Origin of the sequence: Ottowia sp. (genome assembly GCF_047975795.1) — a bacterium.
GTDB lineage: Bacteria > Pseudomonadota > Gammaproteobacteria > Burkholderiales > Burkholderiaceae_C > Ottowia.
Window position 1 is genome coordinate 1 of record NZ_JBKEEE010000059.1, and the last position, 56,843, is coordinate 56,843.

General features: G+C 63.2%; 54 protein-coding genes (1 of these 54 running past the window's edge). 44 read left to right on the forward strand and 10 right to left on the reverse strand.

The features are described 5' to 3' along the window. The first annotated feature begins 132 nt into the window (after positions 1-132). Positions 133-585: a DUF2214 family protein gene (locus ACK5NW_RS09120; protein WP_416927244.1), complete on the forward strand. Its 453-nt coding sequence runs from the start codon at positions 133-135 to the stop codon at positions 583-585. A 108-nt stretch (positions 586-693) separates the two neighbouring features. Here ACK5NW_RS09120 and ACK5NW_RS09125 read toward each other — a convergent pair whose 3' ends face one another. Continuing rightward, complete coding sequence (locus ACK5NW_RS09125; protein WP_416927246.1) at positions 694-1,032, reverse strand: YegP family protein; 339 nt, start codon at positions 1,030-1,032, stop codon at positions 694-696. A 219-nt stretch (positions 1,033-1,251) separates the two neighbouring features. Between ACK5NW_RS09125 and argS the strand changes: the two genes are divergently transcribed. The 6 genes from argS to rpoN all read left to right on the forward strand — a co-directional run bounded on the left by argS (position 1,252) and on the right by rpoN (position 7,691). Continuing rightward, positions 1,252-2,925: an arginine--tRNA ligase gene (gene argS, locus ACK5NW_RS09130; protein WP_416927248.1), complete on the forward strand. Its 1,674-nt coding sequence runs from the start codon at positions 1,252-1,254 to the stop codon at positions 2,923-2,925. Between the two features lie 37 nt (positions 2,926-2,962). Continuing rightward, positions 2,963-3,733, forward strand: coding sequence for an SPOR domain-containing protein (locus ACK5NW_RS09135; protein ID WP_416927250.1), 771 nt, complete (start codon positions 2,963-2,965; stop codon positions 3,731-3,733). 112 nt (positions 3,734-3,845) lie between these two features. Continuing rightward, a complete protein-coding gene (locus tag ACK5NW_RS09140) occupies positions 3,846-4,475 on the forward strand; it encodes a thiol:disulfide interchange protein DsbA/DsbL (RefSeq protein ID WP_416927252.1) in 630 nt (209 codons plus the stop codon). A gap of 149 nt (positions 4,476-4,624) precedes the next feature. Next, entirely contained in the window at positions 4,625-5,281 is a 657-nt protein-coding gene (lptA, locus tag ACK5NW_RS09145; RefSeq protein ID WP_416927254.1) for a lipopolysaccharide transport periplasmic protein LptA, read from the forward strand. A gap of 50 nt (positions 5,282-5,331) precedes the next feature. Further along, complete coding sequence (gene lptB / locus ACK5NW_RS09150; RefSeq protein ID WP_416927384.1) at positions 5,332-6,105, forward strand: LPS export ABC transporter ATP-binding protein; 774 nt, start codon at positions 5,332-5,334, stop codon at positions 6,103-6,105. Continuing rightward, complete coding sequence (rpoN, locus tag ACK5NW_RS09155) at positions 6,105-7,691, forward strand: RNA polymerase factor sigma-54 (RefSeq protein ID WP_416927256.1); 1,587 nt, start codon at positions 6,105-6,107, stop codon at positions 7,689-7,691. The genes lptB and rpoN overlap by 1 nt, the downstream gene beginning before the upstream one ends. Positions 7,692-7,763: 72 nt before the next feature. On the opposite strand, the gene ACK5NW_RS09160 is transcribed toward rpoN, so the two are convergent. Beyond that, positions 7,764-8,693: a LysR family transcriptional regulator gene (locus ACK5NW_RS09160; RefSeq protein WP_416927258.1), complete on the reverse strand. Its 930-nt coding sequence runs from the start codon at positions 8,691-8,693 to the stop codon at positions 7,764-7,766. Positions 8,694-8,813: 120 nt separating this feature from the next. Here ACK5NW_RS09160 and ACK5NW_RS09165 point away from each other — a divergent pair, with 120 nt between their 5' ends. Together ACK5NW_RS09165 and ACK5NW_RS09170 are read left to right on the forward strand one after the other, a co-directional pair. Next, complete coding sequence (locus ACK5NW_RS09165; RefSeq protein WP_416927260.1) at positions 8,814-10,001, forward strand: CaiB/BaiF CoA transferase family protein; 1,188 nt, start codon at positions 8,814-8,816, stop codon at positions 9,999-10,001. Continuing rightward, complete coding sequence (locus ACK5NW_RS09170) at positions 10,001-10,984, forward strand: Bug family tripartite tricarboxylate transporter substrate binding protein (protein ID WP_416927262.1); 984 nt, start codon at positions 10,001-10,003, stop codon at positions 10,982-10,984. The genes ACK5NW_RS09165 and ACK5NW_RS09170 overlap by 1 nt, the downstream gene beginning before the upstream one ends. A gap of 10 nt (positions 10,985-10,994) precedes the next feature. On the opposite strand, the gene fur is transcribed toward ACK5NW_RS09170, so the two are convergent. Beyond that, a complete protein-coding gene (gene fur, locus ACK5NW_RS09175) occupies positions 10,995-11,417 on the reverse strand; it encodes a ferric iron uptake transcriptional regulator (RefSeq protein WP_416927264.1) in 423 nt (140 codons plus the stop codon). A 78-nt stretch (positions 11,418-11,495) separates the two neighbouring features. Between fur and ACK5NW_RS09180 the strand changes: the two genes are divergently transcribed. The 11 genes from ACK5NW_RS09180 to ACK5NW_RS09230 all read left to right on the forward strand — a co-directional run bounded on the left by ACK5NW_RS09180 (position 11,496) and on the right by ACK5NW_RS09230 (position 24,417). Further along, on the forward strand, positions 11,496-12,059 hold the full coding sequence (locus ACK5NW_RS09180) for an outer membrane protein assembly factor BamE (RefSeq protein ID WP_416927266.1): 564 nt from the start codon (positions 11,496-11,498) through the stop codon (positions 12,057-12,059). Positions 12,060-12,098: 39 nt separating this feature from the next. After that, complete coding sequence (gene dapB / locus ACK5NW_RS09185) at positions 12,099-12,917, forward strand: 4-hydroxy-tetrahydrodipicolinate reductase (protein WP_416927268.1); 819 nt, start codon at positions 12,099-12,101, stop codon at positions 12,915-12,917. A 25-nt stretch (positions 12,918-12,942) separates the two neighbouring features. Then, positions 12,943-13,575, forward strand: a complete 633-nt coding sequence (locus ACK5NW_RS09190) for a MotA/TolQ/ExbB proton channel family protein (protein ID WP_416927270.1) — start codon at positions 12,943-12,945, stop codon at positions 13,573-13,575. Between the two features lie 135 nt (positions 13,576-13,710). Next, entirely contained in the window at positions 13,711-14,166 is a 456-nt protein-coding gene (locus ACK5NW_RS09195) for an ExbD/TolR family protein (protein ID WP_416927272.1), read from the forward strand. A 123-nt stretch (positions 14,167-14,289) separates the two neighbouring features. Beyond that, a complete protein-coding gene (gene leuS, locus ACK5NW_RS09200; RefSeq protein WP_416927274.1) occupies positions 14,290-16,983 on the forward strand; it encodes a leucine--tRNA ligase in 2,694 nt (897 codons plus the stop codon). A gap of 5 nt (positions 16,984-16,988) precedes the next feature. After that, positions 16,989-17,492, forward strand: coding sequence for an LPS assembly lipoprotein LptE (gene lptE, locus ACK5NW_RS09205; protein WP_416927276.1), 504 nt, complete (start codon positions 16,989-16,991; stop codon positions 17,490-17,492). Between the two features lie 36 nt (positions 17,493-17,528). Further along, positions 17,529-18,623: a DNA polymerase III subunit delta gene (holA, locus tag ACK5NW_RS09210; protein WP_416927278.1), complete on the forward strand. Its 1,095-nt coding sequence runs from the start codon at positions 17,529-17,531 to the stop codon at positions 18,621-18,623. A gap of 74 nt (positions 18,624-18,697) precedes the next feature. After that, positions 18,698-20,023: a glutamate-5-semialdehyde dehydrogenase gene (locus tag ACK5NW_RS09215; RefSeq protein WP_416927280.1), complete on the forward strand. Its 1,326-nt coding sequence runs from the start codon at positions 18,698-18,700 to the stop codon at positions 20,021-20,023. 27 nt (positions 20,024-20,050) lie between these two features. Then, entirely contained in the window at positions 20,051-20,980 is a 930-nt protein-coding gene (locus ACK5NW_RS09220) for an ion transporter (RefSeq protein WP_416927282.1), read from the forward strand. Between the two features lie 57 nt (positions 20,981-21,037). After that, complete coding sequence (gene gshA / locus ACK5NW_RS09225; RefSeq protein WP_416927284.1) at positions 21,038-22,330, forward strand: glutamate--cysteine ligase; 1,293 nt, start codon at positions 21,038-21,040, stop codon at positions 22,328-22,330. Positions 22,331-22,542: 212 nt separating this feature from the next. Continuing rightward, positions 22,543-24,417, forward strand: a complete 1,875-nt coding sequence (locus tag ACK5NW_RS09230; protein ID WP_416927286.1) for a potassium transporter Kup — start codon at positions 22,543-22,545, stop codon at positions 24,415-24,417. 16 nt (positions 24,418-24,433) lie between these two features. Here ACK5NW_RS09230 and ACK5NW_RS09235 read toward each other — a convergent pair whose 3' ends face one another. Then, positions 24,434-25,681: a CaiB/BaiF CoA transferase family protein gene (locus ACK5NW_RS09235; protein WP_416927288.1), complete on the reverse strand. Its 1,248-nt coding sequence runs from the start codon at positions 25,679-25,681 to the stop codon at positions 24,434-24,436. A 190-nt stretch (positions 25,682-25,871) separates the two neighbouring features. On the opposite strand from ACK5NW_RS09235, the gene gshB reads away from it, so the two are divergent. The 5 genes from gshB (at position 25,872) to ACK5NW_RS09260 (ending at position 30,827) form a co-directional block, all read left to right on the forward strand. Further along, positions 25,872-26,822 (forward strand): glutathione synthase, encoded by a 951-nt coding sequence (gshB, locus tag ACK5NW_RS09240; RefSeq protein WP_416927290.1) that lies wholly within the window; start codon positions 25,872-25,874, stop codon positions 26,820-26,822. A gap of 137 nt (positions 26,823-26,959) precedes the next feature. Beyond that, positions 26,960-27,160 (forward strand): hypothetical protein, encoded by a 201-nt coding sequence (locus tag ACK5NW_RS09245; RefSeq protein ID WP_416927292.1) that lies wholly within the window; start codon positions 26,960-26,962, stop codon positions 27,158-27,160. 62 nt (positions 27,161-27,222) lie between these two features. After that, positions 27,223-27,714 carry a YbhB/YbcL family Raf kinase inhibitor-like protein gene (locus ACK5NW_RS09250; RefSeq protein ID WP_416927294.1) on the forward strand — a complete coding sequence of 164 codons (492 nt, stop codon included), beginning with the start codon at positions 27,223-27,225 and terminating at the stop codon, positions 27,712-27,714. Between the two features lie 193 nt (positions 27,715-27,907). Then, positions 27,908-28,765, forward strand: a complete 858-nt coding sequence (locus ACK5NW_RS09255) for a M48 family metallopeptidase (RefSeq protein WP_416927296.1) — start codon at positions 27,908-27,910, stop codon at positions 28,763-28,765. 118 nt (positions 28,766-28,883) lie between these two features. Then, positions 28,884-30,827, forward strand: a complete 1,944-nt coding sequence (locus ACK5NW_RS09260) for a cation:proton antiporter (RefSeq protein ID WP_416927298.1) — start codon at positions 28,884-28,886, stop codon at positions 30,825-30,827. 9 nt (positions 30,828-30,836) lie between these two features. On the opposite strand, the gene ACK5NW_RS09265 is transcribed toward ACK5NW_RS09260, so the two are convergent. After that, positions 30,837-34,181, reverse strand: a complete 3,345-nt coding sequence (locus ACK5NW_RS09265; RefSeq protein ID WP_416927300.1) for a mechanosensitive ion channel domain-containing protein — start codon at positions 34,179-34,181, stop codon at positions 30,837-30,839. A 368-nt stretch (positions 34,182-34,549) separates the two neighbouring features. On the opposite strand from ACK5NW_RS09265, the gene ACK5NW_RS09270 reads away from it, so the two are divergent. The 3 genes from ACK5NW_RS09270 to ACK5NW_RS09280 all read left to right on the forward strand — a co-directional run bounded on the left by ACK5NW_RS09270 (position 34,550) and on the right by ACK5NW_RS09280 (position 38,888). Next, entirely contained in the window at positions 34,550-35,518 is a 969-nt protein-coding gene (locus ACK5NW_RS09270; protein ID WP_416927302.1) for a LysR substrate-binding domain-containing protein, read from the forward strand. Positions 35,519-35,670: 152 nt separating this feature from the next. Next, entirely contained in the window at positions 35,671-37,707 is a 2,037-nt protein-coding gene (locus tag ACK5NW_RS09275; RefSeq protein ID WP_416927304.1) for a tetratricopeptide repeat protein, read from the forward strand. Between the two features lie 44 nt (positions 37,708-37,751). Then, entirely contained in the window at positions 37,752-38,888 is a 1,137-nt protein-coding gene (locus ACK5NW_RS09280) for an aminopeptidase (RefSeq protein ID WP_416927306.1), read from the forward strand. A gap of 52 nt (positions 38,889-38,940) precedes the next feature. Here ACK5NW_RS09280 and ACK5NW_RS09285 read toward each other — a convergent pair whose 3' ends face one another. From ACK5NW_RS09285 to ACK5NW_RS09305, 5 genes are all read right to left on the reverse strand, one after another. After that, positions 38,941-39,201, reverse strand: a complete 261-nt coding sequence (locus ACK5NW_RS09285; RefSeq protein WP_416927308.1) for an acyl-CoA-binding protein — start codon at positions 39,199-39,201, stop codon at positions 38,941-38,943. 70 nt (positions 39,202-39,271) lie between these two features. After that, positions 39,272-40,045: a hypothetical protein gene (locus tag ACK5NW_RS09290; protein ID WP_416927310.1), complete on the reverse strand. Its 774-nt coding sequence runs from the start codon at positions 40,043-40,045 to the stop codon at positions 39,272-39,274. Between the two features lie 10 nt (positions 40,046-40,055). Further along, positions 40,056-40,721: a TetR/AcrR family transcriptional regulator gene (locus ACK5NW_RS09295; protein ID WP_416927312.1), complete on the reverse strand. Its 666-nt coding sequence runs from the start codon at positions 40,719-40,721 to the stop codon at positions 40,056-40,058. 40 nt (positions 40,722-40,761) lie between these two features. Next, positions 40,762-42,003: a DUF3108 domain-containing protein gene (locus tag ACK5NW_RS09300; RefSeq protein ID WP_416927314.1), complete on the reverse strand. Its 1,242-nt coding sequence runs from the start codon at positions 42,001-42,003 to the stop codon at positions 40,762-40,764. A gap of 127 nt (positions 42,004-42,130) precedes the next feature. After that, the gene (locus tag ACK5NW_RS09305; RefSeq protein WP_416927316.1) at positions 42,131-42,634 is read right to left on the reverse strand and encodes a phasin family protein; all 504 of its coding nucleotides are present in this window, start codon (positions 42,632-42,634) and stop codon (positions 42,131-42,133) included. A 179-nt stretch (positions 42,635-42,813) separates the two neighbouring features. Between ACK5NW_RS09305 and rfbB the strand changes: the two genes are divergently transcribed. The 16 genes from rfbB to gspD form a co-directional block, all read left to right on the forward strand. Next, positions 42,814-43,905, forward strand: a complete 1,092-nt coding sequence (gene rfbB / locus ACK5NW_RS09310; protein WP_416927318.1) for a dTDP-glucose 4,6-dehydratase — start codon at positions 42,814-42,816, stop codon at positions 43,903-43,905. Then, positions 43,902-44,807, forward strand: coding sequence for a dTDP-4-dehydrorhamnose reductase (rfbD, locus tag ACK5NW_RS09315; protein WP_416927320.1), 906 nt, complete (start codon positions 43,902-43,904; stop codon positions 44,805-44,807). The genes rfbB and rfbD overlap by 4 nt, the downstream gene beginning before the upstream one ends. A gap of 22 nt (positions 44,808-44,829) precedes the next feature. After that, positions 44,830-45,732 (forward strand): glucose-1-phosphate thymidylyltransferase RfbA, encoded by a 903-nt coding sequence (gene rfbA, locus ACK5NW_RS09320; protein ID WP_416927322.1) that lies wholly within the window; start codon positions 44,830-44,832, stop codon positions 45,730-45,732. Continuing rightward, on the forward strand, positions 45,729-46,286 hold the full coding sequence (gene rfbC / locus ACK5NW_RS09325; protein WP_416927324.1) for a dTDP-4-dehydrorhamnose 3,5-epimerase: 558 nt from the start codon (positions 45,729-45,731) through the stop codon (positions 46,284-46,286). The genes rfbA and rfbC overlap by 4 nt, the downstream gene beginning before the upstream one ends. Before the next feature lie 48 nt (positions 46,287-46,334). Continuing rightward, positions 46,335-47,132 (forward strand): glycosyltransferase family 2 protein, encoded by a 798-nt coding sequence (locus ACK5NW_RS09330; protein ID WP_416927326.1) that lies wholly within the window; start codon positions 46,335-46,337, stop codon positions 47,130-47,132. 300 nt (positions 47,133-47,432) lie between these two features. After that, positions 47,433-49,178, forward strand: coding sequence for a type II secretion system ATPase GspE (gene gspE, locus ACK5NW_RS09335; RefSeq protein WP_416927328.1), 1,746 nt, complete (start codon positions 47,433-47,435; stop codon positions 49,176-49,178). Positions 49,179-49,193: 15 nt separating this feature from the next. Further along, positions 49,194-50,432, forward strand: a complete 1,239-nt coding sequence (locus tag ACK5NW_RS09340; protein ID WP_416927330.1) for a type II secretion system F family protein — start codon at positions 49,194-49,196, stop codon at positions 50,430-50,432. A gap of 50 nt (positions 50,433-50,482) precedes the next feature. After that, on the forward strand, positions 50,483-50,935 hold the full coding sequence (gene gspG / locus ACK5NW_RS09345; protein ID WP_416927332.1) for a type II secretion system major pseudopilin GspG: 453 nt from the start codon (positions 50,483-50,485) through the stop codon (positions 50,933-50,935). A 3-nt stretch (positions 50,936-50,938) separates the two neighbouring features. After that, the gene (locus tag ACK5NW_RS09350) at positions 50,939-51,466 is read left to right on the forward strand and encodes a pilus assembly FimT family protein (RefSeq protein WP_416927334.1); all 528 of its coding nucleotides are present in this window, start codon (positions 50,939-50,941) and stop codon (positions 51,464-51,466) included. Further along, positions 51,463-51,909, forward strand: coding sequence for a type IV pilus modification PilV family protein (locus ACK5NW_RS09355; protein ID WP_416927336.1), 447 nt, complete (start codon positions 51,463-51,465; stop codon positions 51,907-51,909). The genes ACK5NW_RS09350 and ACK5NW_RS09355 overlap by 4 nt, the downstream gene beginning before the upstream one ends. Beyond that, a complete protein-coding gene (locus ACK5NW_RS09360; protein ID WP_416927338.1) occupies positions 51,906-52,592 on the forward strand; it encodes a prepilin-type N-terminal cleavage/methylation domain-containing protein in 687 nt (228 codons plus the stop codon). Before ACK5NW_RS09355 ends, ACK5NW_RS09360 begins: the two co-directional genes overlap by 4 nt. A 34-nt stretch (positions 52,593-52,626) precedes the next feature. Continuing rightward, the gene (locus tag ACK5NW_RS09365; protein WP_416927340.1) at positions 52,627-53,478 is read left to right on the forward strand and encodes a general secretion pathway protein GspK; all 852 of its coding nucleotides are present in this window, start codon (positions 52,627-52,629) and stop codon (positions 53,476-53,478) included. A gap of 20 nt (positions 53,479-53,498) precedes the next feature. Then, positions 53,499-54,686, forward strand: coding sequence for a PilN domain-containing protein (locus tag ACK5NW_RS09370; RefSeq protein WP_416927342.1), 1,188 nt, complete (start codon positions 53,499-53,501; stop codon positions 54,684-54,686). Further along, positions 54,683-55,243, forward strand: a complete 561-nt coding sequence (gene gspM, locus ACK5NW_RS09375; protein WP_416927344.1) for a type II secretion system protein GspM — start codon at positions 54,683-54,685, stop codon at positions 55,241-55,243. Before ACK5NW_RS09370 ends, gspM begins: the two co-directional genes overlap by 4 nt. After that, a complete protein-coding gene (locus ACK5NW_RS09380) occupies positions 55,240-55,989 on the forward strand; it encodes a hypothetical protein (protein WP_416927346.1) in 750 nt (249 codons plus the stop codon). The genes gspM and ACK5NW_RS09380 overlap by 4 nt, the downstream gene beginning before the upstream one ends. Before the next feature lie 69 nt (positions 55,990-56,058). Then, positions 56,059-56,843, forward strand: partial view of a type II secretion system secretin GspD gene (gene gspD / locus ACK5NW_RS09385; RefSeq protein ID WP_416927348.1) — the 5' portion only. 1,687 nt of this gene lie beyond the right edge of the window; only the first 785 of its 2,472 coding nucleotides appear in the window; the start codon lies at positions 56,059-56,061; its stop codon lies off the right edge, out of view.

The following is a 56,843-nucleotide window of genomic DNA, read 5'->3' on the forward strand; positions in this document are numbered from 1 at the left end:
GGATGGGCTGCAAGGCGCAAACCGCAGCGATACCTGGCGGTATCGCGAGGATTTGCAACGCAGCAGACCGCCCGAGGCCGCGCCCACACACCCGCGCAGAGACTTTGAACACGCTCTAACATCTCCTCGATCATGCAAGAAGCCCTGCTCGCCTTTGTCCACTTCAGTGCCGTGCTTGGCTGGGTGGTGTTTGCCTCAGCCCAGGCCGCACTGTGCCGCGCCGAATGGGTCAACGCCGCCGTGGTGCGGCGGCTGGTACGGCTGGACGTTATTTTGTGGGTGGCCACCGCCGCCGTGCTGCTCACTGGTCTGGCGCGCACCCAATGGGGGGCCAAGGGTGCGGCCTGGTATTGGGGCAATGGCTTGTTGCACCTGAAGCTGGCGCTGTTTACCGCCGCCGTAGTCTTGATGTGGGGCACCACGCGCCGTCTGCGTGGCTGGCTTCGGCAACTCGATCAAGACAGTCGCACCTTGCCCACCGCAGGTAATCTGCGCGCTACACGCCACCGCATCATGTGGGCCACCCACTTGATTGCTCTGGTGCCGCTGGCGGCGGTGTTTTTGGCGCGTGGTTTTGGTGTTTAGGGTACGCGAGCATTGGGATGGCTGAGGTGCGACTCAGCGACAAAAAAACACCCGAAGATGGCTTGTTGGTACCGTTGGGAAGGCGCACGGGTTTATCCGTGCGTGCGGTCAGCTCCCCGTTTGATCGTCCACCGAAGCGTCCGGCGCATTGTTCACGCACGATTGAATGCCTGCGTCGCGCGCTGATTCGCTGGAATACATCTGACTTTGACCAATGACTTGGCCATTGCTGGCCTTCAGCGTGAAATAGGGCGAGCCATCCTTGCTGGTGAGCTTGTCGTAACGGCTGGTGTCGCCACCGTTTTTCTTGACGGAATCAATGCCATTGACCGCGCTGGCCTTGGCTTCGTACATCTCGCTGCTCAGGATGGCCTGGCCGTTGCTGGCCAGCAAAGAAAAATAAAACTTGTCGTTCTTCGATTTTTTGAGTTGAAACTTGCCTGTCATGAAACCTCCTTGGGATGGTTGCAGCCCACACTGGGCCGAGTCGCATTGTGATCTGCTCTGCCATCTGCATCAATCATTGGTTTCAGAGTGTCTGAAAATTTAACTCCTGTTTTCATAGCTTATTGCGCTTTCTGGATAAGCTGAAAAAACCATTTTCATCTGTAAAATCATGGCTTTTTCTGTCGCCACTTGAACGATTGTCTCGTTCTAAAATTCCCCATGCAATCCGTCAAAACCGAGCTGCTGGCTGCTTTGGCCGCAGCGCTGGAACAACTGTCGCCCGGTGCGGGCGCACGCGCTGCGTTTGAGTCGCCCAAACAAGCTGCACACGGCGATCTGGCTTGTACCGCAGCCATGCAACTGGCCAAACCACTCAAGGCCAACCCGCGCGCGCTGGCCGAGCAACTTAAAACCACGTTACAAGCCACGCCCGCCTTTGAACAATGGGTGGGTGCCATTGAAATCGCAGGCCCGGGCTTTCTCAACATTTGCCTCAAGCCCGCCGCCAAGCAACAAGTCGTGCGCGAAGTACTGGGCGCAGGCGCCGGCTATGGCAGCCAACCCGTGCGGGGCGAAAAGATGATGGTCGAGTTCGTCAGCGCCAACCCCACTGGCCCGCTGCACGTGGGCCACGGCCGTCAGGCCGCGCTGGGTGACGCCATTTGCAATCTGTTTGCCAGCCAAGGCTGGCAGGTGCACCGGGAGTTTTATTACAACGATGCAGGTGTGCAAATCGAGACGCTGACCACTTCGGTGCAACTGCGCGCCCAGGGCTTGAGACCCGGTGATGCAAACTGGCCCGAGGCGGCCTACAACGGCGACTACATCCAGGACATTGCAGACGATTTTCTGGCTAAAAAAACGGTGCAGGCTGGCGACCGCAGCTTCACGGCCAGCGGCAATGTGCAGGACCTGGATGGCATCCGCCAGTTCGCCGTCGCCTACCTGCGGCACGAGCAAGACAAGGACTTACTGGCCTTCCGCCTGAAGTTCGACGAATATTTTCTGGAGTCCAGTCTGTACAGCTCGGGCCGTGTCGAGGCCACGGTGCAGCGCTTGATTGACGCGGGCAAAACCTATCGCCAAGACGGCGCGCTGTGGCTGCGCAGCACCGATTACGGCGACGACAAAGACCGTGTGATGCGCAAGTCGGAAGGCGGCTACACCTACTTCGTGCCCGACGTGGCCTACCACATCACCAAGTGGGAGCGCGGCTACGCCAAGGCCATCAACATCCAGGGCACTGACCACCACGGCACCATCGCTCGCGTGCGCGCTGGCTTGCAAGCGGCGGGCGTGGGCATTCCCGCAGGCTATCCGGACTACGTGCTGCACACCATGGTGCGCGTGATGCGGGGCGGGCAAGAGGTCAAGATCAGCAAGCGTGCGGGCAGCTACGTGACGCTGCGCGATCTGATTGACTGGACCAGCGCTGATGCGGTGCGTTTTTTCCTGCTCAGCCGCAAGCCCGACACTGAATACACCTTCGACGTCGATCTTGCCGTGCAAAAGAACAACGACAACCCGGTGTATTACGTGCAATACGCCCACGCGCGCATTTGCTCAGTGCTGGCCGGTTGGGGCGGTGACGCGGCTACGCTGGCAGGCGTCGATCTGGCTGCGCTGGACACGCCCGCCGCCCAGGCGCTGATGCTGCAACTGGCCAAATACCCCGACATGCTGACGATGGCCGCGCAAGACTTTGCACCGCACGACGTGACGTTCTACCTGCGTGAGCTGGCCGCCAGCTACCACAGCTACTACGACGCTGAGCGCATTCTGGTCGACGACGACGCTGTCAAGCGCGCCCGCCTGGCCCTGGTCGCCGCCACGGCGCAGGTGTTGCACAATGGGCTGGCGGTGCTGGGTGTGTCAGCGCCCGCCAAGATGTAAGCCAATATCCTGTAAGCGATACCCGCACAGCAGCATGATGAAACTGAAACAACGCGGAGGCACTTTTCTGGGCCTCATCATCGGAGCCACCATCGGCCTGGCCGTGGCGCTGGCCGTGGCCATTTATGTGGCCGAGGTGCCCGTGCCCTTTGTCAACAAAAACGCTACCCGAACCGATGGGCAAGATGCAGCCGAGGCCGAGCGCAACCGCAACTGGGATCCCAACGCGGCTTTGGGGGGCCGCAATGGCGCGCGCCCATCCAGCGGTGCCACGACTGGCGGCACGGTCGCGCCAACACCGCCGCCCGCACCGATTCCCGGCCCAGCAGAAACCGATCCAGGCGCATCGACCACGGCCACTCGCTCCACCCCGGTGCCACCGCCGACGGAAGTGGGATCCAATGTGCCGCGCCCGACCGAACGCACTGCTGAGCGCCCCGACGAATCTACCCCAGTTGTCACACGGCCTGCGTCCACCACGCGCCCACCTTCCAGCGACCCGCTGGGCGACTTTGCCGCCGCGCGTGCCGGCATGTCCAAACCACCCGCACCGACTGCCGCCAGTGCTGACGTATTCACCTACTTCGTGCAGGCCGGGGCCTTTCGCGCCGCCAACGACGCTGAGGCCCAGCGCGCCCGCTTGTCGCTGCTGGGCGTAGAAGCGCGCGTGACCGAGCGCGAGCAGGCGGGTCGCACGGTGTTCCGCGTGCGCGTGGGGCCGTTTCAGAACCGGGATGCCGCTGCGCGCGTGAAAGAGCGCCTGGACGGCAACGGTCTGGACTCGGCCCTGGTGCGCGTGGCGCGTTAAATCTGCACGCTTGAGCTGCGTCCAAATCGAATTCTGACATCGCACAGGGGAACTTCAAACCGCTGTCCAGCGTCCCAAAACACACTTGTATTTTTTGAAAGAAAACCGCCTTATGAAACGTCGTCAATTCGCACTCGGGGCCGCCGCCGTCATGCTGCCCTGGCTTTCCCTGCCTGCGCAGGCCCAGTCGGGCAAAGGCTATGTTGCTCTGAAAACCCCCGCGCCTGTGGAAGCACCGGCAGGCAAAATTGAAGTCATCGAATTTTTCTCCTACGGCTGCTCGCACTGCAAAAACTTTGAACCCTTGTTTGAAACCTGGGTCAAGAACGCGCCCAAGGACGTGGCGGTGCGCCTGGTGCACGTGGGCTTTCAAAGCAGCTTTGAGCCTTTGCAGCGCATCTACTACGCGCTGGAATCCATCGGCAAGGTCGAGCAAGTGCAGGCCAAGGTGTTCACCGCGCTGCAAACCGAGCGCAAACGTCTGGACAAACCCGAAGTGCTGTTCCCCTGGATGGCCGAGCAGGGCATTGACCGTGCACAGTTTGAAAAAGCCTACAAATCGTTCGGTGTGGCCACCAATGTGCGCAAGGCCGTGCAAATGCAAGAAGCGTACCGCGTTGAAGGCACGCCTGCGCTGGGCATTGCCGGTAAGTACTACACCGACGGCAGCATGGCGGGCGGACTGGATCGCATGCTCCAGATTGCCAACACCTTGATTGCGCAGGAGCGCAAAGGCGCATAAAAGGCATTCGGTAGAGCGGGCGCCCTGAGGCGTATCGCTGCCCCTCGCAAAGGCCCGCTTCGGCGGGCCTTTGTGCATCTGTCTCAACGCCTGTGACGATCCGTCAAAGCGTACAATTGAAACGAAATACAAGCAAAAAACGTGCCTTTATGAAGCCTGCCGCTTTCTGGCCTTTGCGCCAACCGATTCGCCAGTTGATGATGTTCACAGCGCTCACGGGTTGCATCGCGTTACCCACATGGGCCGAGCGCACCGACCGCGACCAGCCCATGCACATTGAATCCGACGCGCTGCGCTACGAAGACCAAAAGCAGTTGTCCACTTTCACGGGCCGTGTGGTGGTGACCAAGGGCACGATTGTGCTGCGCGGCGCACGCCTTGAGGTGCGCCAAGACCCCGACGGCTTTCAGTACGGCACCATGTATGCCGAGGCCGGGCAGCGCGCGCTGTTTCGCCAAAAACGCGATGGCGTGAACGAATTCATCGAGGGCGAGGCCGAAACCATCGACTACAACGGCAAGACCGACACCATGCGCCTGACGCGCCGCGCCGAGATGCGCAGGTTGGCGGGCGCGACGAAGATGGACGAAGTGATGGGCGCGGTCATCACCTACAACAACACGACCGAGGTGTACACGGTTGATGGTCAGCAACGGGCCGCAGGCACGCCCTCAGCCGCCCCCAGCGGGCGCGTGCGCGCTGTGCTGGCACCGCGCAACAGCGGCTCGGCACCTCAACCAGCGGCGTCGGCACCTGCGGCCACGCTGCGCCCCAGCAGCGCGATCAAGTCGGGGCCAAGCCAGTGAGCGAGTCTTCGCCTGCCACCGCCGCCCCTGCGGCGGCAGATTCGACCCCGATGGCATCGATCACGCCGACCAGCGCCTCCCCGCACAGTCGGCTGGAAGTGCGCGGTCTGCGCAAAAACTACGGTGCGCGGCGTGTGGTGCACGACGTGTCGCTGGACGTCGACAGCGGTGAAGTGGTTGGCCTGCTTGGCCCCAACGGGGCAGGCAAAACCACGTCGTTCTACATGATCGTGGGCCTGGTGCGGGCCGATGCGGGTCAGATCCGCATCGACGGCCAGTCGGTCGAGCACATGCCCATTCATCGCCGCTCACGCCTGGGGTTGTCTTATTTGCCGCAAGAAGCGTCGATCTTCCGCAAACTGACGGTGGCCGAGAACGTGCGTGCCGTGCTGGAGCTGCAACGCGACTCGTCCGGCAAGCCTTTGACCTACAGCGAAATCGAACGCCGCCTGACCGAGCTGCTGGAGCAGTTACACGTCCAAGAGCTGCGCGATGCGCCCGCGCCGTCGCTGTCGGGCGGCGAGCGTCGCCGCGTTGAAATTGCCCGCGCCCTGGCCACACAACCGCGTTTCATTTTGCTGGACGAGCCGTTTGCGGGCATTGATCCGATTGCCGTGATCGAGATCCAGCGCATCATCGCCTTTCTCAAAGAGCGTGGCATTGGCGTGCTGATCACCGACCACAACGTGCGCGAAACCCTGGGCATTTGCGACCACGCTGTCATCATCAATGAAGGCCGCGTGTTGGCCGCAGGCACACCGGCACACATTGTCGACAACCCCGACGTGCGCCGGGTCTATCTTGGGGAGCATTTCCGGCTTTGATGAAACCCGGCCTGTCGCTGCGCGTCTCGCAGCACCTTGCTCTCACGCCCCAGTTGCAGCAGTCCATCCGTCTGCTGCAACTGTCCACGCTGGAGCTGGCCAGCGAGGTCGAGCAGATGCTGGACGACAACCCGTTTTTAGAACGCGACGACGACAGCGCGCCGCGCGAAGAATTTGGCCTGGCCCGTGCCGATACGCGTGTCAGTGAAGGCGACAGAAGTACTGAAAATGCTGCTGATTCAATAGCTGGCGATGCTGGCACATCAAGCGCTGAAGCCGATTTTGATGCACAAGAATCTGGCCCCAGCGACTGGGAAGGTGATGGCAGCATCGACGTGTCTGCCGATGACGGTGAATGGGGCGGTGAGGCGCCAGCCCGCCAATCCAACATAGGCAGCGACGATGAGCTGGACGCTGCCGAACGCACCAGCGAACACGAATCGCTGCCCGAACACTTGCATCGTCAGGCGCTGGCGCTGCGCCTGTCGCCCGAGGACATGGCGGCGCTGTGCTTTTTGATCGAATCGCTCAACGACGACGGCTATCTGGAAGACTCGTTGGCGCAACTGGCCGCCACGCTGACCGACGAAGACGACGACCTGGAGCGGTTGCAAGAGCTGGTGCACAGCTTTACCGTCGCCCTGAAGCTGCTGCAAACGCTGGAGCCAGTGGGCGTGGGCGCGCGCAATCTGGCCGAATGTTTGAGCTTGCAAATCAAAGCCCGGCAAGCCGAACGCCATATATCCGAAGACGAACAAATCGGCCTGGATATTGCCCTGCGCATCTGCGCGCAGCACGGTGCCATTGACCTGCTGGCCAAGCGCGACGCCCGCAAGCTGGCCCAGCTCACCGGCGACAGCGAAGACGACGTGCGCGCGGCCATACAGGTGATTGCGCGGCTCGACCCCAAGCCCGGCCGACCCTTTGCCGACGTGGAGCGCAACGTGGTGGTGCCGGACGTCATCGTCAGCACCAGCGGCAGCGGCAGCGGCGCGGCGGTGCGCTTTCGGGTGCAGCTCAACCCCGACGTGATGCCCAAGTTGCGCGTGCACGACATCTATGCCAACGCCTTGCGTGGCGGCAAGGGCGGCGAAAACCACCAGGCGTTGACCCAGCGGCTGCAAGAAGCGCGCTGGTTCATCAAAAACATTCAGCAGCGCTTTGACACCATCTTGCGCGTCAGCACCGCCATCGTCGAGCGCCAGCGCAACTTTTTCATCCATGGCGATCTGGCCATGCGCCCGATGGTGCAGCGCGAGCTGGCCGACGAGCTGGGTGTGCACGAATCCACTATTTCGCGCGTGACCACGGCCAAATACATGGCCACGCCACGCGGCACGTTCGAGCTGAAGTATTTTTTTGGCTCTGCGCTTGGCACTGAAGCCGGTGGCAATGCGTCCAGCACGGCGGTGCGCGCGCTCATCAAACAATTTGTGGCCGCCGAAGACAGCGCCAAACCGCTGTCTGACAGCCAGATCGCTGAAATGCTGAAAGAGCAGGGGATCGACTGCGCCCGCCGCACCGTGGCCAAATATCGCGAGGGTCTGCGCATCCCGGTGGCCACCTTGCGCCGTGCGGTGGCTTGATTTTTGCAATGCGCTTGACGCGCCCGGTGTGCGCGCATCACGTCATTGGTCAAGTTATTGATCGTTTGTCGTTTACGCCCTTGGTATGGCGTATACACGCGGATCGTGCAACGCCAAAACACGGGTGATGAATGCGCGCCCTACGGGTGGCAGGGTGCGCCCAATTCGGGTGACGACCCCGATAGGGCGGCTTGCGTGGGGCCGCACCAGCGGCACCGCCACCAGGCGGTGCATGTTGACCAGATCCAGGGCCAGCTGAGGCAAAGCGGCCAGGCCCAGGCCAGCGCCAATCAGCCCGCCGCAGGCAGAGACGCTGGGAGACTCGAATGCAGGCCGTATCGATAAGCCTTTTTGCAAAAATACCGCATCGGTCAACGGGCGAATGCTGCTGTTCGGCTGGCTGGCAATGAAAGGGCGCTGGGCGAACACGCTCCACGGCACCGATGAACGCCCAGCCAGCGGATCATCTGCGCGGCACAGCAACACCATCGAATCATCCAGAAGATGTTGATATTGCAGGCGCAGATCAGGTGCCGGGCGCACGCTCAGCCCAAAGTCGGCGCGCCCATCTTCGACCGCCGCCAGCAACACCTCGGCAGGCGCTTCCATCAAGGTGAATTCAGCCTGCGGGCAGTGTTTTTTGAACGCGGCAATGGCGTTGGGCACCAGGGCAGAACCCAGCGAAGGCAGCGCAGCCACCGTCACGCGTCCACGGCTGCCTTGCATGAACTGGCCCAGTTCGCTGAATGCGCTGTCAAATTCGCGCAGGATGCGTTGGGCGATAGGCAGCAGCTCGCCGCCCACCGGGCTGATGGTGACGTGCCGGGTATCGCGATCAAACAGGCGTGCCCCCAAGGTTTGCTCGGCCTGACGAATGGTGCGGCTGAGTGCGGGCTGCGACACGCCGATCTGCGCCGCAGCGGCGCGAAAGCTGCCCAATGCGGCCACCTGGACAAACGCCTCCAATTGTTGCAATGAAAGCTGAATGCGCGATGAGTGCATGGGTTTTGAATGCATGAATTGATGCAGATAAGTTATCACACATATAAAAATGAATACCTTCTCAAATCAATCATCACTGCCTAGACTGCACCTTGTCAACGCATCAAAGGAGACAACACTGTGAGCCAACGCCCCGCTGGTGATTCCGCTGGTGTCCTGCAAGGCGTGCGCGTGCTGGAACTTGGCCAGGTGCTGGCAGGCCCGTTTGCCGGAGCCATCCTGGCCGACCTTGGCGCAGAAGTGATCAAGCTGGAGCGTGTGGATGGTGGCGATGACGCCCGCCACATGGGGCCAGCCTTTCGGCATGGTGATGCGCTGAACTTCCAGGTTTTCAACCGCGGCAAGCAATCGGTGGCCATCGATCTGAAAACCGAGGCAGGCCGCAGCGCCTTTGAAGCGCTGGCCGCTGATGCCGACATCTTCATCCACAACCTGCGTCCAGGTGTGCCCAAAGCCCTGGGCATTGACGGCCCGGCGCTGTGCGCCCGCCACCCCCGCCTGATTTATGGCGAGATATCGGCCTTCGGCCACCTGGGGCCAATGGCGTTGAGACCGGGTTATGAGCCTTTGATTCAGGCATTCAGTGGCTTGTCCAGCACCAATGGCGGCCCCGACGATCCCCCTTTGCGCTCTGGCGCTTCCGTGTGCGACCAGGGCACGGGCATGTGGGTGGTGATCGGTGCGCTGGCCATGCTACAGCAGCGCCACCGTACTGGGCGCGGCGGATTGCTTCAGGCCTCTTTGCTGGAGACGGCATTGGTCTGGAACGGCCAGAAATCCGATGCCTATGTCAATGAAGGCCAATTGCCTGCCCGGCACCGCTCAGGCCATCCCGGTTTTGTGCCTTATGAAGCTTTTGACACGGCCGATGCACCGCTGCTGATCTGCTGTGGCAATGACCGCTTGTTTGCCAAACTGGCGCTCGAGTTGGGCTGCCCAGGCTGGATTGAAGACCAACGATTTGCCAGCAACCGTGCGCGCCTGACACATAAAGACGCATTGCTGGGCGAGCTTGCTCCGCTGCTGCGGGCGCGGCCACGGGCCGAATGGATCACCCGCTTTGAGCAAGCGGGCGTGCCTTGCGCGCCGATTCACAGCGTGCCCGAAGCTTTGGCGCACCCGCAGGTGCAGGCGCTGGGCATGCTGCCGGTCATTCCTGGCGAAGACTTTCGCCTGACCGCACTGCCGTTTTCTATCGACGGTGAACGCCCTGCCATGCATGCCTGCGCACCGCGCTTGGGCGAGCACAACGCCCGTTACGGCATCACCCCCCATTTCACCAACGACAACCACTCCAAGGAGACATGATGAAACGACGACACCTGAATACGCTGCTGGCCGCACTGGTGACAGCCACTACCGCCCTGTGGGCATCCGCCGCGCACGCGACCGATGGCTATCCCAGCAAGCCCATTACCCTGGTCGTGCCTTTTGGGCCAGGCAGTGGTACCGATCAACTGACGCGTTTGCTGGGACAAGGCTTGAGTGACGAGCTGAAAGTGCCCGTGGTGGTTGACAACAAAGGCGGTGCCAGTGGTTTCATTGCGGCGCAATATGTGGCCAAGGCCGCGCCCGACGGCTACACGCTGATGACCACCACCAACACCACCCAGTCGGCCAACGAACACCTGTTCAAAAAGCTGCCCTACGACCCGGTGAAGGACTACGCGCCCGTGATCTTGCTGTCCAAGGGGCAGATGCTGTTGTTGGTGCGCCTCGATTCGCCCTACAAGTCGGTGGGCGATTTGCTGGCGGCGGCCCAAAAGGCACCGGGCAAGCTGAATTTCGCCAGCGGATCATCGTCCAGCCGCGTCGCCAGCGAGCTGCTCAAGCAATTGGCCAACGTCGACATGGTCAACGTGCCCTATAAAAGCAATCCCATGGGCATTACCGACCTGATCGGTGGGCAGGTGGACTTCATGTTTGCCGATGCTCCCACGGCACTGCCGCAGGTCAAAGGCGGCAAACTGCGCGCGTTGGCCACCAGTGGAGCACAGCGGTTGGGCGCGGCCCCGGATGTGCCGACTGTGGCTGAGGCCGGTATCAAGGGCTACGACATGACTTACTGGTTCGCCGTCTACGCGCCTGCAGGCACCCCAGCGCCGATCATCGACAGGCTGAACAAGGCATTGGTCAAAACCATGGCATCCGGGGCGTTGAAGGATTTCTTGGCCAAGACCAGCGGTGAGGCGGTTTCAAACACCACGCCGAGCGACCTGGCCCAGTTTCAGGCGGCCGAATCCAAAAAGTGGGGGCAGGTCATCCGCGCCGCAGGCATTCAGCCTGAGTGAACATAAGCGGTCAGCGTTTTTTCTTCTGGCACGCGGGACACAGTCCGTACAGCGACATGGCGTGATCGTGCAATGTCCAACCACGGTCAGATGCGATGTTGTGCTGGCGGCGCTCGATCTCGGTGTCTAAAAACTCTTCCACCGCACCGCATGACATGCACACCAGATGGTCATGGTGGTCGTCATTGCGCAGCTCGTAAACTGCTTTGCCGGTTTCAAAATGGTTGCGGCTCAAAATGCCTGCCTGCTCAAACTGCGTCAGCACGCGGTACACCGTGGCCAGGCCAATGTCTGAGCGATCGGCCAGCAACTGGCGGTAAACGTCGTCCGCCGTCATGTGCCGCTCGGTCGCTTTCTGGAACAGATCCAGAATCTTGAGCCGGGGTGCCGTGGCCTTCAGGCCCGTGCTTTTGAGTTCGTCGATGTTGTCCATTTGTCTGCCTCGCGCAATGCCGGAGCACCAAGCCCCGCCGCTACAATGTTCGGCTGTATTGTGCATGAACCGGAGTCCATGTCCGCTCTTTCCCGTCCCTATACCCGCGCATACCGCTGGGGCTTGGCCGCCGTGCTGGTCGTCGGTGCCGGTGCGTGCAGCAGCTTCGATCAGGCCACCAAGGGTGCAGCCGACTTCATCACGCTGTACCGCCCCGAGGTGGTGCAAGGCAACTTTGTCTCCAAGGAGCAGGTGGCTGTGCTGCAACCGGGCATGACCCGTTTGCAAGTGCGCGACATTCTGGGCACGCCGCTGCTCAGCAGCCTGTTCCACCATGACCGCTGGGACTACGTGTTCACCATGAAGCGCCAAGGCGTTGACTTTCAGCATTACCGCCTGACCGCCTACTTCAAGGATGACGTGCTGGAGCGCTTTGAAGGCGATGAAATGCCCAGCGAAACCGAATTCGTGCAGCGCATCGGCGGCGACCGCACCTACAAAGTGCCGAATCTGGAAGCCACCGAGGAGCAGTTGGCCAAATTCCCACCAGCTGCGGCCTCCGCGCCGCTGGCTGCCGCCAGTGCGGCAATGGCACCATCGCGTGCGGCGGGCAGCTACCCTCCGCTGGAGCCTGCGCGTTAATGTATCCATGGCGCAGGCAGCGCATGATTTGAGTTTGTCATGACTTCTTCTCCTTCTTTGCACCGCGTGGCCGTGGCCGGCGCATCGGGCCGTATGGGCCAGATCCTGATCAATGCGGTACGCACTTCAGACGATTGCCAACTGGCGGGCGCGCTGGACCGACCGGACAGCCCCGTCATCGGTCAGGACGCGGGTGCACTGAGCGGTCAGGCGCTGGGCGTCAACGTGATGGCCGAGCTTGACCAGGGGCTGCAAGCCGCGCAAGTGCTGATCGACTTCACCCGCCCTGAAGCCACCATGGCACATCTGGCTGCCTGCCGTCGCCTGGGTGTGGCACTGGTCATCGGCACTACCGGGTTTGCCGACGCGCAAAAGGCCGAGATACAGGCCGCTGCGCAAGACATCGCCATCGTCATGGCCCCCAATATGAGCGTGGGCGTCAACGTCACCTTCAAACTGCTGGAGATGGCGGCCAAGGCATTGGCCACCGGCTACGACATCGAAGTGATCGAAGCCCACCACCGTCACAAGGTTGATGCCCCCAGCGGCACCGCGTTGAAAATGGGCGAAGTCATGGCCGATGCGCTGGGGCGCAAATTGAAAGACTGCGCCGTGTACGAGCGTTATGGTCATACGGGCGAGCGCGATCCGTCCACCATCGGCTTTGCCACCATCCGCGGCGGTGACATCGTGGGCGACCACACGGTGCTGTTCGCTGGCACGGGCGAGCGCATCGAGATCAGCCACAAATCCAGCAGTCGCGCAGGCTACGCCCAGGGCAGCCTGCGTGCTGTGCGGTTTTTGGCGGGCCGCGCGCCGGGGCTGTACGACATGTTCGATGTATTGAACCTGCGCTGACTTCCGGCGCTCCACCCAGTTACTTATGAACCTGCAACAAGTTTTTTCGCAAAGCGATACAGTCGGCAAGGCCGTTGCCATTGTGCTGCTGCTCATGTCCATCGCCAGTTGGGTGGTGATTTTGTGGAAAGCCTGGATGCTGCGCCGCGCCGGGGGCGACGTGGCGCGCAGCACCGTCGCCTTCTGGCAAGCCCCGTCGATTGCCGACGGTGCCACGCGCGTGAGCGAGCTTGACCGCAGCCGCCTGGTCATGCCCCTGCTGCACGCCACGCAAGCGCCCGCCGATGGTACGCTGGCCGCCGCAGGCGATCGCGCCCAGCAGCTCACCCGCGTGCTGCGCGATGCCCTGCACGCCATCATGGGGCGGCTGTCTTTCGGTCAGGTGCTGCTGGCCACGGTTGGTTCTACCGCGCCGTTCGTGGGCTTGCTGGGCACGGTCTGGGGCATTTACCACGCGCTCACCGGTATCGCAGGCACCAACCAGATCAGCATCGACAAGGTGGCAGGCCCGGTGGGCGAGGCCTTGATCATGACCGCCGCCGGTCTGGCCGTCGCCATTCCCGCCGTGCTGGCCTACAACTGGTTTGGCCGCACTATCGGCGGTATCGAGGCCGAGCTGGAAGGCTTTGCGCGCGATGTGCGGGAACTGTTGAAATGATCCCCCTGAGTCGCTGCGCCCCTTTCCCCCTTTGCTGTGCAGGGGGGACAACGCCGATGGCCGGTACAAGCTTGGCCATGGCGTTTGCTGGCATGACTTGCTCCGCAACCACTTGGCGTGGGGGCAGATAACGTTATGGCATTCGGCAGACTGGAACGCACCAAGGGTTCAGAACCCATGAGCGACATCAACGTCACACCGCTGGTGGACGTGATGCTGGTGCTGGTGGTTATTTTCATCATCACCGCGCCGCTGCTGGCCAGCTCCATTCGGCTGGATTTGCCCAATACCGATGCGGCCAAACCGGGCGATCCGCCCAAGTTCGTCACTGTGGTGGTGGACAAAGAAGGCCGCACTTACTTCAATGACCGCCCGGTCAACCAGCCCGATCTGGCGCGCGCACTGCAAGACGCGGCCACCGCCAGCCCCGATACCGAGGTGCAGCTGCGTGCCGACCAGGGCGTGCCCTATGGCCGCGTGGTCGAGGTGATGGGCGAGGCGCAAAAAGCCGGGTTGAACCGCATTGGCTTTGTGGCCGATGCCGCGCAGCCCGCCGCAGCGGCAGCGCCTGAAGATGCTGCTTCGCGCTGATTTTCACAGGTTAAATTAACCTTTTGCTCAGGCGTATTAAGCACGAGAAGCTATTAAAAATATAGTTTCCGAGCGCTTGAACGCTGTCGCTAGCCCAGTGTGCTGGCCCCTACAATTTGCCCCATGCAAGACAAATACAACCACCTGGACGTTGAACAGGCCGCCCAGGCCCATTGGCAGACCACGGATGCCTACCGCGTGAGCGAGAACGCGCTGGGCGCACCAGGCCAGCCCAAGCCCAAGTACTACGCCTGCTCCATGCTGCCTTACCCCAGCGGCAAGCTGCACATGGGCCACGTGCGCAACTACACCATCAACGATATGCTGGCGCGCCAGTTGCGCATGAAGGGCTACAACGTGCTCATGCCCATGGGCTGGGACGCCTTTGGCCTGCCCGCTGAAAACGCGGCGCTGAAAAACGGCGTGCCGCCCGCGCAGTGGACTTACGACAACATTGCCCACATGAAAGGCCAGATGCAGGCCATGGGCCTGTCCATCGACTGGAGCCGCGAGATCGCTACCTGCGATGCCAGCTACTACAAGTGGAACCAGTGGCTATTTTTGAAAATGCTGGAAAAAGGCATTGCCTACCGCAAAACCCAGGTCGTCAACTGGGATCCTGTGGACATGACGGTGCTGGCCAACGAGCAGGTGATTGACGGCCGGGGCTGGCGCACCGGCGCGCTGGTCGAGAAAAAAGAAATTCCGGGCTACTACCTCAAGATCACCGATTACGCCGAGGAACTGCTGGAGCACGTGCAAGTCGGCAACCCCAAGGCCACGCTGGAGGGCTGGCCCGAGCGCGTGCGCCTGATGCAGGAAAACTGGATCGGCAAAAGCGAGGGCGTGCGCTTTGCCTTCACGCACGATATCCAGGGCGAAGACGGCACGCCGATCGACGGCGGCCGCATGTACGTCTTCACCACCCGCGCCGACACCATCATGGGCGTGACCTTCTGCGCCGTAGCTCCTGAGCACCCGCTGGCCGAGCACGCTGCACGTGGTAACGCCAAATTGGCTGCTTTTATCGACCAATGCAAACAAGGCGGCACCACCGAGGCCGAGCTGGCACTCAAAGACAAAGAGGGCATGTCCACTGGATTGACGGTGACGCACCCGCTGACCGGTGCCGAGGTGCCGCTGTGGGTGGGCAACTACGTGCTGATGAGCTACGGCGACGGCGCGGTCATGGGCGTGCCCGCGCACGACGAGCGCGACTTTGCCTTTGCGCTGAAGTACAGCTTGCCCATCAAACAAGTCATCCACGTCGCCAAGCACCACTACGACTACGAACAATGGCACGACTGGTACGCTGACAAGCAAAACGGCGTCACCATCAATTCCGACATCTTCAGCGGCATGGGCTTCAGTCAAGCTGTGGACGCGGTGGCGCACGCCTTGCAAACCAAGGGGCTGGGCGAGAAGAAAACCACCTGGCGGCTGCGCGATTGGGGCATCAGCCGCCAACGCTACTGGGGCACGCCGGTGCCCATGATCCATTGCGACGCCTGCGGCACCGTGCCCGTGCCTGAAGAAGATTTGCCCGTGGTGCTGCCGCAAGATCTGGTGCCCGATGGCAGCGGCAATCCGCTGAACAAATGCGAAGCGTTCTTGAAAGTCGATTGTCCCTGCTGCGGAAAACCCGCCCGGCGTGAAACCGACACCATGGACACCTTCATCGATTCGTCCTGGTACTTCATGCGCTATTGCGACCCGACCGATGCCGAACGCATGGTCGCCGGTGGAACGAAGTATTGGATGCCGATGGACCAGTACATCGGCGGCATCGAGCACGCCATCTTGCACCTGCTGTACGCGCGCTTTTGGACCAAAGTGATGCGTGATCTTGGGCTGGTCAACATCGACGAACCGTTTACACGCCTGCTCACTCAAGGCATGGTGCTCAACCACATCTATTCGCGCCGCAACGACAAGGGTGGTATCGAATACTTCTGGCCACACGATGTCGATCCAGTGATTGACGCTGACGGCAAGCAGGTCGGCGCCAAGTTGAACAAGACGGTGGGCACGTTGCCCGCAGGCACGCTGATCGACTACGATGGCGTGGGCACCATGTCCAAGTCCAAGAACAACGGGGTCGATCCGCAGGCGCTGATCGAAAAGTACGGTGCCGACACCGCGCGCCTGTACACCATGTTCACCGCCCCGCCCGAGGCCACGCTGGAATGGAACGACGCCGCCGTCGAGGGCAGCTACCGCTTCTTGCGCCGGGTATACAACTTTGCCTGCAAGCATGAAGCCGAGTTGCTGGCCGCCACGGGCGCTGACCTCAGCGCGCAAGCCATTCGCCCAGAGGCTGCGGCGTTGCGCCGAGAACTGCACCTCGTCCTTAAGCAAGTCAGCTACGACTACGAGCGCTTGCAGTACAACACCGTGGTGTCGGGCTGCATGAAGATGCTCAACGCACTGGAGGATTTCAAATGGACAGGCGATGCAGGCGACCAGGCCGTGCTGTGCGAAGGCGCATCGCTGCTGCTGCGCAGCCTTTACCCCGTCACGCCGCACATCACGCACGCGCTGTGGCAGGCGCTGGGCTTTGCTGCCGTGCAGGGCGATTTGCTGGATGCGCCCTGGCCCCAGGTCGATCCTGAGGCGCTCAAGCAAGACGAGATCGAGCTGATGCTGCAAATCAACGGCAAGCTGCGTGGCGCGCTGCGCGTGCCCGCCGATGCCAGCAAAGAAGCGATCGAGCAGACCGCGCTGGCCAGTGAAGCCCTGGCCAAACACGCCGAAGGCGCGGCCATCAAACGCGTGATCGTGGTGCCTGGTCGGCTGGTGAACGTGGTGGTAGGCTAAAAGCCATGCACGCCCACCTACATGCACAGCGACGCCACCTGATTTATGGTCTGGGTGCCGCTGCACTGCTGGCAGGCTGCGGCTTTCAGTTGCGGCAAGCGCCGCACCTGAACTTTCAGCGCATTGCGCTGGCCATGCCCGCCACCTCTTTGGCGCTGGAGCTGCGCCGCCAGCTCGAAGGCATTGAGGGCATCGAGGTAGTGCCAGACACCGCTCGCGCCCAGATCGTGTTGCACAGCGCGGGCGAGCAGCGCGAGCGCACCGTGGTCGGGCGCAACGCCTCGGGCGAAGTGCGCGAATACCAGTTGCGCATCCGCTTTGCGTTCCGGCTGCAAGCGGCGGACGGCAACGAGGTGCTGCCCAGCACCGAAATCCTGCGCCAGATGGACCAAAGCTACAGCGAAACAGCCGCGTTGTCCAAAGAAACCGAGGCGCTGATGCTGTACAAAAACATGCAGGGTGACATTGCCCAGCAGGTGATCCGCAGGCTGTCGACCATCCAGCTTTGATCACCGTCCAGACCGGATATTCGCGCACACCGCCCCATGCAGATTGCCGCCGCCCAGCTCAGCGCCCATGTGTCCAAGGGGCCGTTGCGCGCGCTGTACACCGTGCATGGCGATGAGGCGCTGCTGGCGGGCGAAGCGGCCGACGCCATTCGCGCTGCCGCGCGCGCGCAGGGCCACACCGAACGCACCGTTCACACCGTACAAGGTGCCCACTTCGATTGGGGTGCCGTGCTGGCCGCAGGCGCATCGCTGAGCCTGTTTGCTGACAAGCAACTGGTGGAAGTGCGTATCCCTTCAGGCAAGCCCGGCAAGGATGGCGCGGCGGCGTTGCAGCAACTGGCCAGCAGTGCGACGAGTAGTGCGGCAAATAGTGTCGCCGCTGACAACAGCACGCTGACCCTGGTGCTGCTGCCGCGGCTGGACAAGGCCGCCAAATCCAGCGCTTGGTTCGGCGCGCTGCAAGGCGCTGGGGCCACCGTGCAGATCGACCCGGTGGAGCGCACCGCGTTGCCCCAATGGATTGCCCAGCGCCTGCTGGCGCAGAGCCAGCGCGTGCAGGCGGGCGAAGAAGGCCAGCGCACCCTGGCCTTTTTTGCCGACCGGGTCGAAGGCAACCTGCTGGCCGCCCACCAGGAAATCACCAAGCTGGGCCTGCTGTACCCCGAAGGCGAACTCAGCCGCGAGCAGGTCGAGGCATCGGTGCTGAACGTGGCCCGCTACGACGTGTTCAAACTGTCTGAGGCCGTGCTGGGCGGCCAGCGCGCACGCGTGCAGCGCATGCTCGATGGCCTGCAAGCCGAGGGCGAGGCCGAGGTGCTGGTGCACTACGCCCTGGCCGAAGATATTCGCGCCCTCAAGCGCGTCAAAGACGCGGTGGCCGCAGGCAAGCCGCTGCCCATGGCCTTGCGAGAGCAGCGTATCTGGGGCCTGCGCGAGCGCTTGTTCGAGCGCGTGTTGCCGCGCCTGAGCGACAACCATTTGAACAACCTGCTGCACGCCGCCCACCAGGTCGACGGCATCGTCAAAGGACTGAAGCACCCCGGCTGGCCGCAGCAGCCGTGGCTGGCCTTGCACCGGCTGGCGCAAAGCCTGTGCGGGGCCTGCGGCGGCCCATCGGGGCAAGCGCGCTGAAGTTCAGGTTGGCGGTTTTGCCGCCCCTTCAAACCGACCAGCGCGCGCGCAGTCTGCGTGCGAAAATCGCGGGTATGAATGCCATTAATGTCACTGAGCTGATGCAGGCGCTGGGCCTGCAAGCGCGCCAGGCATCGCGCGCCATGGCGCGCGCGGGCACAGCCCAGCGCAACCAGGCGCTGCGCGCGCTGGCGCGTCTGCTGCGCGCACAAATTGAGCCACTGCAAGCCGACAACCAGCGCGATCTGGCGCGTGCGCGCGCCGCCGGTCTGGCCGAGCCGATGGTCGATCGCCTCAAGCTGACGCCCGCCGTGATCGAAACCGTGGCCCAGGGCTGCGAGCAATTGGCTGCCATGCCTGACGTGATTGGCGACATCGTGGGCCTGAAACAGCAACCCAGCGGCATCCGCGTGGGCCAGATGCGCGTGCCCATTGGCGTGTTCGGCATGATTTACGAAAGCCGCCCCAACGTCACCATCGAAGCGGCCAGCCTGAGCATCAAAAGCGGCAACGCCTGCATTTTGCGCGGCGGCAGCGAGGCGATTGACTCCAACAAAGCGCTGGCCGCGCTGGTGCAGCAGGCGCTGGTTGCAGCCGGTTTGCCGCCCGAGGCCGTGCAACTGGTGCCCACCACCGATCGCGCCGCCGTCGGCCAGTTGATTGCCATGCCCGAGTTTGTGGATGTCATCATCCCGCGCGGCGGCAAAGGACTGATCGAGCGCATCAGCGCCGAGGCCAAGGTGCCCGTCATCAAGCACCTGGACGGCAATTGCCACACCTATGTCGACGACCCGTGCGACATGGACCTGGCCGTGAAGGTGGCCGACAACGCCAAGACGCAGAAGTACAGCCCCTGCAACGCGACCGAAAGCCTGCTGGTGGCGCGCGGCGTGGCGCGCGACTTTCTGCCCCGCATCGGTGCGGTGTTTGCTGCCAAGGGGGTGGAGATGCGCGGCGATGCCGAAGCGCTTGAACTTCTCAAACAGAAATCACATTCAGCGCTTGATGGGAAAACATCAAGCGCTATAAATAGTGAAGCAAAATTGGCGCTGGCCACTGAGCAGGACTGGTTTGAGGAATACCTGGCCCCCATCATCGCCATCAAGGTGGTGGCCGGGCTGGACGAAGCCATTGTCCACATCAACCGCTACGGCAGCCACCACACCGACGCCATCCTGACCACCGACCACCGGCATGCCCAGCGGTTTTTGCGTGAAGTGGATTCGGCCAGCGTGATGGTCAACGCCAGCACCCGCTTTGCCGATGGCTTCGAGTTTGGTCTGGGTGCCGAAATCGGCATCAGCACCGACAAGTTCCACGCCCGTGGCCCGGTAGGTATCGAGGGGCTGACCTCGCTCAAATGGGTGGTTCTGGGCGAGGGCGAAGTGCGCGGCGGCTGAACGCCCTCACGTCCAAAGCATGTGACCGTGAGCGCCGCGCCACCGCCGCTATCCACATCGCCCACGCCACCTACCTGGGCGCGCGAGCAGGCCGCCCGTCTGGGGCGGCCGCACTCAGGCTGGCGACTCAAGATTTACACCATCATCTTTGAAGCCGATACGCCCGCCGGGGCGCGGTTTGACCAGTGGCTGTTTGCGTTGATCGTGCTCAGCGTGGCGGTGGTGGTGGCCGACAGCGTGCAGTCCCTCAACCAGCGCTGGGGTGGGGTGTTCGATGCGCTGGAGTGGGGCTTTACCGCGTTTTTCACGCTGGAATATCTGGCGCGCCTGATATGCGTGCGCCGTCCGCTGCGCTACGCCAGCAGCTTTTGGGGCGTGATCGATTTGCTGGCCGTGCTGCCCACTTATCTGGCGTGGCTGGTGCCGGGTATCCACCTGCTGGTGGACGTGCGCGTGCTGCGCCTGCTGCGGGTGTTTCGCATCTTCAAACTCACGGCTTACGTCACCGAATACCAGATGCTGGGCCAGGCGCTCAGGGCCAGCCGCCACAAAATCATGATTTTTCTGTCGGTGGTGGTGCTGGCGGTGCTGGTCATCGGCACGCTGATGTACGTGGTGGAAGGGCCTGAAAACGGCTTTACCAGCATCCCCATCGGCGTGTACTGGGCCATCACCACCATGACCACCGTAGGTTTTGGCGACATTACGCCACACACTGACTTTGGTCGCTTTCTGGCCTCGGTCATGATGCTGATGGGCTGGGGCACGCTGGCAGTGCCCACGGGTATCGTCACCACCGAAATGGCCCGCAGTGGCCACCCGCCTGTGATGACCACGCGCACCTGCGCTGCCTGTCACGCCGCAGGCCATGTACCAGAGGCCAGGTTTTGCCTGCACTGCGGCGCGCCACTTGCCGCGACGCATGCCGCCGTCGAAACTCAGCCGCCTAAGCCCTAGAATGGCCTGCGTTTGCCGCAGCAGGCGTGCCGCTCACCAGCGCACCTTTTAAAAGCCATGGTTCCTCACCTCGTCACCGCATTGTCTGGCCCCCTCAACGAGCTGGAGCAGCGCCTGCTTGACGCCACACCTGTCATCGAGCGCTGGTTTCGTCTGGAATGGATGGAGCACACACCGCCGCTGTATGGCTCGGTCGATATCCGCAACGCGGGCTTCAAGCTGGCACCGGTCGATACCAACCTGCATCCCGGCGGCTGGCACAACCTGGCTGCCGCCACGCTGCCTTTGGCTGTGCAGGCTGCGCAGGCCGCGATCGAAAAGATTTGTCCTGAAGCGCGCAATCTGTTGATCGTGCCGGAAAACGGCCAACCCTCGAGTTTTTATCTGGCCAGCCTGCAACGGCTGGAACAAATCTTCCGCATGGCGGGGCTGAACGTGCGCTTTGGCTCCATCGACCCGGCCGTCAAGCGCAGCACCACGCTGGCGTTGCCCGATGGCAGCCAACTGGTGCTCGAACCTGCGCAGCGCGTGCGCCACCGCGTGGGTGTGAAGCACTTCGACCCCTGCACCATCATGCTCAACAACGATCTGGCCGCTGGCCCGCCGGGCATTCTGGAAGAGCTGTACGAGCAATATCTGCTGCCGCCTTTGCAGGCGGGTTGGACGGTACGCCGCAAGAGCCGTCACTTCAAATGCTATGAAGAAGTGAGCAAGCGTTTTGGCAAGCTGATTGGTGTCGACCCCTGGCTCATCAACCCGCTGTACTTGACCTGCGGTGAAATCGATATTCATGAGCCCCGGGGCGGCGAGTGCCTGCGCACCAACGTCGATGCGCTTTTGACCAAGATCCGCCGCAAATACAAGGAATACGGTATCAAGGAAAAACCGTTCGTGGTTGTCAAGGCCGACCAGGGTGGGCGCGGCATGGGCATGATGACAGTGCGCGACGTCAAAGACCTTGACCGGTTGACCGATCAATCAAGGCGCGAGCCAACTGCTGGTGCAGACATTCCGCGCGGCGAAGTCATCATTCAGGAAGGGGTGCTGACGCACGAGCGCATTCACGATGCTGCCGCCGAGCCGGTGGTTTATCTGATCGACCGCTATGTGGTGGGTGGCTTTTACCGCGTGCATGCCGAACGCGGGGTGGACGAGAACCTGAACGCGCCTGGCACCAAGTTTGTACCGTTGGCATTTGCCGGTGCCCCGCAACTGCCGCAGACCAGCGCTGCTGCTGGTGCCAGTGCTCCGAACCGTTTTTATATGTATGGCGTGATTGGCAGACTGGCCCTGGTGGCTGCCAGCTACGAGCTGGAAGTGACCGATCCTGAGCTGCAGGCGATGGATTGAGCTTGGGTTGCTTATTGCCCCAGTCTGCGCCAAGCGGCGCAGCGCTGTATGGCGCTTGATGTATCCACGCCACCACACGCGATGGCCGGTTGCGCTTTTTTGCGTTGATCGCCTGTTCCAAGCCGTCGTTGCGGGCGCACAATAGCCGCCTGATTGACTTCAGCGACAACCCGAAGCCGGACGTGCCACCGACCAAGGGTGTCGCAACATTTGTGTCTGCAGCCAGCAAATCTTCTCTGGGCGCGCTCACCCTGGGCGCGATTGGCGTTGTTTACGGCGACATCGGCACCAGCGTGCTGTACGCCGTCAAGGAAACCTTTGGCATGGGCCATGTCCCATTCACGCATGACAACGTGTACGGTGTGCTGTCCATCATCTTCTGGACGCTGACCCTCATTGTTTCCCTGAAATACGTGACGCTGGTGCTGCGCGCGGACAACAACGGCGAAGGTGGCTTGGTTGCCATGCTGGCGCTGGCCTCGCGCTCGGTCAAGGACAAAGCCCCCGCGCTGCGCAACGGCATGCTGCTGATCGGGATCTTTGGCACTTGTTTGTTCTATGGCGATGGCGTCATTACACCGGCCATCTCGGTGCTGTCGGCGGTGGAAGGGCTGGAAGTGGTGTCACCCGCGTTCAAACGTTATGTGATCCCGCTCACGCTGGTAATTTTGCTGGTGCTGTTCTGGGTGCAAAAGCGCGGCACCGGCGGCATTGGCAAGTTTTTTGGCCCCATCACGCTGGTGTGGTTCATCAGCATTGCCGGACTGGGGGTGGTGCACATCATTGACCACCCTGAGATTCTGGGCGCGCTCAGCCCACACCATGCCCTGCGCTTTATCTGGTACAACCCGCACGTTACTTTTGTCATTTTGGGGGCGGTGGTGCTGTCGGTTACCGGGGCTGAGGCGCTGTATGCCGACCTGGGCCACTTTGGCAAAAAGCCCATTCGCATCGCCTGGTTTGCGGTGGTCATGCCATGTCTGACGCTCAATTATTTTGGACAAGGCGCTTTGCTGCTGGCCGAGCCTGATGCGGTCAGCAACCCGTTTTTCCACATGGCCCCGGCCTGGGCCACGCTGCCGTTGGTGGGCCTGGCCACCATGGCCACGGTGATTGCCTCGCAAGCGTTGATTACCGGGGCTTTCAGCGTCACCAAGCAAGTCATTCAACTGGGCTATCTGCCGCGCCTGCAAGTGCGGCACACCAGCACCAAAGACACGGGGCAGATCTACATGCCGTTCGTCAACTGGGGGCTGTTCGTGATGATTGTGCTGGCGGTGGTGATGTTCCGCTCGTCCAGCAATCTGGCTGCGGCCTACGGCATTGCCGTCACGCTGGACATGACCATCACCACCGTGCTCACCTTCTTCGTCATTCGCTACGGCTGGGGTTATCCGCTGTGGCTGTGCGCGGTCGCCACCGGGTTTTTCTTTGTCATCGACATCACGTTTTTTGCCTCGAACCTGCTCAAACTGCTCAAAGGTGGCTGGTTTCCGCTGCTGATTGGCGGGGTGATTTTCATGCTGATGAAGACCTGGAAAGATGGCCGCGAGCTGCTGCGCAACGCCTTGCGCGATTCAGCCTTGAACCTGAGTGACTTCCTTGATTCGGTGTTTGTGGCACCTCCTGCACGCGTGACAGGCACCGCGGTGTTTTTGACCGCCCAGCCCGGCATCGTGCCCAACGCCATGCTGCACAACCTCAAGCACAACAAGGTGCTGCACGAACACAACCTGTTCGTGACCGTGGTCAACCACGAAGTGCCGTGGATCGGGGCGGAAGAGCGCGTGAAGTTCGAGTCGCTGGGGCACGACTGCTGGCAGGTCATCGTCAATTACGGCTTCAAGAACGACCCCAACCTGCCCAAGGCGCTGTCGCGTTTAAGCGGGCGCGGGATCGATCTGGACCCGATGACCACCAGCTACTTTCTCTCGCGCGACATCGTCACGCCCACCATCGGCTCGGGCATGATGCTGTGGCGCGAAAAGCTGTTTGCGCAAATGCACCACAGCGCTACCGCAGCGGCTGAGTTTTTGAACCTGCCGAGCAATGCGGTGGTCGAGCTGGGATCAAAGGTGGAGATTTAATCGGGCACTGCGCCCATCACTGCACGATGGCTTTGGCGCGCAAGCTGGCGATCTGCTCATTGCTCAAGCCCATGCCGCGCAGCACGGTATCGGTGTCGTCGCCCACGTGTGGAGCGCTGGCGCGCGCGGTGCCCGGCGTGACCGACAGCTTGGGCACGATGCCCGGCACCTCCAGCGCATAGCCATCGCGGGTGTGCTGCGTCAGGATCATCTCGCGCGCGCGGTAATGCGGGTCGGCGGCGATGTCTTTGGCGGTATAGACCTTGCCTGCGGGCACGCGCGCGGCGCTCAAGGCGTCCATCACTGCCTGCACGGTTTGTGGCTGCGTCCAGCGGCCAATGGCGGTGTCAATTTCGGTAATGCGGGCCACACGACCGGCGTTGTCAGCCAGATCGGGGGCTTGCCCCAAATCGCCCCGGCCAATCACCGCCATCAGGCGTTTGAAAATGCTGTCGCCATTGCCCGCCACCAGCACCCAGCCGTCTTGGCACGGGTAGGCGTTGGACGGCGCAATGCCGGGCAGCGCGCTGCCTGCGGCTTCGCGCACTGTGCCAAAAGCGCTGTATTCAGGCAGCAGACTTTCCATCACGTTGAACACCGCTTCGTGCAAGGCCACGTCAATCACCTGGCCCTGGCCGCCATTGACCTCGCGGTGGCGCAGCGCCACCAGAATACCGATGGTGGCGTGCAGTGCGGCCAGCGTGTCGCCAATGCTCACGCCTACGCGCACCGGCACGCGGCCCGGCTCGGCCGTCAAGTGGCGCAAGCCTCCCATGGCCTCGCCAATCACGCCAAAGCCAGGCAGATCGCGGTACGGTCCGGTCTGGCCGTAGCCCGAAATGCGCGCGATGATCAAACGTGGGTTCAGCGCGTGCAGCTCGGCAGGCGACATGCCCCAGCCTTCCAGCGTACCGGGGCGAAAGTTCTCGATCAGCACGTCCGCCTCGGCAATCAACTGCCGCGCCAGCGCTTGCCCTTCGGCCTGCCGCAGATCGATGGCCACCGAGCGCTTGTTGCGCGACTGCACCTGCCACCACACCGAGGTGCCGTTTTTCAGCAGTCGCCAGTTGCGCAGCGGATCGCCCGCACCCGGCGGCTCGATTTTGACCACATCGGCACCAAACTCGCCCAGCGTCTTGCCGCAAAACGGCCCGGCGATCAATTGGCCCATCTCGATCACACGCACGCCTGCCAGTGCGGCGGGGGTTGCGGGCGGGATGGTGCCGGCAGCAGGCGTGTGTGGCAAACGATCGATGGTGGTCATGGAGCAGGTCTCCTGAAGACGAATGGCAAATTTTTACGACACCATTTTGCCATTCGGCGCAATGTTTGCATGCGTTCAAGGCTATCAATTCAGAAGCGAATAAAGGTGCCAAAGGCTTGATGCAGTGATGGCTGCCCGTTTGTGCCACAGTACACGCTGTGCCCGCAGAGGGTGTTTTTCTTTTGCCGCCATGAAACTGCTTTTTGTTGCCGACCCGCTCGAATCTTTCAAAACCTACAAAGACAGCACTTACACCATGATGCGCGAGGCTGCACGCCGCGGCCATCAACTGGCTGCCTGCGAGCCGCGCCACCTGCGCTGGCAAACCGGCCAGCCGGTGACGGCGCAGGTGCGCCCCATCCAGTTGACGGGCCGCGAAGGCGACTGGTTCACCGAAGATGCGGCGCGCGAAACCGCGCTGAAAGACTTTGACGCCGTGCTGATGCGCAAAGACCCGCCGTTCGACGCCGAATTCATTTACGCCACCCACCTGCTCACCCAGGCCGAACGCGATGGCGCGCGCGTGTTCAACAAACCCAGCGCCCTGCGCGCGCACCCTGAAAAACTTGCCATTATGGAATGGCCGCAGTTCATTGGCCCCACCTTGGTCACGCGCGAGGCGCAAGCCATCCGCGACTTTCACACCCAGCACCACGACATCATCTTGAAGCCATTGGACGGCATGGGCGGCATGGGCATCTTCCGCGTCAAAAGTGACGGGCTGAATTTAGGCAGCATCATCGAAACGCTGAACCAGCACGGCGCGCAAACCGTGATGGTGCAGAAGTACCTGCCCGACATCGTGGCAGGCGACAAGCGCGTGCTCATCATCGGTGGTCAACCCGTGCCCTACTGCCTGGCCCGCATCCCCCAGGGCGGCGAAGTGCGCGGCAACCTGGCCGCTGGCGGCAAAGGCGTGGCCCAACCGCTGACCGATGCCGACCGGGCCACCGCCACCGCCATCGGCCAAGCCCTGGCCCCGCGCGGGCTGCTGCTGATCGGCCTGGACATCATCGGCACCAAGGTGACCGAAATCAACGTCACCAGCCCCACATGCTTCAGGGAGATTCTGGATCAGACGGGATGCGATGTGCCTGCGCTGTTTGTGGATGCAGTGGAGCAGGCGGCTACGGCCCGTTGATCAGTAGTGTTCCTTGAACGGAGGAGCAAGGCGTGAGTTTTGATATGTATGCCAATGGAGTGCATGAACACATTGGCCACCATGAAGAATACTTGTTCTTGCTGGCACAGAAATAGGCATCTTCTTATCCTGAATTGATGGCCGTCTGGGAGGCGTTTTACGACAGCCCTCGCCTCACGGCCAATCAGGCCGGTGCGCTTGTTGACGAGCTGATTGAGTTGCTTCGTGCCCATGGCGGGGTGACCAACCAGCCTTTGGCTATTACCGTGATGCGTCTGATCCTGTTTTTGAGTGCCGCCTATCGTGGGCGAAAAGACGTGGTCTGTCGCAGCGACTGAGATATCAAACTGGTTATGATGGTTTAACCCGAATTGCCCCTGCAGCCACAAGGAACCCCGCCATGAGTTTCACCCTCCGCAGCCGCAGCTTCACCGACCAAGACACGCTGCCAAAACAGTTCGTCCACCACGCCATGGACGCTGGTGGCGACAACCTGTCGCCTGAGTTGATCTGGTCTGGCGCGCCGGAAGGCACGCGCAGTTTCGCGTTGATGATGTACGACCCGGATGCGCCCACCGGCTCGGGCTGGTGGCATTGGGTGGTGTACGACATTCCCGCTGAGGCGACCAGTTTGCCGCTGGGTGCGGGTGCTGCGGGCGGCAAGGCGCTGCCAGCGGGGGCGAAAATGGGCCGCACCGATTTCGGCAGCGCCGAATACGGCGGCGCTGCACCGCCGCCTGGCCACGGGCCGCATCGCTATGTGTTCACGCTGTATGCGCTCAAGACCGACAAGCTGGACGTGCCTGCCGACTGCACGGCGGCCTATGTGGGCTTCAACATTCACTTTGCCAAGCTGGCTGAGGCCAGGCTGACGGCGCTGTACGAGCGCTGAGACGCTGGGGCACTGACGCGAGACGGGTCAGCCAGCCAGGAGCGGGCGTGGCGGCTTTGTCTGGAGCCAGCGCGCTGACGGCAAAAGGTGCCGATGCGCTGGGGTGCAGGTTGAGGGTGCGGGCCGAGTTGGAGACGGGTCATCAGGCTGCGATCAGGGCACGACCAAGGCACGATCAAGGCACAATAGCGCCATGCTTGATTTGTTTTTGAATTCTTTCAAAAAGGCGTCTGGGCACCTGCGCACGGCCAGTGTGGCGCTGGCGGGTGCGCTGCTGCTGGCAGCTTGTGCCAGCACCACCACAGGCAGCGTGACCACAGGGGGCGAAGGCCGCTCGCAACTGCTGCTGGTGTCATCCGATACGGTGATGCAGCAATCGTTGCAGTATTACAACCAGCAAAACCAAGAGGCCAAGGGCGAGGGCACATTGTTGACCAGCGGTGCCGAATGGCAGCGCGTGAACGCCATCATGCAGCGTCTGATTCCGCAGGTGGCGGCTTTTCGGCCCGATGCGGGGCGTTGGCCGTGGCAACTGGTGCTGATTGATGAAGACACAGTGAACGCCCATGTGATGGCAGGCGGCAAGATCACCTTTTACACCGGCCTGGTACGCCAGTTGAAGCTCAGTGATGATGAGATTGCCGCCGTGATGGGGCACGAAATTGCCCACGCCCTGCGTGAGCACACGCGCGAAAAAATGTCGCAGGCGGCGGCGGGCAACTTGGCCGTGTCGATTGGCGGCGCGCTGCTGGGTGCAGGCCAGAGCACGATGCAGATTGCCAACATGGGCAAGCAACTGGCTTTGGACTTGCCGTTTTCACGCAGCATGGAGAGCGAAGCCGATTTGTACGGGCTGGAGCTGTCGGCGCGCGCGGGCTACAACCCCCAAGCCGCCGTCACGCTGTGGGAAAAAATGGCCCAGCAAGGTGGCGGCAATGGCCCCAGTTTGCTGTCGACCCACCCTGCCCCGGCTGACCGCATGGCGGCATTGCGTGCGGCGATTCCTAAAGTCATGCCGCTGTACGACGCGGCGCGGACGCGCCGTCGCTAGGCCGCAGCGTCATCTTGGGGCTGTGCATTAGGATGGCCGCCCTGTAAGACCCACAAAGCGCCTGGACGGCAAACGAGCTATCCGGCTGACTGCGCTTGATTTTTAAAACACACTGTTTATGGCAACGCTGTTCTTAATCGTTTTGTGCGCCGGGCTGGCCAGCCAGTGGCTGGCGTGGCAGCTCAAGCTGCCCGCTATCGTGATCCTGATTGGCATGGGCTTGATTCTGGGGCCAATCACAGGAGTGATTGCGCCCAGCGATTCGCCTGAGGCGTTCAACGCCATGATTGGCCTGGGTGTGGCCATCATCTTGTTTGAAGGCGGCATGGATTTGAAGCTGCGCGAACTGCGGCATACCCGCAGCGGCGTGGGGCGTTTGGTGTTTGTCGGCGCGCCGCTGGCCTGGGGGCTGGGTGCGGTGGCTGCGCACTACGTGGCGGGCTTGAGCTGGCCGGTGGCGATTGTGCTGGCCGCCATTTTGGTGGTGACCGGCCCGACGGTTATTTTGCCGCTGCTGCGTCAGGCGCGTTTAAACCGCGATACCGCTTCGCTGTTCAAGTGGGAGGGCATCGTCAACGATCCGCTGGGCGTGTTGCTGGCGGTGATCAGCTTTCAGTACTTCACCAGCGGGCAGGCGATGACGCTGACTGAAAGCCTGCAAGACCTGGGGCTGTCGCTGTTGGTGGGGCTGGTGGTGGGCGGCGGTGGCGGCTGGCTGACCGGCTGGCTGTACCGCCGCGGGGCGGTGCCCATGCACCTGAAGGCCCCGATCCTGATGGTGTTCGTGCTGGTCGCGTACTGGCTTTCCAATCTGGTGCAGCACGAGGCGGGTTTGTTGTCGGTGACGGTGATGGGCATGGTGATTGGCAATATGTCCATCGTCGAGCGCCAGGCTCTGCAAACCTTCAAGGAAAATCTGACGGTGGTGCTGCTGTCGATTTTGTTCATCGTCATTCCGGCGCAACTGGGGCCGCAGCATCTGGCGCAGATCGACTGGCGTGCCATCCTGTTTGTGCTGGCCTTGCTGCTGTGGGTGCGCCCGCTGTCGGTGATGACGGCCATGCTGGGATCGCCCGTGCCGCGCGAAACGCGCTGGATGCTGGCCTGGATTGCACCGCGCGGTATTGTGGCGGCCGCTACGGCCAGCTTGTTTGGCCCGGCGCTGGTGGAAGCCGGTTACCCGGATGCCGAGCGGCTGTTGCCGATTGTGTTTTTGGTCATCATGACCACGGTGCTGGTGCATGGCTTGACGCTGGGGCCTTTGGCCAAGCGGCTGAAGCTGTCGGCGGGCGAACCCAATGGCCTGCTGATCGTGGGCGGCTCGCCTTTTTCGACGGCGCTGGCGATGGCGCTGCGCAGGCTGGAGGTGGAAGTCAAGATTGCCGACGGTGCCTGGACGCACCTGAAAGAGGCGCGCATGGCCGGAGTACCGGTGCACTATGGGGAGGTGCTGTCTGAAGAAACCGAGCACACCCTGAACGCCAAGAACCTGAACCATCTGTTGGCTGCCACGGAAAATGACTTTTACAACGCACTGGTATGTAAAGGTGCGGGGCGGCAGTTTGGCCATCACCGCACGTTTCAGACTTCGGCGCACAGCGCAGCCGACCAGGAATTCAAACGCCTGTCGATTGATATGCGTGGCTACTTCGCTTTTTCGCCTGAAGCCAACTTTACGCTGCTGAATCGCCGCATTGCTGAAGGCTGGGCTATTCAGTACACCAAAGTCAGCGAGCAGCACCGCTGGACGACCATGAAAGAGCGCCTGGATGCCAGTGCGGCTGACTGGCTGCTGCTGGGCGGTATCACGCCCAAAGGCGAATTCAGGCTGTATTCGCAAGAACATCGCTTCAAGGTGGAGCCGGATTGGACAGCAATTTACTTCGCCCCGCCCACTGCGCGCGTGCGCCGCGCCAATGCAGACGATGAAGCGGTCACGACGCCCATGCCAGATTCGGATTCGGATTCGGATTCGGAATCAGGATCGGTGGCGGCACCCGCATCTGCGCCTGCACCTTTACCGCAGCAACAACCGTCGCCTTCCGAAATCCTGGGTCAATAACCCAGCCGCTCAGACGCTGGGCTGGGCGGGGTACGGCGGCGGCGCTGAGGGTATGACAGGCGGGGCCGTGTCACCCGGCCAGTCGCGCACGTGCACGTCCATTTGCGGGAAGGCGATTTCAATGCCTTCGGCGGCAAACAGCTCGGCAATGCGGCCCAGAATGGCGTTTTGCACTGGCAGGCGGTTGCCTGGCCCATCGACGTAGATGCGCAGCTCAAAGTCAAGCGAGCTGGCCCCAAAGGCCATGAACCAGCTTTGTGGTGGCGGCTCTTTCAGCACAACGGGCTGTTCCAAGGCGATTTGTTGCAGCAGCTCGTGCACGCGCGGCACCGGGCTGCCGTAGGCCACCCCAATCGGCAGGGTGACGCGCGTGACCTCGTCGGACAGCGTCCAGTTGATGACTTGCCCGGTAATGAAGGTCTTGTTGGGGATGATGTTTTCTTTGTTGTCGAAGTCCTGCACCACGGTGGCGCGGGTGCGGATGCGCGTGACGGTGCCGGAGATGGTGTCGATGGTGATGGTGTCGCCGACGCGGAAAGGGCGCTCAACCAGCAGGATCAGGCCCGAGACAAAGTTGGCAAAGATTTCCTGCAAGCCAAAACCCAGTCCCACCGTCAGCGCAGCGGCCATCCATTGCAGTTGTGACCAGCGTATGCCCAGCAGCCCCAGCGCGCTGATGGTGCCCAGCATGACCGTGCTGTAGCGCAGCAGCATGGTGGTGGTGTAACGGGTGGACGCCGTGATGCGGCGCGAAGCTGACAGCGCCAGCTCCACCAGGCCGGGAATATTGCGCACCAGGCTGAAAGTGAGCGCGCTGATCAGCAGGGCCAGCATCAAATCGCTGGCAGTGACGGTGCCTATGATGGCTTTGCCGTCAGCACCTTTGTCGCTGAAGTGCCAGAGGTTGATGGCGTCAAAGCGCATTAGCGCAGGGGCCACTTCGCCCCAGGCCCAGATCAGGCCCACCAGCATCAGGCAGATACGTACCACTTTCAGCAGGCGTCGGCCTTGCTCGCTGACGGTGACCAGCTCCAGTGCCGCACTGTCATCGGCGCGCGTGGCGGCACCAGACTCCTGGTCAACCACATCGCCGCCATGCTGGTGCGCGCGCTGGCGCGCTTTCAGGGCAAGGGCGCGTTCACTGAGCAGCAGCCAGCGGTCCAGCATGCCGTAGGCGGTTTGGGCCAGCACCACCACCATGGCCGATTTCAGCAGCGCCTCGATCAGTACGACCGATGAAAACACATAGCCCACCATGGCGGCCAGGGCGCAGAAAAAATAGCCCGCAGGAATGGTGAATAACAAAATCCTGTGCAGCCAGTCTGGCATGTTGGGCCACAGGCGTTCGCGCCGCAGCAGCCAGATGACCGATATGCCGATACCGACCCCGATCAGAATGGCGGACAGTCGTGCATGCGCGTCAATGGCGATGTCCACGCCGCGCCGAAGCGGCCAGACGGTCATGAAGCTGGCAGGCACCAGGAGACAGGTGGTAATCAACCAGGTACGACGGATGTGGTTCAGGCGCGCAGCGCCCCAGCGCAAATGTGCTTCGGCCAACCCGTCAGGGCGTATCAAGGCATGCAGCAAGGCCAGCACCAGACCCATGACGCTGAGAAATATCAAGGTTTCACCAAAGGTCTCTACGTCATGGGTATGGCCTTCGTTCAGGCTGCGCAGCAAAAAACCTGCGCCCAAAAAAGCACATGGCCAAGGCAGCGACACGGCGCAAGACCATGCAAACGCTTGGGAAGTGTGGGCAAAGCTGTCGTGCAGCACATCGCGTGTGCGCTCTGCCAGGACGCGAAGGCGTTGCAGCGCATGGCGACGCAAACGCCACAGCGCAACCAGTAACAGCGCATAGGCGATGTATCGCAAGGGCCGCTGGCGGGCATCGGACGCTACGGTTCGCCCTGCAGCAGCAAGTTCAATGCCTTTTAGCCCAGCGACTAGCTGCTGCGGCAAGGTGTGCAGCCACTTCAGGTTAATGGGGGGGTGGCTGGGTATCCACAGCAGTTCGCGGTCCATCAAGGTGCGCAACTGGTTACCCCGGTCGATCATGGTGGACAGCATGCGGTCACGCTGTTCCAGGATAGCCACGCGCTGGGACAGCAGCGGTGTGAGCTGCGTGCTCAACTGGCTTTGCTGGTTGCGCAACGGTGCCCATTCGATGGCGGTGACGTTGCTGTCAACGTCTGGCACTGATGTGGTGGCACTGACGCTGGCTCGGCGCAAGTCGGCCAACGCATATTGGCGCAGTCGCAAATCGGACAATTGCGCCAGCAGGTGGTGGCGCTTGCGTTCCAAGGCGCGCAAAGAGGGCATTTCCAGACGCTTTTGCCACAGCCAGTGGCCAAGGACGGCGCTGTTGCCGCTGAGGTTCAAGCGTGCCTGGGCATCGCGCAGCACGGCGCTGATTTGCTCGCGCGACTGCTCATCGCTGGTGAGTTGTTCGCGGTCGCTGGTCAGCGCGGCGCTGTCGTCCATGACCTGCTGGGCCAGTTGGGCGTTAGAGCGTGCCAGATCGGCCAGCGCAGGCGGCCCCTGCTTGCCCAGTTGCTCTGCCGCAGCTTGTGCGGCAGCGGCCTGATCGACCAGTTTTTGGCGGCTGAGTTGGGCGATGCGCTGGTTGAGCCAGGCGGCCCGTGGCTCCCGGTGCGCCAGCGCTTGTTGCAGCGTCTGCAATTGCGCTTGCAATGCATTTTGGCGCGCTCCTGCCGTGTCCTGCTGGGTGCGGCGCAGGTTGATTTCGGCATTGACCTGCACTTTCTCTGCTTCGCGCTGCACATCCTGGGCACGCTGCACCAGCGGTGGGCTGGCGGCAGTGGGCGATGCGGCAGGTTCGGGGTTGACCAGTTGATCGGAGCGCTGCTGCAAGGTAACCAGGGTATCGCTGATTTGGGCGGGCTGCGTCAGCAGTGCAGACAGGCTGGCTGACAGCTGGTCAACCTGCTGGCGCAACTGGGTGCTGGCGTTGCGTTCGTCCGCCAGCAGGCGCTCTAAGGTGGCGATGCTGGTTTCGTGGTGCATGCGGGTTTGCCACTGCGCAAATTGCTCGGCCACGTCGGTGGGGTCTGCGGGTGCAACGGGGCTTTGGCTGTTGGTTTGCCGGGTCTGGCTGCGCAAGGTGGTGGCCTGATCGCGCATGGTGGCGGCGCTGGCGAGGGCGGCGCTGGCCGATTTAAGCGCGTCCTGGGCTTGTGTTTTTTGCTCGTCCGTCAGCTCAGAGGCGGCCACCTGGGCCGTCAGGCTGTCGATCTGGGTGCTGAGCGATGTCGGCGTGTTGGCCGCAGGTGCAATGGCGGTGATCGCATTGGTCGTCGGATCTGCTGCTGGGTCGATGGCTGAACCCATGGTTTGCGCGAACGCAGGTGCTGTGCTTATCAGTGCCCATAACGCCCATGTCCTAAGGCACCATGAAACCAACGGGGTGATGCAATCAGAAGGAGTGCGCGGCATAGGGGTCAGCAACAAAGAAGGGTTTGCGGTGGCGGGCAGCGAACGGGTATTCTTGCCCCTGCCGAAGGCGGTGTCGATTGAAATGTCGAGTAAATGCCTCAGATTTTTTCAACGTACCCCTTTGATGCGGGTGTATTTTGAAGGCTGCGCTAAGCGCTGTAATGCGGGAACGGATGATCGGCGCATGGGTGGGCGAGTGGCAGAAAAATCAAAAATAGGGAACCTAACCCATGGCACATGGACGCATGACGGAGTGACCGAAGATGACGCTGACCGAGTTGAAATACATTGTGGCGGTCGCCAGGGAAAAGCATTTTGGCAAGGCCGCAGAAGCGTGTTTTGTCTCGCAGCCCACGCTGTCGGTGGCCGTCAAAAAGCTGGAAGACGAGCTGGATTTGAAGCTGTTTGAGCGCAGCGCGGGCGAAGTGGCCGTGACGCCACTGGGCGAAGAGGTGGTGCGCCAGGCGCAAAGCGTGCTGGAGCAGGCCGCCGAGATCAGGGAAATTGCCAAGCGCGGCAAAGACCCTTTGAGCGGCCCGCTCAAGCTGGGGGTGATCTACACCATCGGCCCTTATCTGCTGCCCGATCTGGTGCGGCAGAACATTGCGCTGACGCCGCAAATGCCGCTGATCTTGCAAGAGAGCTTTACCGTGCGCCTGCTGGAGATGCTGCGCACCGGCGAGATTGACGCGGCCATTTTGGCCGAGCCTTTTCCTGACACCGGCCTGGCCGTGGCCGCGCTGTACGACGAACCCTTCATGGCTGCCGTACCCGCCCAACATCCGCTGGCGCGGGGCGAGGCGGTGACCACCGAGAAGCTTAAAGAAGAGCACATGCTGTTGCTTGGCTCCGGCCACTGTTTTCGTGACCACGTACTCCAGGTCTGCCCTGAGTTTGTGCGCTTTGCCAGCGACACTGAGGGCATACGCAAGAGCTTTGAAGGCTCGTCACTGGAAACCATCCAGCACATGGTGGCCGCAGGCATGGGCGTGACCCTGGTGCCGCGCCTGGCCGTGCCTGGCCATTTGCTGACCACGCCTTCAGAGCAAGCCAAGGATGCGCTGCCCTCGCTGATCCGTTACCTGCCGATTCGGGACGAGCAAAATGCCCCGCCCACGCGCCGTGTGGTGCTGGTCTGGCGGCGCAGCTTTACACGCTATGAAGCGATTGCGGCGTTGCGCAACGCTGTCTATGCCTGTGAGCTGCCGGGGGTGGAGAGACTGTCCACCTGAAACCATCAAGGCTTCCCATAAAATCGGTCTGGCGCTTTTATGCAAGGCGAATGTAGCTATTAAATAATGAGTATTCAGACGAAGATGGTGTGTATTCAACCGGTGGCTGCTTCAAATCCTGGCGGCCCCACATTCGTGTTGCCCGCCACCGCATGACCACTCCTTCTTTGCAGCAGGCGGCTCAATGGCTGGGGCAAGGTCGCATCCCGCAAGCCATTGCCGAGCTGCGCGCCGTGCTCGATCAGCAGCCTGAACTGGGGGCGGGCTGGCAACTGCTCGGGCAGGCGCAGTTGATGGCGGGCGCGTTTGATGAGGCGGTGCAAGCGCTGGAAAAAGCGATCGAGTTGAACGCCAATGATGGGCGCAGTTGGTGGGCGCTGGGCGCGGCGCAGTCCGAGCTTGGACGGCACGACGAGGCCATCGCCAGCTTGAACCGGGCGCTGGCGCTGGAGTCTGCGCAGCCCCGGCTGTGGTACGACCACGCCAAGGTGCTGCATGGCGCGCACCGCTGGCAAGAGGCGCTGGCCAGCGTCGAGCGCGCGCTGGCCTTGCAACCGCAGTACGCCGAGGCATGGCTTAACCGCGGCAACATCTTGCGCGACATGGAGCAGTCGCTGGACGCGCAGGCGGCTGACAGTTACCGCCGCGCGATCGCGCTCAACCCCCATCTGGCGCAGGCCTGGGCAGGTCTGGCGCGCGCCCTGATAGCGCTGAATCAACAGGAAGAGGCCATGCCTGCGCTGGAGCGCGCGGTGGCGCTGGCACCCGACAACGTGCAGTTTCAGCTAGAGCTGATGCGGCAGGCGCAAAAGTGGGCATGGTGGGACAAACTGCCGTCCTTGTGGCCGCAGGTGCAGGCGCAGGTGGCTCGGCACACCAGCGCTGATGCGCCATTTGCCATGCTGTCGCACCCGTGGGCCAGCGCGCAGGAGTTGTTGCGCGGCGCGCGCGCCTGCGTCAACGATGCGCGCGCTAAGCTGCGTCAGCAAACGCAAGGCACCCAATGCCAACCAAACTCCACACCGCCTGCGCCGGGCGATGGACTATTGGGCAGGCGGCTGCGTGTGGGCTATCTGTCGGGCGATTTGACAGACCATGCCGTCAGTTATTTGATGGCCGGGGTGTTTGAGGCGCATGACCGCACGCGCTTTGAAATCATCGGCATCGACATTTGCCCCAAGGCGGTACCGGACACGGCCTTGCGCCGCCGCGTGGTGGCGGCGTTTGACCAGTTTGAGGAGTGCGGCACACAAGCGGCAGAAGACATTGCCGCGCGCATTCGGGCGCTGCAACTGGATGTGCTGATTGACCTGCAAGGGGCCACGGGCCATGTTCAGCCGGGCATATTGCTGGCGCGGCCCGCGCCGTTGCACGTGGCGTACCTGGGTTTTCCGGGCACCAGCGGCATGGACGAGGTGGACTACATCGTGGGCGACCGTTGGGTTTGCCCGCCGGGCAGCGAGCATGAGTTTTCTGAGCAGGTGGTGCGCCTGCCCGAGGTGTTTCAGGCTAACGACCGCCAACGCCAGATTGCCAAACACACGCCCACGCGCAGCAGCTTGGGGTTGCCTGAGTCAGGTTTTGTGTTTTGCTGCCTGAACAATTCGTACAAGGTGTTGCCGCACTCGTTTGACGTGTGGATGCGCGTGCTGCGCGCCGTGCCCGGCAGCGTGCTGTGGCTGCTGGGCGAAACCCCGGCGGTGCAGGCGCGGCTGCGCGCCCAGGCTCAGGCGCGGGGGGTGGCCCCTGAGCGGCTAGTGTTTGCACGGCGCACATCGTATGCGCAGTATCTGGCGCAATACCGGCAGGCCGATTTGTTTTTGGACACCTTGCCGTTCAACGCCGGCACCACCGCCAGCGATGCGCTGTGGGCGGGCCTGCCGGTGCTTTGCCAGATGGGCAACCGCTTTGCCGGGCGCATGGCCGCCAGCTTGCTGCACGCAGTGGGTCTGCCCGAGCTGGTGACGCATTCTGAAGCTGAGTACGAAACGCTGGCGGTGCAATTGGCCACGGAGCCAGATCGCCTGCGCGGCTTGCGCGAGCGCTTGGCCGCTGGCCGCTTGAGCAGCCCCTTGTTCGACACTGAGCGCTTTACGCGCCACCTGGAAAGTGCCTTGTACACCCTGTGCGTCCGCCAGCGCCAGGGTTTGCCGCCCGCCAGTTTTGACGTGCCTGCCTTGCCAGCATGAAGGCGTCAGGCATCAGGGGCAGGACGCACCGGTGGCGCTGGATCATGGCGCTGCTGATCGTCATCGTCGGTGGCGTGTGGGGCAGCGTGGGGTGCAGCACGGTCGGGTATTACGCGCAATCGGTGCGCGGCCATATTGGTGTGATGACGGTCGCCCGCCCGGTGCCAGACGTGCTGGCCGATCCGGCCACGGCGGACGATTTGCGGCAGCGGCTGCTGCTGGCCCAACGCATCCGCGCCTTTGCCGTGACCGATCTGGCCTTGCCCGACAACGCCAGTTACCACCGCTACAGCGACTTGAAGCGCCGCGCGGCGGTGTGGAATGTGGCCGCTGCGCCGCCCGACGCGTTGACGCTCAAGCGCTGGTGTTTTGCGGTGCTGGGCTGCGTCGGCTACCGCGGCTATTACGATGAGGCCGACGCCCGTGCATTGGCCGCCCAGTTGCAGCAGGGCGAAGGGCTGGAAGTGCGGGTGTACGGCGTGCCTGCGTATTCCACCCTGGGCTGGCTGAACTGGGTCGGGGGTGATCCGCTGCTGTCCACCTTTATCCACTACCCCGAGGGCGAGCTGGCGCGCATGATTTTTCATGAACTGGCGCATCAGGTGGTGTACGTGGACGACGACACCATGTTCAACGAATCGTACGCCACCGCAGTAGAGCGCCTGGGTGTGCGCCACTGGCTGACCACACAGGCGGACGATGCCGCGCGGCAGGGCTATGCGCGGCTGGATCAGCGCAGACAAGCTTTCCGCGCGCTGACGCGGCAGACACGCGATGCGCTGCACATTGTGTATGCCCGTAAAGCTGACGCGGGCATGGATGCAAACAGGGGTGCGCAAGCCATGCTGGCCGCCAAGGCCGAGGTGATGGCGCGCTTTCGCCACGACTATGCCGCCCTCAAAGCGCAATGGGCTGCCGCAGGCGCGCCGTATGACGGCTATGACGCCTGGGTGGCGGCAGCCAACAACGCAGCATTTGGCGTGCAGGCGGCGTACGACGCGCTGGTGCCTGGCTTTGAGGCACTGTTTGCACGCGAAGGTGGCGATTGGCCGCGTTTTCATGCGGCAGTGCGCACGCTGGCGCAGCAGCCGCATGATGAACGCCAGGCGCAACTGAAATCGTTGGCGGCGCGTGCAAAGGCGGCACCTGCTGTCAGCCAGTTGTGGTCGCTATTTAAATAATAGCTATTGTCGCTTGTGCATCAAGCGAAAGAGGCTGTTTTATGTGTCAAGATTAGGCCTCGATCAGCTCGGTCATCAATGCCACGTACTGCTGCATGGCCTCATCGGCGCTGGTGCCTTCCAGCTTCTTCCAGGCGTCCCACTTGGCGCGGGCCACCATGTCGCCGAAGCCGGGTTTGGCCACTTCGTTGTCGCCTTCGGTGGCCTGCTTGTAAAAAGCGTAGAGCTTGAGCAGCGTGGTGTTGCTGGGGCGCTGGGTCACCAAGCTGGTGCTGGCAACGGCTTGCTCGAAACGGGACTTCAGTTCGGACATGCAGCAGGGGTCTTTCTTTTGGGGTTGAGGAAAAAAGTGAAACAGGGTGTGCGAACGCTTGCGGTGCGCTTTACAACGAAAGATGTGTGCGGGCCAGCTCGACCCACAGCCGCTCGACGGCATCGCGCGGCTTGATTTGCGTGGCCTGCTCTTGCAGGCGCGTGGCTTCGTCCAGATGTGCGGTACCGTTCATCATCAGCAGGGCGCTGGCGTAATCCCAATGGATGGCGGCCGAATCGGGGGCCAGTTGCAGTGCTTCGCGCAAGTGACGCCGGGCAATGTCGGCGCGTGCGCCGTAGGTCATGGCGGCCACCAGCGGCCCCACTTTGTCGATCACCTCGGCATGAAAGCCGCCCAGCGAGGCATGGGCAAAGGCGTGGTTGGGTGCCAGCTGCAAGGTGGTTTCCAGCGCAAAGCGGATCTGAGCGCCAATGCCTTGGGCCAGCGCGCGCGCGACATGAATGCCTTGTGCATAACGGCCCAGTGCGTAGCCTTGCCAGTACCAGGCGCTGGCGCGCGTGGGGTGCAAGGCGGTGTCTTGCAGGGCGCGTTGCAGGATGCGCTGGTACAGATCGAGTCGCGTTTTTTCGTGCGGCTCGAGCAGCGTGGCGTAAGCGGCGGTGGCCCGGTTGGCAACCGACATTCCCGCAGAACCGGCAGCCAAACCAGCGGCTTCGGCGGCCTCGAATTTGCCGCTGTGGAACAAGGCCCAGGCGTGCAAAACGGCCTCGTTTTCGGGCAAAGGCTCGGCATCCAGCGCGTGCAGCACGTCCCATTGGGCGCGCACTTTTTTGACGCCAAAGCGGTAGCTGGAACTGTAGGGGCAGGGTAACCAGTCACTCATGGGTGGGCCTTCAGGGCGAGGGCCGGTGGTAGGCGTCGATCAGGGCCAGCAGATGCTGCCGGGGCTGATCAGCCAGGTAAGGGGCCAGCAGGCCCAGTACGTGATAAGCACCGCGCAGCAGGGCGTCCTGGGCGTTTTCGGGTTCCATGGCGCTGCGCGGTTGCAGTACGTATTCGTAGCTGAGCCAGTAGGTCAGCAGCACCACCATGCTGGCGGCCATGGCTTCGCGCTCGCGTTCGTCGCTGGACTGGGTGGTGGGGTCGGGGTAGAGGATGTCGAGCAACTGACGGAAGGCGGCGCGCTTGCGCAGCAAGATGGCGGGAAAGTGCGTTTCCAGCCTGCGGTTGCGCGACAGCAGGTGGTTCAGGTCGCGGTACAGAAAACGGTATTGCCAGATCAGCTCGAATAATGAGTGCAGGAAGAACCAAGCGTCTTCTACGTCCAGCACGTCTTCGCTGGCGGCCAGCAGGGTGTACAGGCGGCCTTCGTATTGGTCGAACAAGGTGTTGACCAGCTCGTCCTTGGATGGAAAGTGGTAGTACAGGTTGCCGGGGCTGATGTTCAGCTCGGCCGAGATCATGGTGGTGGACACGTTCGGCTCGCCAAAGCGGTTGAACAGCTCCAGCGTGGTGTTCAGAATGCGCTCGGCGGTGCGTCGGGGCGCTTTCTTGACCATGGTCTCCTCATTCTTTTAGGGCTTGGTGGCCCTTGGTGGTCTATTGTTGTTCAGACGGTTCAGGCGTCGTGGGCATGGTGGTGGTCGGCGGTGGTGTGGCCGTGGGCACCTGCTGCGTATAAGCCGTCTGTACGTTGTACTCCACTGTATCGCCATTTGGCTCGTTGATGCGCAGCCGAACCGGCAAAAAATCAAGGGTTCGCCCCAACCAGACGTCGATGCGGGCGTCTTGCGCGTCTTGCGGCAAGTGGATCAGGTGGACGGTGGGCACCTGCTCGGTTTGCAGCGCGGGCAGGTTTTCTTCGCCCTCGACCGTAAAGCGCCACAGACCCACCGTGGCGTTACGCGCGGCGGGCAGTTTGATGACCTGTCCGGCCACGGTGCGCTCGGGGTCGGCAGACAGCAGCGCGCCCAGTTGGATCAGCGCGCCCACCCGGTCCAGTGCACCAGCGGGCAGCGGCATATCGGCGTCGCCGTTGTCACCATCGCGGTCAAAGCGCACGCGCTCGGTGGCGTAATCGAAGTGGGTGGTTTGCAGCTCAGGCGTGCGCAAGCTGGCGGTGATGGGGATCAATCCTTGCGGGGCCAGCAAGCCGGTGCTGGTGCGGGTGTGTTCGCCAATGTGCGGGCTGTACAGCGCCCAGCGGGCGTCGTACAGGCGGCCATCCTGGCGCCAGTTGAGCGGGCTGGGAATGCGCTCGAAAGCCTGCCCGCCGATGGTGCCGCTGGCCATGTAGGTCAGAACGGCCGAACGTGGTGCGTTGACCGGCAGGGTGTCTGGATGCGGTGGTTGTGTGGCTCTGAGTGCAGCCTCGCCAGTGGCGGCGTTCAGTGTCAGCTCAATGGGTTGGGGGGCCGAAGTGCCGCCAAAACCGACCGCAGGCTTGGGCCTGAGCAAGTTGGCGGCAGCGATGCCGCCACTGCTTTGCGGGGGCAATGGTGCGGCGTTGGTGGTTGTGCTGACCTCGGGCGGCGGCTCTGGCGTGGCTTTTTCAGCCGCAGACTGCGTGGCCGGTTGCGGCTTGCGTTGAGGTGGTTTGGGCCGGGGCTTTGACCGCTCGATGGGCGGCGCAGGTGGTGTGGGTGCCGGTTTGGGGCTGGGCATGGGCGCAGCCGGTGCGGCGACCAGCCGGGTCATGAAGGCGCTGCCGTCCAGGCTGGCGCGGCTGCTGGCATCCATGCGCGGCCAGCCCCACAGCAGGGCGGCGTGGACGGTCACTACCAACACGGTGACGGCCCACAAGGGGCGGCGGGGCGCTGCCACAAGGGGCGGCCAAGACAAGGAGGGGTTCAAGATCGGTAGGGTTGCGGTGAGATGCCGTGAAACCAAGGCCGCAATCCAGGCTGGAAAGAGCGGTTTGAGCTTGTGCGAGAAAGTTGGTTCACTGCTTGCGCCGGGGCGCTGCCGATTAGGCTTTTTTCCGTGTCGCGGGGGTGGGTTTGCGTGCCGCTGTTTTTGGCGTGACGGTCTTTGTGGGCGTGCTGGAGCCGGCTTTGGTGCGGGTGGCGGTCAGTTGCTGCTCCAGCGCTTCTACGCGCGCGGTCAGCGCGGCCAGATCCTGCGCCGTGGGCATGCCCATGCTGTGCAGGGCCTGGGCCACGCGGTCTTCAAAAATGCCGCCCAGGCGGTTCCACGGGGCCGCACCGGCCGTGGCCTGATGCGCCATGGCTTCCATTTGTTGGGTGGCCTCAGCCATGCGCGCGCGGGCCATGGTCTGGGTTTTTTGCTGGATGGCCATGCCTTGCTTGACCAGGGCTTCAAAGGCTTTGTTGCCCTCGGCCTGTGCATTGGCCAGCGCGCCCATGCCCGCCAGCCAGACGTTGGTGGGCGAGGCGTGACCGGCGGCAGCGTGGTCGTCAACAGTGGGGGCGGCAGCGGCAGCGTTAGCGGGGTGGCGCGGCTTGGTGGTCATGGCGCGGTCTCCTTGGGCGAGAACAAACAGTAAGAATTGGCGGACGGAGGTGTAAAAAAACGTGCAGCCCCGACTGTACGCGCTCTGGCTGGTGCTGCAAGTTGCTGAATGCCGCCCATGAAATAATTCCCAGCTTTGCGCTGCCATGACAATGCGGCGCGCAGCAAAAAGGGGTGCGCATGATTTTGGTCACCGGCGGGGCCGGTTTCATTGGCAGCAATTTTGTACTGGACTGGCTGGCGGACAGCGACGAGCCGGTGTTGAACCTGGACAAGCTCACCTACGCAGGTAACCTGGCCAATCTGGCTGCACTGCAAGGCGACGCACGGCATGTGTTCGTGCAAGGCGACATTGGCGATGCGCCGCTGGTGCAGCGCCTGCTGGCCGAGCACCGCCCGCGCGCCATCGTCAACTTTGCCGCTGAAAGCCATGTGGATCGCTCCATTCATGGTGCGGGCGAATTCATCGCCACCAACGTGGTGGGCACGTTCAACCTGCTGGAATCAACCCGCGGCTACTTTGCTGGGCTGGCTCAGGCGCAGCAAGCGGCGTTTCGCTTTTTGCATGTGTCCACCGATGAGGTGTACGGCTCACTGACGCCTGATGCGGCGGCGTTTACGGAAAACCATGTGTTCGAGCCAAACAGCCCTTACAGCGCCAGCAAAGCCGCCAGCGACCACCTGGTGCGCGCCTGGCACCACACCTACGGGCTGCCGGTGCTGACCACCAACTGCTCCAACAACTACGGGCCGTACCACTTTCCTGAAAAGCTGATTCCGCTGATGATCGTCAACGCCCTGGCGGGCAAGCCGTTGCCGGTGTATGGAGACGGTCAGCAGGTGCGCGACTGGCTGTACGTTGTCGACCATTGCAGCGCCATCCGCCGCGTGCTGCAAGCGGGCCAGCCCGGGCAGACCTACAACGTGGGCGGCTGGAATGAGAAAACCAACCTCACCATCGTGCACACCATTTGCGACTTGCTGGACGAGCTGTCGCCGCGCGCCGATGGCCAGAGCTACCGCCAGCAAATCGCCCACGTCACCGACCGCCCGGGGCACGACCGTCGTTACGCCATCGACGCTGGCAAGATCGAGCGCGAGTTGGGCTGGCGACCCACCGAAACCTTTGAAACCGGCATTCGTAAAACCGTGACCTGGTATCTGGCCCACCCCGACTGGGTGCGCCATGTGCAAAGCGGTGCTTACCGTGACTGGGTCGCCACGCAATATGGCGCTGCGGGCGTGGCGGATGATTCAGGGCGGGCCGCATGAGGATTTTGCTGCTGGGCAAAAACGGCCAGCTCGGCTGGGAGCTGCAACGCAGCCTGGCCCCTTTGGGCGAGCTGGTGGCGCTGGATCGGCACGGCACCGATGGGCTGTCGGGGCCTTTGGCGGGTGATTTGGCCGATCTGGACGGACTGGCCGCCACCGTGCGCGCCGTACGCCCGCAAATCATCGTCAATGCCGCAGCGTATACGGCGGTGGACAAAGCCGAGTCCGAACCCGATCTGGCCCGGTGCATCAACGCTGACGCTCCTGCCGTGCTGGCCCGTGAAGCCGCCACCAGCGGCGCGCTGCTGGTGCACTACAGCACCGACTATGTGTTCGACGGCCGTGGCGAACAGCCCTGGCGCGAGGGCGATGCCACCGGCCCTTTAAGCGTGTACGGCCAGACCAAGCTGGCGGGCGAGCAGGCCATTGGCCAGAGTGCGGCGCAGCATTTGGTTTTGCGCACCAGTTGGGTGTATGCCGCGCGCGGCGGCAACTTTGTCAAGACCATGCTGCGGCTGGCGCAAGAGCGCGAACGCCTGACGGTTATCAACGACCAGTGGGGCGCGCCCACGGGCGCTGACCTGATTGCCGATGTCACCGCCCACGCGCTGCGCCAGTGGCGCGCGCGGCCTGAATGCGGCGGTACCTACCACTTGGCGGCAGCCGGTGTAACCACCTGGTTTGAATATGCAAAATACGCTCTGGCGCAGGCGCAACAAGCGCACACAGCTGTTCCATTAAAAGCAAAAGAAGTACTGCCTATGGCCACCAAGGACTATCCCACGCCTGCCAAGCGACCGCACAATTCGCGCCTGGACACGCGCAAGCTGCAATCCACGTTCGGCCTGCGCCTGCCGCCCTGGCAAGACGGGGTGCGGCGCATGATGGCCGAGATTCTTTGACAGCGAAGAGATGCATCCGACCATGAAACCACGCAAAGGCATCATCCTCGCCGGCGGCTCCGGCACCCGCCTGCACCCGGCCACGCTGGCGCTGAGCAAGCAACTGCTGCCGGTGTACGACAAGCCGATGATTTATTACCCGCTGTCCACGCTGATGCTGGCGGGCATGCGCGACATTCTCATCATTAGCACACCGCAGGACACGCCGCGCTTTGAGCAACTGCTGGGCGATGGCGCGCACTGGGGCGTCAATCTGCAATACGCCGTGCAGCCCAGCCCTGATGGGCTGGCGCAAGCCTTCATCATCGGCGAGCAGTTTGTCGGCGGCGCGCCCAGTGCGCTGGTGTTGGGCGACAACATTTTTTATGGTCACGACTTCGAGTCCCTGCTGGCCGACGCCGACGCCGACGCGCGCAGCCAAGGGGCCACCGTGTTCGCCTACCGCGTGCACGACCCTGAACGCTACGGCGTGGTCGAATTCGACGCCAGTGGCCGCGCCATCAGCATCGAAGAAAAACCCCAAATCCCCAAGAGCCATTACGCCGTCACGGGTCTGTACTTTTACGATGCCCAGGTGGTGGACATCGCCAAGGCCGTCAAACCCAGCGCGCGTGGCGAGCTGGAAATCACCGCCGTCAACGAAGCGTATTTGCAGCAAGGCCAGCTCAATGTGCAAATCATGCAGCGCGGCTACGCCTGGCTGGACACCGGCACGCACGACAGCTTGCTGGATGCGGGCCAGTTCATTGCCACGCTGGAGCGAAGGCAGGGTTTGAAAATCGCCTGTCCCGAAGAAGTTGCCTGGCGCAAAGGCTTTATTGACGACGCACAACTTGAGCGCCTGGCCACGCCGCTGGCCAAAAGCGGCTATGGCGCGTATTTGCTGGGCATGCTGCGCCAGCAGCGCACGGAAGGCCACGCATGAACGCGCAAACCACGGCCATTGATGGCGTGCTGGTGCTGGAGCCGAAAGTGTTTGGCGACGCCCGTGGTTTTTTCATGGAAAGCTACAACCGCCGTGCCTTTGGACAGGCCACCGGACTGGACATTGATTTCGTGCAAGACAACCACAGCCGCAGCCGCCAAGGCGTGTTGCGTGGCCTGCATTACCAAATCCAGCAACCGCAAGGCAAGCTGGTGCGGGTGACGCAGGGCGCAGTGTTTGACGTGGCGGTGGACGTGCGGCGCAGCTCGCCCACGTTTGGCCGCTGGGTGGGGGTGGAGTTGACGGCCGACAACCATCGCCAGTTGTGGGTGCCCGCTGGCATGGCGCACGGGTTTGTGGTGCTGAGCGACAGCGCTGATTTTTTGTACAAAACCACCGATTACTACGCGCCCGAGTTCGAACGCAGCATCGCCTGGGACGACCCCACCATCGGCATCGAATGGCCGCTGGCCGCCCACGGTATCACTGAGCCACTGCTGTCCGACAAAGACCGTGCGGGCGTGCCGCTGGCGCGCGCCGAGGTGTTGGCCTGATGTGGGACTTGGTGGACGTTTGACAGGGGCGAAGGCGGCGTAATGCCCTTGGATATCACGGTCTCGGTGGTCAGCCACGGGCATGGCGCGGATGTAGACGAGTTGTTATTGCGCCTGGCCGACTTGAAACAGGGGGTGCCTCGACGGGTGATCGTCACGCGCAATGTGCCCGAGCCAGACAAGCGCGGCGCAGCCGGGCTGGTGGACTGGCCTTTCGATCTGGTGTGGATCGACAACGATCGTCCCATCGGTTTTGGAGCCAACCACAACCGGGCCTTCGCCCGCGATGGACAGTTGGGCGCCAGCGCGCTGTTTGCCGTGCTCAACCCGGACATCCGCTGGCAGCAAAGCCCGTTTCGGCCCATGCAAGAAGAAAGCGCTGGCGCACCGCAAGCAGGCTTGATTTACCCGGTGCAGCTTGGCACTGATGGGCGCCGACAAGACCATGAGCGCCTGGTGCCTACCCCGGCCCGCCTGTGGGCGCGCTACAGACCGGGCGGGCAGCGGCAAGAGGTGGCCGAGGGCGAGCAGCCAGATTGGGTCAACGGCGCTTTCATGCTGCTGCGCAGGCAAGCGTTTGCCGACATTCAGGGCTTTGACGAGGCGTATTACATGTATGGCGAAGACGTCGATTTGTGTCTGCGCCTGCAACTGGCGGGCTGGCAGATCAAGCGTTGCAATGGCGCGGTGGTCGAACACACCGGCCGCCGCGCCAGCAGGCGCGATCTGCGGCACTTTGGGTGGCACGTGGGCAGCCTGTGGCGGCTGTGGCGCTCATCCGTGTGGCGGGCGTGGCGGCAGCGTCAACAGAAAACCAGTCGCTCTGCGCACATGCCCCGCCCCTGATCATGATCACCTTGGTTGGGTGCTCTGCTGATGTTGTCCTGGCTGTCATCGTGCGCGTCTGGCTGGGGTACCGTGCTGTTGTGACCGGTGGCAGTGCCGATGGTGTTGGCAGTCGTGCTTCATGGTGTTTACCCCCCCCCCATTTCTAAATTAGCGCGATCGCTTTACGCGTCAGGTGCAGGTGGGGCCGTTCAGCGTGGGCGGGTCGTTTTAAACTGCGCCCACCTAAAATCAGGGCACTTTTTAAGCGCCGACGGCTCTGTCAAGGTTCGGTGTGCTGCGGCTTTGTCTACATCATCCATGTCTGAAACCCTCGTTCAATCTTCTGCGATCTCCACAGGTGTCGATGTGCGCCTGGCAGACGTTCGTTGGCCCGCTTATGGCGAACTGCTGGTGGCTTCAGGCAAGCTGTCGCCGCGCGATCTGGAGCGCGCGCTGGCGGCGCAGCGCGAGATGGGCGGCGCGTTGGATGCGGTGCTGGTCAATCTGGGGCTGGTGTCCGAGCCGGATGCGGCGCGGGTGCTGGCCGATCATCTGGGCCTGCCGTTTTTGGCGGCAGATGATTACCCGGCCACGTTCGCCGATGCGGCAGGTTTGCTGCCCGATTTTTTAAAGGCCCACCATGTGCTGCCACTGCGGACCGAGGGCGGCGCGCTGCAAGTGGTCATGAAGGCCCCGCAGGATGCCTTTGTGCTGAAAGCGCTGCGCCTGACCACGGGGCTTGAGCCGCAGGCTGTGGTGGGCCTGGGCAGCGAGATCGACCAGGCGCTGCAACGCTATCTGGACGAGGCCGAGGCTGAGGGCGATGCAGATGGCGATATCGCCAGTGCCGACGGCGATGCGGGCGATTTTGTCGAGCACCTGCGCGATCTGGCCAGCGAAGCGCCGGTGATCCGGCTGGTCAACCAGATCATTGGCCGCGTGATCGAGCTGCGCGCGTCCGACATTCATCTGGAGCCGTTCGACGACGGCTTGCACGTGCGCTACCGGGTCGATGGCGTGCTGCTGCCCGGCGAGGGGGTGTCCGCCAGTCAGGGCGCGGCCGTCAGCTCGCGCGTCAAGTTGCTGGCGCATCTGGACATTGCCGAGCGGCGCCTGCCGCAAGACGGGCGCATCAAAACGCGGGTGAAAGGGCGCGAGCTGGATTTGCGCGTGTCCACCGTGCCCACGGTGTACGGCGAAAGCGTGGTGATGCGCGTGCTGGACCGCGCCAGCGTGCGCTTCAGCCTGGAAGACATGGGGTTTGAAAAAGACACGCTGGCGCGCTTCAACCAGTTGATTGCCCGCCCGCATGGCATCTTGCTGGTCACCGGCCCCACCGGCTCGGGCAAGACCACCACGCTGTACGCGGCGCTGGCCAAGCTGGATTCGGCCACGCAGAAAATCATCACCGTTGAAGACCCGGTGGAATACCAGTTGGAAGGCATCAACCAGATTCAGGTGCATACGCAAATCAACCTGACGTTTGCCAACGCCCTGCGCTCCATCCTGCGGCAAGACCCGGACATCATCATGATCGGTGAAATGCGCGACGGTGAAACCGCGCAGATTGCCGTGCAGTCTTCATTGACGGGCCATCTGGTGCTGTCCACGCTGCACACCAACACCGCTGCCAGCGCCGTGGTGCGCATGCAGGACATGGGGGTAGAGCGCTACCTGATCACCTCCACCGTCAATGGCGTGCTGGCCCAGCGCCTGGTGCGCCGTTTGTGCGCGCACTGCAAAAACCCGGTGCAACCTTCGGCTGATGTGCTGCAAACCTCGGGCCTAGGCCGGTTTGTGCAGCCCGGTGCCACCATTTACGAAAGCCGGGGCTGCGACCATTGCCGCGGCACCGGTTACCAGGGCCGCACCGGCATTCATGAGCTGCTGGTGGTGGACGAGACATTGCGCAGCGCCATCTTGCAAGGGGCCGATGCCAGCGCCTTGCACGCCGCCGCCATCCAGGCCGGGATGTACACGCTGTACGACGACGGCCTGCGCAAGGTGGCCGCAGGCGTGACCACGCTGGATGAGGTGCTGCGCGTGACGCAGGATCAGACGTGATGCAGGAGCAAAGCCATGCCTGATTTCACCTGGCGCGCGGCCCAACTGGACGGGCAACTGGTGGAAGGCCGCTTTGAAGCGCTGACGCCCGATGCCGTGCTGCGCCATTTGCGCGAGCGCGGTTTGACGCCCATCAAGGTGGAAGACGCCGCGCTGGCCGGTGCCAGCGGTGCGGGGGCGCTGGGTGTGGCGCGTCGCAATCGGCGGGCGCTGCGCGGGCCAGTCAATCGGGCCGACGTGCTGGCGCTCACCTCTGAGTTGTCCATCATGCTGCGCGCCGGACTGGCGCTGGACAACGCCTTGCGCGTGTTGATCGAGATGAGCGCCAAGCCCAGCGTGCGCCAGATGCTGGAGAGCGTGCTGGAGGACGTCAAAGGCGGCGCGCCCTTCAGCCGCGCCCTGACCACGCGGCGCGCGTTGTTTGGCGACTTCTACATCAACATGGCGCGTTCGGGCGAGGCCAGCGGCCAAATGTCGCAAGTGCTGGAGCGTCTGGTGGCCCACATGGAGCGCCTGCGCGCGCTGCGCGAAAGCGTGGTGTCTGCGGCGCTGTACCCGGCCATCTTGCTGGTGGTGGCGCTGCTGTCGCTGGTCATCATGCTGGGCTTTGTGGTGCCGCAGTTTGAAAAGCTGTTCAAGGACATGGGTGATGCGCTGCCGCTGCCCACGCGCATCATCATGGCGCTGGGGCAGGGCTTTCAAAGCTACGGTTTGGCGCTGGGCATAGGCGCGGTGCTGGGGGGCTGGCTGCTGTGGCGCTGGCTGCGCACGCCGGGTGGAAAAGTCTGGTGGCAAAACAGAGTTTTGCGCTTACCGATACTGGGAAGTTTGCTCTATAAATATGAGTTGACTTTGTTTGCGCGCTCATTGGGCACGTTGCTGGGCAATGGCGTGCCTTTGCTGACCGGTTTGCACATTGCCACCGAAACCGTGGGCAACATGAACCTGCGCGCGGCGCTGGCCAAGATGGCCCCCATGGTCAAGGAAGGCGCGCGCATGGTGCGTGCCATGGACGCCACGCAGGTGTTTGAACCTTTGGCCATCAATCTGGTCAGAGTAGGGGAAGAAACGGGGCGCATCGGCCCCATGATGATCGAGCTGGCCGAGGTGCTGGACCGCGACGTCGAAACCGGCATCAAACGCGCCCTGACGCTGCTGGAGCCGGTGATGATTCTGGTGCTGGGCGTGCTGATTGCGGGCATCATCGTGTCCATCTTGCTCGGCATCCTGTCTGTCAACGATCTGGCGCGCTGAGAACAAGCGGGTCGTATCGTTCTGTGGTTTTTGAAAAAAAGGAACATGTGATGAACCGCCTGCTGGCGCGCCACTTGGCGCACACCCTGCCCCGCCACGCCACGCGCGGCTTTACGCTGATCGAGCTGCTGGTGGTGATTGCCATCATTGGCCTGCTGGCGGGCCTGGTCGGCCCGGCGGTGCTCAAGCAGTTTGACGGTGCCAAGAGCAAAACCGCCAAAATCCAGATCAGCGACCTGGATCGGGCGATGGATTTGTACAAGCTCGACGTGGGCCGCTACCCCACCAATGCTGAAGGGTTGCAGGCGCTGGTCACCAAGCCCGGTGCGGCCAACGGCTGGAACGGCTCGTACCTCAAAGGCGGTTTACCTGAAGACCCCTGGGGCAACGCCTACCGCTACGCTAACCCCGGCCCCAACGGCGGCATCGAGATCCTCTCGCTCGGGGCTGACAACGCCCCCGGTGGCGAGGGTGAAAACGCCGATTTGCGCAACACCAAATAAAGCATGAACATGACCCGCAGGCGGCTGGCTGCCTGGCCTGCAACGGTCTGGCCAAGGCAGGGGCGACAGTGCACCGCCCCGTGGCGTGCCGTGCGCGGCTTTACCCTGGTGGAGCTGCTGGTGGTGTTTGCCATCGTGGCGTTGATCGTCGGGCTGGTGCCGCTGGCGTTTGGTCGCCTGCTTGAATCGGCGCAGTACCGCGACACGGTGCACGCCGTGCTGATCGACATGCGCGCGGCGCGCCATCAGGCGCAAAGTCAGGGGCGCGAAGCGCGCTTTGCCGTGCACCTGGCCGAGCGGCGTTTTGGCATCGAAGGCGGCACGCAACATGAGGTGCCCGAGCCGTTGGCGCTGCGTGCCACCATGGCCGCGCAAGAGTCGGGCAGTGATGGCAGCATGGCGATCCGCTTTTTGCCGCGCGGCGGCGCCAGCGGTGGCAGTGTGGATGTGCTGCGCCCTTCGGGCGACGGCGTGCGCCTGCGGGTGGACTGGTTCACGGGCCGCGTGGAGCAGGAGCCGATTGCGCCATGACCCTGGTCCGTTGCCGTCAGCGTTGCTTTCAGTGCCGCCTTCAGCGTCCCCTTCAACGCGGCTTTTCGCTGCTGGAAGTGCTGGTGGCCTTTTCCATCGCTGCACTGTCCATCGGTTTGCTGTACCAGGTGATGGGCAACAACGCGCGGCAGGTGGGCGGGCTGGGCCAGCGCGAACGCGCCATGATGCTGGCCGAATCGCTGCTGGCCGCCTACGACACCGTGCCCGCCCAAGGCGTGGACGCGCAGGCGCAAGGTGCGGGGTTTGCCTGGCACGTGCGCAGCCAGCCTTACCCGACACCGGCTGATGGCGTGCTGCAAGCGCCGTCGCTGCATGAATTGCAAGCCCACGTCGAGTGGTTGGATGGCAGCGATGTGCGCAGCTTTCAATTGACCAGCCTGCGGCCCGAACGCCGCCCGCCGCAAGGGGGCCGAGCGCCATGAAGCTGCGCAAGAGCGTTTCTCACGGTTTCACGCTGATGGAGGTGCTGATATCCCTGGTGCTGCTGTCGCTGCTGATGCTCATGCTCACCAGCGCCATCAGCTCCATGGGCCAGACCGAAGAGCGCGTGGAGCAGCGCGTGGCGGTGGCCGACGATTACCGCAGCGCGGTGGATTTTTTAAGCGGTGTGATGAGTCGGGTTTCGGCACGAAAATACCGTTTGACGCAATCAGGATCTGCACAGGATGCTCCTTTTTTTGATGCAAAACCAGACGCCGTGGCCTGGGTGGGCATCATGCCCGCGCGCTACGGCCTGGGTGGGCGGCATTACCTGCGCCTGAGTGTGGAGCCTTCGGCGCAAGGTGGACAGTTGGTGCTGCGTTATGCGCCGTGGACGGGTGCCGCCACGTTCGCCGACTGGGGCAGCGCGGCCGGACAAGTGCTGGCCGCGCCGGTCAACACCTTGTCGCTGCGCTATCAGGAGCCTGCCAGCGGCCAGTGGAGCGCGGCGTGGCCGCCTGCGGGCATGGCAGCGGCCGATTTGCCGCCCACGCTGCTGCCGGAGGCCATCGAGGTGCTGCTGGACGGGCCAGAAACGGCCTGGCCTCCGCTGGTGGTGGCGCTGGCACCCACGCGCGCCAGCGATTCGTCGGCCATGGGCACCACTTTTGGTGGTGGGCGGTAGGTTGATGGGCGCTGCTGCACCCATTGCCCCTTTGATGCCGCAGCGTCGTGCCGCAGGCATGGCGCTGATTGCCGTGCTGTGGATCGTGGCCGCGCTCAGCATCATGGTCACCGGCTTGACCGCCACCGTGCGCCAGCACATTCAGGTGGTGGGCACGCAGCGTGATCAGGCCACCGGCCTGGCGCTGGGCGAAGCCGCCGTGGCCCTGGTGTTGCAGCAAATGCAAGCCAAGGCGAATGAGCGTGTCGAAGGGCTGACCACGGTGCAGGTGGAATACGCAGGTGTGCCGATGGATGTGGAAGTGGCCCCGCTGGATGGCCTGATCTCGCTCAACGGGGCCGACGCCGCCTTGTTCGCCGCCTTGCTGCAAACCACAGGCGGGCTGGCTTCGGGCCAGGCGCAGGCGCTGGCAGATGAGCTGGTGGCGTGGCGCGATGCCCGCTCGGACGGCGATGGCGCGGCCACCCAGCAGCCGCGCCGCTTCGAGGCCCCTGAGGATTTGCTGCTGGTGCCGGGCATGGATTACGCGCTGTACGCGCGCATCGCCCCGCTGGTCAGCGCCGATTTGGCGGGCGTCAGCCGCGTCAACCCCGCTGCTGCCCCGCCCGAGGTGCTGGCGGTGCTGGCGCAAGGCCATGAAGGCCGTGTGGCGCAGTATGTCGACCAGCGCGGCAGCGGCCAGCCCGGTGCCGATACCACTGGTTTCAATCAGGCGTTTGTGGGCACAAGTGGTGCCAATTTGTACCGATTGCAGGTCAAAGTGCCGCTGGATGCAGGCAAAATACTGCGATTGACCCGCGATGTGGCGGTCGGCAGCATTTATTCGCGCACCGCACCTTGGCGCGTTTTGCGCACCGATCGGCAAATCGTGGCGCTTTCCGGCTAAAAACGTGGCCGCTGGCACGCATGAACATCACCCCTGAAGAATCCCCCCGCTTTTTCGGCCTGGACTTGAGCCAGGTGCGCCGCGACTGGCAGGCCGCAGGCGCGCTGCTGCTGTCCTCGCGCGGGTTGCGCTGGCTGGTGCCGCAAGTGCCGCTGAAGCTGCACCGCGCCGATGGTGGCGTCAGCGGCTGGCTGATGCAGCGCGATCTGGCCTTACCGTCTGAACAGGCCTTGAAGGGCGCGCACGCGCAGGCCATCGAGCTGGCCCCTGACCGCGTGCTGGAGCGCCACCTGACACTGCCGCCGTTGTCGCCTGGCGATCTGGCACGCGCGGTGCAACTGGATGTGGGCGCGGCCAGCCCGTTTGCGCCCGATCAAACCGTGTTTGGCTACGCCGTGCATCCGGGCGCGGGCGCGGGTGGGGCTGCCAAGGTGGACGTGGCCATCACCTCGCGCCAGCAGGTCGATGAAGCGCTGCGCGCCGCTGGGGAAGACAGTGCGGGCGGCGGGCAAGCGCAGCCCGAAGTCTGGGCGGGCATCCCCGCCAGTGGCCCACAACGGCCATCCGTCATCCGGCCCATCGTGATGCAAGGCTATGGCGAAGCCACGCGGCAGGCGCAGGTGCGCCGGGGCATTGCCCAGCGCCTGGCCTGGCTGCTGCTGGCGCTGGCGCTGCTGGGCGCGCTGGTGGTCACGCCAGCGGCCTTGGCGCGGCTGCGCGCGCAGCAGGCCCAGCAGGCGTTTGACGCCTTGCGCGGGCAGGCCGCGCCCCAACTGGCGCAGCGCGAAGCGTTGACCGAAAACCTGGAGCGCCAGCGCGTGCTGGGCGAGATGCTGGGCCGCCAGTTGGCCATGCCCCCGGCGCTCGATATGCTGACCCGCGCCTTGCCCGACGGGGCGTGGCTGACATCCATCCGTGTCGAAGAGGCCAAACTGGTGCTCAACGGCCAGGCTGATGACGCAGCGGCGCTGGTGCAGCGCCTGTCCGGCCAGCCCGGCGCGCACGACGTGCGGCTGGCATCGCCCGCCACGCGTGGTGCCGGGGCCAGCAAGGAGAGCTTCATCATTGAAATGAACCTGGACGCGGCGCGCTACGGCGTGGCAGCGCCTAAAACCGCATCCAAAACTGCACCTGAGGCAGCAGCATCTGGCGCAGTGCCTGCAACAGCACCCGAAAGCACCCCCAAAACGGCGGAGGCCACCTCATGACCGGGCGCACCCTGCGTCAGCGCCCCGAGGTGCTGTGGATCGGGCTGGTTGCCGCCGCGCTGCTGGTGGCGGCGGTGTGGGCGGGCGGGTTTGCCTGGGCCAAATACCAACAGGCCCGCGAGCGCCTGGCCGACATTGAGCCGCGCCACGCCCGTTTGGCCGGTTTGCTTCAAAATCAAGAGCTGCTTACGCAGGCTGAAAGCGCGGTCAAGACCAATTTAACCGAATATGTTTACGCCGCCACCGAGGACGCCAACCAAACCGGCAACACCGCCTTGCAGCAAGTGCGCGACATGGCCACCAAACACGGCCTGCGCGTGACCAGCAGTCAGGTGACGCCGCCGCGCGAAGAGCAGGGCTTTGACCGCATCGGCCTGAACCTGCGGGTCGAAGGCGAGTGGCCCCAACTGGTGGCGCTGCTGGGCGATCTGGCCCGGCAACGCCCGCTGGTGCAATACGGCAACCTGCAAATCGGCTCGGTGTATTCGGGCGCGCAGACGGGGCAAAAGGTGTTCGGCTTTTTTGACCTTTATGTGCTCAAGGAGCGCCGCCCATGAGCCAGCGCGTTTCTCCTGCACTGCTGGCCGCCATTGCCGTCATGGCGCTGGCCTTGGCCGGGCTGTGGCTCGCGCCCAGCTCGCTCGCCACCTGGCGACAATGGCAAGCGCCGCCCACGCAAGCGCCCAACCTGGACGACGTACAGGCCGCCGCACTGGTCGCCAACCCGGCTGCCGTCGCCGCCTACCCCGTGGTGCTGGAACGCCCGCTGATGAGTCCCGCACGCCGCCCCCAGGCTGCTGCCAGCGCCGCCAGCGCAGCGGTAGCTGTCCCGACCACCGCCATCGAGCAGATGAAGCTGCGCGGGCTGATCGACGGCCCCGCGCTCAATGGCGTGCTGGTCGAAGAAGGCGCAAAGGGTGAGCAAGCCCGCTTTGTCAAACTGGGCGAACAAGTGGGCGACTGGACGCTGCAAAGTATTCAGGGCCGCAAAGCCACTTTTGCCCGCCGTGGGCAGACCAAGGACATTGAACTTCCCCAGTTGTCGGGGGATCAGGAACAAGGTGCTGCCCAACCCGCTGCGCCTGCCCCTCCCGCCCGTCCCACGGCTCCTGCCCGGCCCGCAAATCCCCCGGCCCGTGCCCAGCCGCCTGCGCCACCTGCCGTGACCGCCTCTGCCCCTGTCCAACGCCCGGCCACCGTCGCCAGCCCGTCCGCGTCCGCGCCTGGGCAGGGCGGCTTCGGGGGTGGCGGATTCGGCGGCGGCAGACGGCCCGCCGTTGCGGCATCCCAGGCCACCCGTTGATCGCACGACGACCTTTTGACGCCCAGCATCCAAGCCGACGCCTTTAATCGACGCTTAATCGACGCATTTATGTCCCAACCCCGTACTTATCCATCGCTTCTCGCGCCCGCGTTGGCATCGGCTCTGGCGGCTTTGCTGGCGGGCTGCGCCCAGCCCGGTATCGCCCCTGCCGATCAACCGGTCGACATGGCGGCTGAAGCGGCCACACCAGCGGTGCCAGCGGCTGCGTCGCCTTCTGCCCCGCCCGTGGCCCCTGTGTTGCCCGCGTCGGCCCCGCTGGCAGCGGCATCCAGCGACCAAGACGCCACCAACATCGAACCTATGGTCATCCGCGGCACCGACCGCGTGGTGGCCGCGCAGCGCCCCTCGGGCAATGCGCCTGCCCGCGGTGCTGTCAGCCGTCTGCAATTTGAAGGCGCGCCAGTGGGCGAGGTGGTCAAGGTCATGCTCAATGACCTGCTCAAAGTCGATTACGTGGTACACCCGCCATTGAATGGCGCAGTCACGCTGACCACGCGCCAAACGGTGAATGCCGACCGCGCCCTGCTGCTGCTGGAAGCCGCTTTGCAGGCCAATGGCATCGTCATGGCGCGCGACAGCCGGGGCACCTACCACGTGGGCACGCCCGAAACCCTGCGCGGCATCGTCAGCGCGCCCGTGCTGGCTGAAGCTGGCAAACCCCTGCCGCCGGGTTATGGCGCGGTCATCATCCCCTTGCAGTACCTGGGCGCGGGCGAGATGGCCAACATCTTGCAGCCGCTGGTGTCGGGCGACGCCATCTTGCGCGTGGACACCATGCGCAACATCCTCGTCATGCGCGGCACCCGCGCCGAGGCCGAAGGCTGGCTGGATCT

Bases quoted from the DNA above. Each gene is read 5' to 3' on its own strand.
- ACK5NW_RS09120 (WP_416927244.1), top strand. From the start codon at position 133: ATGCAAGAAGCCCTGCTCGCCTTTGTCCACTTCAGTGCCGTGCTTGGC.
- ACK5NW_RS09125 (WP_416927246.1), bottom strand. From the start codon at position 1,032: ATGACAGGCAAGTTTCAACTCAAAAAATCGAAGAACGACAAGTTTTAT.
- argS (WP_416927248.1), top strand. From the start codon at position 1,252: ATGCAATCCGTCAAAACCGAGCTGCTGGCTGCTTTGGCCGCAGCGCTG.
- ACK5NW_RS09135 (WP_416927250.1), top strand. From the start codon at position 2,963: ATGAAACTGAAACAACGCGGAGGCACTTTTCTGGGCCTCATCATCGGA.
- ACK5NW_RS09140 (WP_416927252.1), top strand. From the start codon at position 3,846: ATGAAACGTCGTCAATTCGCACTCGGGGCCGCCGCCGTCATGCTGCCC.
- lptA (WP_416927254.1), top strand. From the start codon at position 4,625: ATGAAGCCTGCCGCTTTCTGGCCTTTGCGCCAACCGATTCGCCAGTTG.
- lptB (WP_416927384.1), top strand. From the start codon at position 5,332: ATGGCATCGATCACGCCGACCAGCGCCTCCCCGCACAGTCGGCTGGAA.
- rpoN (WP_416927256.1), top strand. From the start codon at position 6,105: ATGAAACCCGGCCTGTCGCTGCGCGTCTCGCAGCACCTTGCTCTCACG.
- ACK5NW_RS09160 (WP_416927258.1), bottom strand. From the start codon at position 8,693: ATGCACTCATCGCGCATTCAGCTTTCATTGCAACAATTGGAGGCGTTT.
- ACK5NW_RS09170 (WP_416927262.1), top strand. From the start codon at position 10,001: ATGAAACGACGACACCTGAATACGCTGCTGGCCGCACTGGTGACAGCC.
- fur (WP_416927264.1), bottom strand. From the start codon at position 11,417: ATGGACAACATCGACGAACTCAAAAGCACGGGCCTGAAGGCCACGGCA.
- ACK5NW_RS09180 (WP_416927266.1), top strand. From the start codon at position 11,496: ATGTCCGCTCTTTCCCGTCCCTATACCCGCGCATACCGCTGGGGCTTG.
- dapB (WP_416927268.1), top strand. From the start codon at position 12,099: ATGACTTCTTCTCCTTCTTTGCACCGCGTGGCCGTGGCCGGCGCATCG.
- ACK5NW_RS09190 (WP_416927270.1), top strand. From the start codon at position 12,943: ATGAACCTGCAACAAGTTTTTTCGCAAAGCGATACAGTCGGCAAGGCC.
- ACK5NW_RS09195 (WP_416927272.1), top strand. From the start codon at position 13,711: ATGGCATTCGGCAGACTGGAACGCACCAAGGGTTCAGAACCCATGAGC.
- leuS (WP_416927274.1), top strand. From the start codon at position 14,290: ATGCAAGACAAATACAACCACCTGGACGTTGAACAGGCCGCCCAGGCC.
- lptE (WP_416927276.1), top strand. From the start codon at position 16,989: ATGCACGCCCACCTACATGCACAGCGACGCCACCTGATTTATGGTCTG.
- holA (WP_416927278.1), top strand. From the start codon at position 17,529: ATGCAGATTGCCGCCGCCCAGCTCAGCGCCCATGTGTCCAAGGGGCCG.
- ACK5NW_RS09215 (WP_416927280.1), top strand. From the start codon at position 18,698: ATGAATGCCATTAATGTCACTGAGCTGATGCAGGCGCTGGGCCTGCAA.
- gshA (WP_416927284.1), top strand. From the start codon at position 21,038: ATGGTTCCTCACCTCGTCACCGCATTGTCTGGCCCCCTCAACGAGCTG.
- ACK5NW_RS09235 (WP_416927288.1), bottom strand. From the start codon at position 25,681: ATGACCACCATCGATCGTTTGCCACACACGCCTGCTGCCGGCACCATC.
- gshB (WP_416927290.1), top strand. From the start codon at position 25,872: ATGAAACTGCTTTTTGTTGCCGACCCGCTCGAATCTTTCAAAACCTAC.
- ACK5NW_RS09245 (WP_416927292.1), top strand. From the start codon at position 26,960: ATGGCCGTCTGGGAGGCGTTTTACGACAGCCCTCGCCTCACGGCCAAT.
- ACK5NW_RS09250 (WP_416927294.1), top strand. From the start codon at position 27,223: ATGAGTTTCACCCTCCGCAGCCGCAGCTTCACCGACCAAGACACGCTG.
- ACK5NW_RS09255 (WP_416927296.1), top strand. From the start codon at position 27,908: ATGCTTGATTTGTTTTTGAATTCTTTCAAAAAGGCGTCTGGGCACCTG.
- ACK5NW_RS09260 (WP_416927298.1), top strand. From the start codon at position 28,884: ATGGCAACGCTGTTCTTAATCGTTTTGTGCGCCGGGCTGGCCAGCCAG.
- ACK5NW_RS09265 (WP_416927300.1), bottom strand. From the start codon at position 34,181: ATGGGTTCAGCCATCGACCCAGCAGCAGATCCGACGACCAATGCGATC.
- ACK5NW_RS09270 (WP_416927302.1), top strand. From the start codon at position 34,550: ATGACGCTGACCGAGTTGAAATACATTGTGGCGGTCGCCAGGGAAAAG.
- ACK5NW_RS09275 (WP_416927304.1), top strand. From the start codon at position 35,671: ATGACCACTCCTTCTTTGCAGCAGGCGGCTCAATGGCTGGGGCAAGGT.
- ACK5NW_RS09280 (WP_416927306.1), top strand. From the start codon at position 37,752: ATGGCGCTGCTGATCGTCATCGTCGGTGGCGTGTGGGGCAGCGTGGGG.
- ACK5NW_RS09285 (WP_416927308.1), bottom strand. From the start codon at position 39,201: ATGTCCGAACTGAAGTCCCGTTTCGAGCAAGCCGTTGCCAGCACCAGC.
- ACK5NW_RS09290 (WP_416927310.1), bottom strand. From the start codon at position 40,045: ATGAGTGACTGGTTACCCTGCCCCTACAGTTCCAGCTACCGCTTTGGC.
- ACK5NW_RS09295 (WP_416927312.1), bottom strand. From the start codon at position 40,721: ATGGTCAAGAAAGCGCCCCGACGCACCGCCGAGCGCATTCTGAACACC.
- ACK5NW_RS09305 (WP_416927316.1), bottom strand. From the start codon at position 42,634: ATGACCACCAAGCCGCGCCACCCCGCTAACGCTGCCGCTGCCGCCCCC.
- rfbB (WP_416927318.1), top strand. From the start codon at position 42,814: ATGATTTTGGTCACCGGCGGGGCCGGTTTCATTGGCAGCAATTTTGTA.
- rfbD (WP_416927320.1), top strand. From the start codon at position 43,902: ATGAGGATTTTGCTGCTGGGCAAAAACGGCCAGCTCGGCTGGGAGCTG.
- rfbA (WP_416927322.1), top strand. From the start codon at position 44,830: ATGAAACCACGCAAAGGCATCATCCTCGCCGGCGGCTCCGGCACCCGC.
- rfbC (WP_416927324.1), top strand. From the start codon at position 45,729: ATGAACGCGCAAACCACGGCCATTGATGGCGTGCTGGTGCTGGAGCCG.
- gspE (WP_416927328.1), top strand. From the start codon at position 47,433: ATGTCTGAAACCCTCGTTCAATCTTCTGCGATCTCCACAGGTGTCGAT.
- ACK5NW_RS09340 (WP_416927330.1), top strand. From the start codon at position 49,194: ATGCCTGATTTCACCTGGCGCGCGGCCCAACTGGACGGGCAACTGGTG.
- gspG (WP_416927332.1), top strand. From the start codon at position 50,483: ATGAACCGCCTGCTGGCGCGCCACTTGGCGCACACCCTGCCCCGCCAC.
- ACK5NW_RS09350 (WP_416927334.1), top strand. From the start codon at position 50,939: ATGAACATGACCCGCAGGCGGCTGGCTGCCTGGCCTGCAACGGTCTGG.
- ACK5NW_RS09355 (WP_416927336.1), top strand. From the start codon at position 51,463: ATGACCCTGGTCCGTTGCCGTCAGCGTTGCTTTCAGTGCCGCCTTCAG.
- ACK5NW_RS09360 (WP_416927338.1), top strand. From the start codon at position 51,906: ATGAAGCTGCGCAAGAGCGTTTCTCACGGTTTCACGCTGATGGAGGTG.
- ACK5NW_RS09365 (WP_416927340.1), top strand. From the start codon at position 52,627: ATGCCGCAGCGTCGTGCCGCAGGCATGGCGCTGATTGCCGTGCTGTGG.
- ACK5NW_RS09370 (WP_416927342.1), top strand. From the start codon at position 53,499: ATGAACATCACCCCTGAAGAATCCCCCCGCTTTTTCGGCCTGGACTTG.
- gspM (WP_416927344.1), top strand. From the start codon at position 54,683: ATGACCGGGCGCACCCTGCGTCAGCGCCCCGAGGTGCTGTGGATCGGG.
- ACK5NW_RS09380 (WP_416927346.1), top strand. From the start codon at position 55,240: ATGAGCCAGCGCGTTTCTCCTGCACTGCTGGCCGCCATTGCCGTCATG.